This is a genomic window from Pedobacter gandavensis, from assembly GCF_032678745.1.
Lineage (GTDB): Bacteria > Bacteroidota > Bacteroidia > Sphingobacteriales > Sphingobacteriaceae > Pedobacter > Pedobacter gandavensis_C.
This window is the reverse complement of the sequence record NZ_JAVTST010000007.1, coordinates 57,672-115,342: the sequence shown is the minus strand read 5'-3', so window position 1 is coordinate 115,342 and position 57,671 is coordinate 57,672. Positions and strand designations below refer to the sequence as shown.

The 57,671-nt window shown below is 40.0% G+C and carries 52 protein-coding genes and 1 tRNA gene (2 of these 53 cut by a window edge); 16 read left to right on the top strand and 37 right to left on the bottom strand.

The genetic code is table 11. The features are described 5' to 3' along the window. The 3 genes from R2S10_RS19890 to R2S10_RS19880 form a co-directional block, all read left to right on the top strand. A protein-coding gene (locus R2S10_RS19890) for a CocE/NonD family hydrolase (RefSeq protein WP_316842166.1) crosses the window boundary here: on the top strand, positions 1-1,378 show its 3' portion. 368 nt of this gene lie to the left of the window's left edge; 1,378 of the gene's 1,746 nt are visible here — the last part of the coding sequence; its start codon lies off the left edge, out of view; the stop codon is at positions 1,376-1,378. 81 nt (positions 1,379-1,459) lie between these two features. Further along, positions 1,460-2,347 carry a DUF3078 domain-containing protein gene (locus R2S10_RS19885; protein WP_316842165.1) on the top strand — a complete coding sequence of 296 codons (888 nt, stop codon included), beginning with the start codon at positions 1,460-1,462 and terminating at the stop codon, positions 2,345-2,347. A 1-nt stretch (position 2,348) separates the two neighbouring features. Further along, positions 2,349-2,678: a multidrug efflux SMR transporter gene (locus R2S10_RS19880; RefSeq protein WP_316842164.1), complete on the top strand. Its 330-nt coding sequence runs from the start codon at positions 2,349-2,351 to the stop codon at positions 2,676-2,678. Between the two features lie 56 nt (positions 2,679-2,734). Here R2S10_RS19880 and R2S10_RS19875 read toward each other — a convergent pair whose 3' ends face one another. After that, positions 2,735-3,631, bottom strand: coding sequence for a LysR family transcriptional regulator (locus R2S10_RS19875; RefSeq protein WP_316842163.1), 897 nt, complete (start codon positions 3,629-3,631; stop codon positions 2,735-2,737). Between the two features lie 194 nt (positions 3,632-3,825). On the opposite strand from R2S10_RS19875, the gene R2S10_RS19870 reads away from it, so the two are divergent. The 3 genes from R2S10_RS19870 (at position 3,826) to R2S10_RS19860 (ending at position 5,784) form a co-directional block, all read left to right on the top strand. Further along, positions 3,826-4,446, top strand: coding sequence for an NAD(P)H-dependent oxidoreductase (locus R2S10_RS19870; RefSeq protein ID WP_316842162.1), 621 nt, complete (start codon positions 3,826-3,828; stop codon positions 4,444-4,446). Positions 4,447-4,574: 128 nt separating this feature from the next. Next, positions 4,575-5,465, top strand: coding sequence for a pirin family protein (locus tag R2S10_RS19865; protein ID WP_316842161.1), 891 nt, complete (start codon positions 4,575-4,577; stop codon positions 5,463-5,465). A gap of 37 nt (positions 5,466-5,502) precedes the next feature. Next, a complete protein-coding gene (locus tag R2S10_RS19860) occupies positions 5,503-5,784 on the top strand; it encodes a GNAT family N-acetyltransferase (protein ID WP_316842160.1) in 282 nt (93 codons plus the stop codon). 138 nt (positions 5,785-5,922) lie between these two features. Here the strand turns inward: R2S10_RS19860 and R2S10_RS19855 are convergent, their stop codons facing one another. From R2S10_RS19855 to R2S10_RS19825, 7 genes are all read right to left on the bottom strand, one after another. Beyond that, a complete protein-coding gene (locus R2S10_RS19855; protein ID WP_316842159.1) occupies positions 5,923-7,203 on the bottom strand; it encodes an acetyl-CoA hydrolase/transferase family protein in 1,281 nt (426 codons plus the stop codon). Positions 7,204-7,347: 144 nt separating this feature from the next. Next, positions 7,348-8,241: a sterol desaturase family protein gene (locus tag R2S10_RS19850; RefSeq protein WP_316842158.1), complete on the bottom strand. Its 894-nt coding sequence runs from the start codon at positions 8,239-8,241 to the stop codon at positions 7,348-7,350. A 1-nt stretch (position 8,242) separates the two neighbouring features. Then, entirely contained in the window at positions 8,243-9,037 is a 795-nt protein-coding gene (locus R2S10_RS19845) for a DUF4249 domain-containing protein (RefSeq protein ID WP_316842157.1), read from the bottom strand. Between the two features lie 22 nt (positions 9,038-9,059). Further along, positions 9,060-11,705 (bottom strand): TonB-dependent receptor, encoded by a 2,646-nt coding sequence (locus tag R2S10_RS19840; protein ID WP_316842156.1) that lies wholly within the window; start codon positions 11,703-11,705, stop codon positions 9,060-9,062. A 107-nt stretch (positions 11,706-11,812) separates the two neighbouring features. Next, positions 11,813-12,850 carry a FecR family protein gene (locus tag R2S10_RS19835; RefSeq protein ID WP_316842155.1) on the bottom strand — a complete coding sequence of 346 codons (1,038 nt, stop codon included), beginning with the start codon at positions 12,848-12,850 and terminating at the stop codon, positions 11,813-11,815. Positions 12,851-12,885: 35 nt separating this feature from the next. Continuing rightward, complete coding sequence (locus tag R2S10_RS19830) at positions 12,886-13,494, bottom strand: RNA polymerase sigma-70 factor (protein WP_316842154.1); 609 nt, start codon at positions 13,492-13,494, stop codon at positions 12,886-12,888. A gap of 65 nt (positions 13,495-13,559) precedes the next feature. Next, positions 13,560-14,690, bottom strand: a complete 1,131-nt coding sequence (locus tag R2S10_RS19825; protein ID WP_316842153.1) for a metallophosphoesterase family protein — start codon at positions 14,688-14,690, stop codon at positions 13,560-13,562. Positions 14,691-14,957: 267 nt separating this feature from the next. Between R2S10_RS19825 and R2S10_RS19820 the strand changes: the two genes are divergently transcribed. Then, the gene (locus tag R2S10_RS19820) at positions 14,958-15,416 is read left to right on the top strand and encodes a GyrI-like domain-containing protein (RefSeq protein ID WP_316842152.1); all 459 of its coding nucleotides are present in this window, start codon (positions 14,958-14,960) and stop codon (positions 15,414-15,416) included. Positions 15,417-15,483: 67 nt separating this feature from the next. Then, positions 15,484-17,526, top strand: coding sequence for a M13 family metallopeptidase (locus R2S10_RS19815; RefSeq protein ID WP_316842151.1), 2,043 nt, complete (start codon positions 15,484-15,486; stop codon positions 17,524-17,526). An 82-nt stretch (positions 17,527-17,608) separates the two neighbouring features. Here R2S10_RS19815 and R2S10_RS19810 read toward each other — a convergent pair whose 3' ends face one another. From R2S10_RS19810 to recJ, 4 genes are all read right to left on the bottom strand, one after another. Beyond that, the gene (locus R2S10_RS19810; protein WP_316842150.1) at positions 17,609-18,037 is read right to left on the bottom strand and encodes a CBS domain-containing protein; all 429 of its coding nucleotides are present in this window, start codon (positions 18,035-18,037) and stop codon (positions 17,609-17,611) included. A 71-nt stretch (positions 18,038-18,108) separates the two neighbouring features. After that, the gene (locus R2S10_RS19805; RefSeq protein ID WP_316842149.1) at positions 18,109-19,623 is read right to left on the bottom strand and encodes a GH3 auxin-responsive promoter family protein; all 1,515 of its coding nucleotides are present in this window, start codon (positions 19,621-19,623) and stop codon (positions 18,109-18,111) included. An 18-nt stretch (positions 19,624-19,641) separates the two neighbouring features. Beyond that, entirely contained in the window at positions 19,642-20,376 is a 735-nt protein-coding gene (lptB, locus tag R2S10_RS19800; protein WP_316842148.1) for an LPS export ABC transporter ATP-binding protein, read from the bottom strand. 40 nt (positions 20,377-20,416) lie between these two features. Beyond that, complete coding sequence (gene recJ / locus R2S10_RS19795) at positions 20,417-22,117, bottom strand: single-stranded-DNA-specific exonuclease RecJ (RefSeq protein WP_316842147.1); 1,701 nt, start codon at positions 22,115-22,117, stop codon at positions 20,417-20,419. Between the two features lie 178 nt (positions 22,118-22,295). Between recJ and R2S10_RS19790 the strand changes: the two genes are divergently transcribed. Beyond that, positions 22,296-23,060 carry an MBL fold metallo-hydrolase gene (locus R2S10_RS19790; RefSeq protein WP_316842146.1) on the top strand — a complete coding sequence of 255 codons (765 nt, stop codon included), beginning with the start codon at positions 22,296-22,298 and terminating at the stop codon, positions 23,058-23,060. Here the strand turns inward: R2S10_RS19790 and R2S10_RS19785 are convergent. The 5 genes from R2S10_RS19785 to R2S10_RS19765 all read right to left on the bottom strand — a co-directional run bounded on the left by R2S10_RS19785 (position 23,047) and on the right by R2S10_RS19765 (position 28,552). Then, the gene (locus R2S10_RS19785; RefSeq protein ID WP_316842145.1) at positions 23,047-23,463 is read right to left on the bottom strand and encodes a response regulator; all 417 of its coding nucleotides are present in this window, start codon (positions 23,461-23,463) and stop codon (positions 23,047-23,049) included. The two genes, R2S10_RS19790 and R2S10_RS19785, sit on opposite strands and share 14 nt — an antisense overlap. A 145-nt stretch (positions 23,464-23,608) precedes the next feature. Further along, positions 23,609-24,199, bottom strand: coding sequence for a YceI family protein (locus R2S10_RS19780; protein ID WP_316842144.1), 591 nt, complete (start codon positions 24,197-24,199; stop codon positions 23,609-23,611). 93 nt (positions 24,200-24,292) lie between these two features. Beyond that, positions 24,293-27,172 (bottom strand): aminomethyl-transferring glycine dehydrogenase, encoded by a 2,880-nt coding sequence (gene gcvP, locus R2S10_RS19775; protein WP_316842143.1) that lies wholly within the window; start codon positions 27,170-27,172, stop codon positions 24,293-24,295. 75 nt (positions 27,173-27,247) lie between these two features. Next, entirely contained in the window at positions 27,248-27,820 is a 573-nt protein-coding gene (locus R2S10_RS19770) for a hypothetical protein (RefSeq protein ID WP_316842142.1), read from the bottom strand. Between the two features lie 12 nt (positions 27,821-27,832). Continuing rightward, entirely contained in the window at positions 27,833-28,552 is a 720-nt protein-coding gene (locus R2S10_RS19765) for a pyridoxine 5'-phosphate synthase (protein WP_316842141.1), read from the bottom strand. Between the two features lie 69 nt (positions 28,553-28,621). Here R2S10_RS19765 and R2S10_RS19760 point away from each other — a divergent pair, with 69 nt between their 5' ends. Further along, positions 28,622-30,202, top strand: a complete 1,581-nt coding sequence (locus tag R2S10_RS19760; protein WP_316842140.1) for a mechanosensitive ion channel family protein — start codon at positions 28,622-28,624, stop codon at positions 30,200-30,202. Positions 30,203-30,320: 118 nt separating this feature from the next. Here the strand turns inward: R2S10_RS19760 and ahcY are convergent, their stop codons facing one another. The 4 genes from ahcY to R2S10_RS19740 form a co-directional block, all read right to left on the bottom strand. After that, positions 30,321-31,637, bottom strand: coding sequence for an adenosylhomocysteinase (gene ahcY, locus R2S10_RS19755; protein ID WP_316842139.1), 1,317 nt, complete (start codon positions 31,635-31,637; stop codon positions 30,321-30,323). 379 nt (positions 31,638-32,016) lie between these two features. Then, positions 32,017-35,451 (bottom strand): pyruvate carboxylase, encoded by a 3,435-nt coding sequence (locus tag R2S10_RS19750; protein WP_316842138.1) that lies wholly within the window; start codon positions 35,449-35,451, stop codon positions 32,017-32,019. A 184-nt stretch (positions 35,452-35,635) separates the two neighbouring features. After that, complete coding sequence (locus R2S10_RS19745; RefSeq protein ID WP_316842137.1) at positions 35,636-36,061, bottom strand: hypothetical protein; 426 nt, start codon at positions 36,059-36,061, stop codon at positions 35,636-35,638. A 182-nt stretch (positions 36,062-36,243) separates the two neighbouring features. Beyond that, positions 36,244-36,317 (bottom strand) — tRNA-Asn (locus tag R2S10_RS19740). A gap of 321 nt (positions 36,318-36,638) precedes the next feature. On the opposite strand from R2S10_RS19740, the gene R2S10_RS19735 reads away from it, so the two are divergent. Beyond that, on the top strand, positions 36,639-37,049 hold the full coding sequence (locus tag R2S10_RS19735; RefSeq protein WP_316842136.1) for a BrxA/BrxB family bacilliredoxin: 411 nt from the start codon (positions 36,639-36,641) through the stop codon (positions 37,047-37,049). 105 nt (positions 37,050-37,154) lie between these two features. Here the strand turns inward: R2S10_RS19735 and cdaA are convergent, their stop codons facing one another. Then, entirely contained in the window at positions 37,155-37,946 is a 792-nt protein-coding gene (gene cdaA / locus R2S10_RS19730) for a diadenylate cyclase CdaA (RefSeq protein ID WP_265843151.1), read from the bottom strand. A gap of 27 nt (positions 37,947-37,973) precedes the next feature. Continuing rightward, complete coding sequence (gene folP / locus R2S10_RS19725) at positions 37,974-38,831, bottom strand: dihydropteroate synthase (protein ID WP_316842135.1); 858 nt, start codon at positions 38,829-38,831, stop codon at positions 37,974-37,976. A 56-nt stretch (positions 38,832-38,887) separates the two neighbouring features. Here folP and R2S10_RS19720 point away from each other — a divergent pair, with 56 nt between their 5' ends. From R2S10_RS19720 to R2S10_RS19705, 4 genes are read left to right on the top strand one after another with little or no spacing between them, the layout of a single operon-like run. Further along, positions 38,888-39,430 (top strand): DUF1599 domain-containing protein, encoded by a 543-nt coding sequence (locus R2S10_RS19720; protein WP_316842134.1) that lies wholly within the window; start codon positions 38,888-38,890, stop codon positions 39,428-39,430. Beyond that, complete coding sequence (locus tag R2S10_RS19715) at positions 39,430-40,581, top strand: BT_3928 family protein (RefSeq protein ID WP_316842133.1); 1,152 nt, start codon at positions 39,430-39,432, stop codon at positions 40,579-40,581. The genes R2S10_RS19720 and R2S10_RS19715 overlap by 1 nt, the downstream gene beginning before the upstream one ends. Positions 40,582-40,584: 3 nt before the next feature. Further along, a complete protein-coding gene (locus R2S10_RS19710) occupies positions 40,585-41,643 on the top strand; it encodes an ABC transporter permease (RefSeq protein WP_316842132.1) in 1,059 nt (352 codons plus the stop codon). A gap of 2 nt (positions 41,644-41,645) precedes the next feature. Further along, on the top strand, positions 41,646-42,152 hold the full coding sequence (locus R2S10_RS19705) for a shikimate kinase (protein WP_316842131.1): 507 nt from the start codon (positions 41,646-41,648) through the stop codon (positions 42,150-42,152). Here the strand turns inward: R2S10_RS19705 and R2S10_RS19700 are convergent. Together R2S10_RS19700 and R2S10_RS19695 are read right to left on the bottom strand one after the other, a co-directional pair. Then, entirely contained in the window at positions 42,149-42,547 is a 399-nt protein-coding gene (locus R2S10_RS19700; protein ID WP_316842130.1) for an acyl-CoA thioesterase, read from the bottom strand. The two genes, R2S10_RS19705 and R2S10_RS19700, sit on opposite strands and share 4 nt — an antisense overlap. A 71-nt stretch (positions 42,548-42,618) precedes the next feature. After that, on the bottom strand, positions 42,619-43,068 hold the full coding sequence (locus tag R2S10_RS19695; RefSeq protein WP_316842129.1) for a DoxX family protein: 450 nt from the start codon (positions 43,066-43,068) through the stop codon (positions 42,619-42,621). Between the two features lie 805 nt (positions 43,069-43,873). Here R2S10_RS19695 and R2S10_RS19690 point away from each other — a divergent pair. Further along, entirely contained in the window at positions 43,874-44,533 is a 660-nt protein-coding gene (locus R2S10_RS19690) for a TetR/AcrR family transcriptional regulator (RefSeq protein ID WP_316842128.1), read from the top strand. On the opposite strand, the gene R2S10_RS19685 is transcribed toward R2S10_RS19690, so the two are convergent. From R2S10_RS19685 to R2S10_RS19630, 12 genes are all read right to left on the bottom strand, one after another. Beyond that, positions 44,526-45,257: a tRNA pseudouridine synthase A gene (locus R2S10_RS19685; protein WP_316842127.1), complete on the bottom strand. Its 732-nt coding sequence runs from the start codon at positions 45,255-45,257 to the stop codon at positions 44,526-44,528. The two genes, R2S10_RS19690 and R2S10_RS19685, sit on opposite strands and share 8 nt — an antisense overlap. A gap of 73 nt (positions 45,258-45,330) precedes the next feature. After that, a complete protein-coding gene (locus R2S10_RS19680; RefSeq protein ID WP_316842126.1) occupies positions 45,331-47,283 on the bottom strand; it encodes a beta-N-acetylhexosaminidase in 1,953 nt (650 codons plus the stop codon). Positions 47,284-47,370: 87 nt separating this feature from the next. After that, on the bottom strand, positions 47,371-48,858 hold the full coding sequence (dacB, locus tag R2S10_RS19675; RefSeq protein WP_316842125.1) for a D-alanyl-D-alanine carboxypeptidase/D-alanyl-D-alanine-endopeptidase: 1,488 nt from the start codon (positions 48,856-48,858) through the stop codon (positions 47,371-47,373). A gap of 27 nt (positions 48,859-48,885) precedes the next feature. Beyond that, entirely contained in the window at positions 48,886-49,878 is a 993-nt protein-coding gene (locus R2S10_RS19670; RefSeq protein ID WP_316842124.1) for an aspartate-semialdehyde dehydrogenase, read from the bottom strand. A 289-nt stretch (positions 49,879-50,167) separates the two neighbouring features. Next, on the bottom strand, positions 50,168-51,040 hold the full coding sequence (locus tag R2S10_RS19665) for a sugar phosphate isomerase/epimerase (RefSeq protein WP_316842123.1): 873 nt from the start codon (positions 51,038-51,040) through the stop codon (positions 50,168-50,170). A 10-nt stretch (positions 51,041-51,050) separates the two neighbouring features. Then, positions 51,051-51,932 carry a hydroxypyruvate isomerase family protein gene (locus R2S10_RS19660; protein WP_316842122.1) on the bottom strand — a complete coding sequence of 294 codons (882 nt, stop codon included), beginning with the start codon at positions 51,930-51,932 and terminating at the stop codon, positions 51,051-51,053. After that, entirely contained in the window at positions 51,932-53,170 is a 1,239-nt protein-coding gene (locus R2S10_RS19655; protein ID WP_316842121.1) for a nucleoside permease, read from the bottom strand. Before R2S10_RS19655 ends, R2S10_RS19660 begins: the two co-directional genes overlap by 1 nt. Before the next feature lie 71 nt (positions 53,171-53,241). Then, a complete protein-coding gene (locus tag R2S10_RS19650; protein ID WP_316842120.1) occupies positions 53,242-53,937 on the bottom strand; it encodes a DUF1080 domain-containing protein in 696 nt (231 codons plus the stop codon). 34 nt (positions 53,938-53,971) lie between these two features. Further along, positions 53,972-55,417 carry a Gfo/Idh/MocA family oxidoreductase gene (locus tag R2S10_RS19645; RefSeq protein ID WP_316842119.1) on the bottom strand — a complete coding sequence of 482 codons (1,446 nt, stop codon included), beginning with the start codon at positions 55,415-55,417 and terminating at the stop codon, positions 53,972-53,974. A gap of 27 nt (positions 55,418-55,444) precedes the next feature. Then, positions 55,445-55,831, bottom strand: coding sequence for a c-type cytochrome (locus R2S10_RS19640; RefSeq protein WP_316842118.1), 387 nt, complete (start codon positions 55,829-55,831; stop codon positions 55,445-55,447). A 20-nt stretch (positions 55,832-55,851) separates the two neighbouring features. Beyond that, positions 55,852-56,904 carry a sugar phosphate isomerase/epimerase gene (locus R2S10_RS19635; RefSeq protein WP_316842117.1) on the bottom strand — a complete coding sequence of 351 codons (1,053 nt, stop codon included), beginning with the start codon at positions 56,902-56,904 and terminating at the stop codon, positions 55,852-55,854. 5 nt (positions 56,905-56,909) lie between these two features. Next, positions 56,910-57,671, bottom strand: the 3' portion of a protein-coding gene (locus R2S10_RS19630; RefSeq protein ID WP_316842116.1) for a Gfo/Idh/MocA family oxidoreductase. The gene runs 399 nt beyond the window's last position; the window shows 762 of its 1,161 coding nt (coding positions 400-1,161); its start codon lies beyond the right edge, outside the window; its stop codon occupies positions 56,910-56,912.

Below are 57,671 nucleotides of genomic sequence, written 5' to 3'. Positions count from 1 at the left end.
CAATTGGATTGTTCAACAACCCTGGAGTGATGGGCGGGTAGGCATGTATGGGGGGAGTTATTCTGGTTTTGCCCAATGGGCAGCAACAAAGTCCTTGAATCCTGCATTGAAAACGATTGTACCCTATGTGGCAGCCATTCCCGGACTTGGACTTCCGATGGAGAATAACATCTTTTTATTGGCAAATTATCAATGGCCATTTTATGTGACGAATAACAAATACACGGACGATGCGGTAAATAATGATGGCGCACGATGGCGGAGAATGCGGATGAATTGGTGGGAAAGTGGCTTGGCATATCATAAGGTAGATAGCTTAGATGGCGCAGCTAATCCATGGTTTCAGAAATGGCTTTTACATCCGGATTATGATGCTTACTGGCAATCAATGGTTCCTTTTAAAGAAGACTTCTTGAATATCAAGATTCCGGTTTTAACGATTACCGGTTATTATGATGATGGACAGGTTTCTGCACTGGAATACCTAAGGGAGCATTATAAATATCTTCCTGATGCGGAACATTACCTGATTATTGGGCCATATGATCATTTTGGTGCTCAAAAGGGAGGTGTTCCAAATTTAAGGGGTTATGAGGTAGATAAAATTGCGTTGATCAATACGCGTGAAATTACTTTTCAATGGATGGATTATGTTTTAAAAGGAGGAAAGAAGCCGGAGCTTTTAAAGGATAAGATAAATTTTGAAGTGATGGGAGCCAATAGTTGGCGACATGTGTCTTCAATGGATAAGATGGAGGCATCTAAAGTCAGATTTTACCTGGATAAAGTAGGAGATCAGTATAGTTTAACTTCGGTTAAACCCGCTAGTACCTTGTTTATTGGTCAATCTGTGGATCTGGCAGATAGAACAAGCACAAATAATGATTACTATCCCGATCCGATCATTAAGAAAGAAATAGACAGGAGCAATGGATTGTTTTTTTTAACTAAGCCATTTGATGAAGCGGTTAGTGTAAGTGGTAAGTTGGAAGGGATATTGAAAGCGATTATTAATAAAAAGGATATGGATATTGGCCTCACGCTATATGAGCTGAGTCCTGAAGGCGAATATTTCCAGCTTTCCTATTTTTTAGGTAGAGCAAGCTATGCTGATGATATGACTCAGCGGAAATTACTAGATCCGGGAAAAGAAACAGCTATTCCTTTTTATCGTTCCAGAGTATTTAGCAAGCAATTAAAAAAGGGAAGTCGATTGCTATTGATGTTGAATATTGATAAGAATCCTTTTGCGCAGATTAATTATGGAACAGGAAAAGAGATCAGCAATGAAAGTATTAAGGATGCAGGGGAGCTATTACAGATCAGATGGTCAAATCAAAGTTTCATTGATATCGGTATTTCAAGAACGGATAAGTAAATATAAATGGGTGTATTTCAGGCACATTTATTGTGTTTTTGTGGGGAATCCATTAATTTTCAACACCTTAAATCTACATCTATGAAAAGATTGTTACTATTATTCGTCATTTCGGGTTTCTGTTTGTTTGGTTATAGTCAGGAGTCTGCTACTTTGGACACCGCTAAAAGGTGGACTATCCATGGAGAAAATACTTTTTTAATTAGCCAGAGTTCTTTTTCGAATTGGGCTGGCGGAGGTGTGAATGCCTTCGCGGGGAATTTGTTGTTTAACTACGATTTTAATTATAAAAAGGACAAACTGAGCTGGGACAATAAAGTCATTTTAGGTTATGGTTTAAGTAAACAGCAGGATATTGGCGTTCGTAAAAATGATGACAAGGTGATCTTGAATAGTTTAGTAGGTTATAAAGCTGCAAAATATTGGATGTATACCTTTTATGCCAACTTTCAAACACAGTTTGCGAATGGTTATACCTATCCCTCTGGTGGAAGAAAGTTGATTTCTGCTGCTTTTGCACCCGCATATCTGACTTTTGGACCTGGCTTTGCTTATAAGCGTTCCGATAATTTCAGGATTAATATCTCTCCGGCTGCCGCGAGAATTGTCATGGTAACGAATAAAGAGCTGTCTGATGCAGGCGCCTATGGGGTAGATCCTGGAAAGAAAAGTGATTTCCAATTCGGAGCTTCATTAGATGCTTATTATAAAATAAACCTGATGGAGAACATTGGTTTTGAGAATATTTTGAAATTATATGCTAATTATCTTGATAATCCGCAAAATGTATATACAGATTATACGGCCAACCTATTTATGAAAGTCAATAAATTTGTGTCTGTAAATGCGGGAGCGCAATTTATTTATGATGATAAGACTAAAATCGCCCGTAACGACGGATCTGGGACATCGCGTTCAGTGTTGCAAATAAAACAGATCTTTGGGGCAGGTTTAACTTATAAATTTTAAAATGAAGTTCCTTTTTCTATTCATTGCAATAATTGCTGAAGTCATCGCTACAAGTGCCTTGAAGGCCTCTGAGCAGTTTTCTAAACCCATTCCTTCCGTTATTGTAGTGGTAGGCTATGTGGTTGCTTTTTACTTTCTGAGTTTAACCTTAAAGACCATCCCTGTGGGGATTGCTTATGCACTTTGGTCGGGTGTGGGCATTGTTCTGGTTTCCGGAGTTGGCTATTTTGTATATAATCAGACACTGGATTTACCGGCATTATTGGGTATTGGATTGATCATTATAGGTGTGATTGTGATCAATGTTTTTTCAAAAACAGCAGCACATTAATCTTTTGAATATAGCAAAGAGCTGATCTATCCGGAGATCAGCTCTTTTTTTTGCTATCAGGCCATCTCTTTCATAAATATCTCTTCAATAATTTTGATCTCTTCGGCATAAATGGTCTTTTTTCTGGTAGAGAAATAAAGTGTGTTTTCAATTACATCATTTCCTTCCCAAATCACTTTCATTTGACCACTTTCTATCTCTTTTCTACATAAAAAGTCGGGAATAATGGCAACACCGTTTTGTCCGCTGATACAACGCACTATAGAGCTTAGATTCGGCACAATGTAGTTAGGCTTGAAGTCTGGGCGCTTATTGAAGTTGAGGTGCCAGAAACGCCTTAAATGCTCCATATCCGCAGTGGTTCCATACCAGGTTTGTTGTTTCAGCCATTGATGTACCTCAGCCATCTCTCCATTTTTTAGGAGTTCATCAAATTTGCTTGTATCAGTCTGGTTTCCGCCGACCAATACGATCTTCTCTTTTGAAAATGGCAGGTAATTGATATTATTGGAATCTCCTTTTTGTGGAGTGATGATTAAGTCGAGGATGCCATTATCCAGATCGCTTAGCATTTCCGGATAATCACCAAATTTGATGATCACATTAAATGGAAGGCCGGGTAAGTAGGATTCAAGAGTAAACTGAAATGTTTCAAAGCACATCCCGATGCTAATAGTTGGAGTATCCTTTTCTGTACTCTTATGAAAATGATGTTCTGCAGTTTCTAATTTGATGATGGCATCTAGGATATAGTTGTATAGAACTTTTCCCCGTTCGGTAGAAACCATCCTCCTGGAAGTTCTATCGAACAGTTTATAGCCTACGTAGGCCTCCAATGAGTTGAGGTGTAAACTCACCCCTGGCTGGGAAATGTATAAGACCTCAGCAGCACCGGTTAGTGTACCTGTTTCATAAATTGCTTTAAATGTTCTGAACCATTCTAAATTTACCATTTGCTTATGTATTATAATTATGATACAAAGATATGATTTAAGTTATTTTAATTATAGTGAAAAGCTGCTTAATTTTGTGACATTGAAAGGCTGAGCTTAGTCATGATTCAGATTACAAGTTATTTAAGTTGAATTGTGGATTGAGAGGGTAAACAAAACGCTGAGGATGTTAATCAGCTTAAAAAAGATAAGAAATGAAAATATTTGTAATAAATGGTGGACAAACCTTTGGTCATTCTGGTGGTCGTTTTAATGCAACAATTGCTGCTGAAACGATTAGTTTTTTTCAGAATCAACATGGTTTTGAAGTAAAAACAACAAATGTGAATGAGGAATATGACCCTTTGGAAGAAGTAGAAAAATACAACTGGGCGGATGTGGTGATTTACCATACTCCAATATGGTGGTTTCAGGTACCTCATGGATTAAAAAAATATATTGATGTGGTTTTTACCGCCGGACATAACAGGGGCATATACAAAAGTGATGGTCGTTCTGCGGAAAATCCAAAGATTAATTACGGGACAGGTGGACTATTGGGAGGGAAGAAATATATGTTAACCACTTCCTGGAATGCACCAAAAGAAGCTTTTACGCTTCCTGGAGAGTTTTTCAATGAAAGGTCTGTAGATGATGGGCCATTGTTTGGATTTCATCGCATGAACGCGTTTACAGGAATGACACCAATACCTGGTATTCACTTCCATGATGTAGAGAAGAACGCTGATCTGGAAACGGATCTTAAAAGATATGCTGCACATTTATCCGAACGTTTTATTCCAGAGTTGGCAATCATACAATTGCAAGAAAACTAACGATTTGGTTACTAAGAAAGGCGCCATTCCATAAGGGAATGGCGCCTTTCTTAGTTATAGGTTAAAATCTAATTAATTCTTTATTTGGCCCTCTTTTAATGGTAACTTAGAATAAAAGATAATTCCTTATGTCGAATATTAAACTGATTATTGAAGAACGAGCAAGTAATATTGGCAATTTTATGGTCGGCAGACTATTGCCATTTCGAGAAAAAAGAATGGTAGGTCCATTTGCTTTTATCGATCATATGGGGCCTATTTGTTTGAGTGACCATGAAAATCTTGATGTTCCTCCGCACCCACACATCGGTCTTTCTACCCTTACTTACCTTTTTGAAGGGAGCATTATGCACAAAGACAGTCTGGGTAATGAAGTTGAAATCCAACCCGGACAAGTCAACTGGATGACCGCAGGGAAAGGAATTGTGCATTCTGAGCGAACGCCTGCTTATTTGCGTGATTCTGATAAAATGCTTCATGGTTTGCAGATTTGGGTGGCTTTGCCGAAAGAATTGGAAACCATGAAACCGGAGTTTTTCCATTTGGAAGCAAGTGATATTCCTACCTGGGAAAGCGATGATATTTCTTATAAACTTATTGCCGGTACTGCCTTTGGAAAGGAATCTCCTGTGCCTGTTTATTCTCCGCTTTATTTCTTAGAACTGAAGTCAAAGGAGCGTAAAACGGTTAAAATTGGAGCCGATTTATTCGGTGAAAGCGGCTTATATATTTTAGAAGGCGCGATTGAAAGTGAAGGTCATACTTACGAGCCGAAACAATTGTTGGTGGCTAAGGATAGTAAATTATGTGAATTTGTGATGCAGGAAAATACCACAGTCTACATTTTTGGTGGGATGGCTTTTCCTGAAGAACGTTTTATCTATTGGAATTTTGTTGCCACCTCTAAAGATATTCTCGAGCAGGCTAAAAATAAATGGCTGGAGCAGTCTTTTGAACGAGTACCTGGCGAAACTGATTTTGTACCCTTGCCGGAACAGGGTCGGAGCATAAAGAATTAAAAGGTTATTCATACCGTGTACCTACAAATTTATTCTTATGAAAATTGAACATCTCAATGAAAATAAAGGTGGCTATTTTAAAGCTGTAGATGAGGATAAGATAGCTGCAATGATGAATTATGCCTGGGCTGGCCCGGCAAAAATTGTCATAGAGCATACAGAGGTGAAACCGGATTATTCCGGACAGGGTTTAGGAAAGGTTTTGGTTTTAGCCGCTGTTGATTATGCCAGGGCTCGGAAAGTAAAAATCCTTCCATTATGTCCATTCGCTAAAAGTATATTTAATAAGGATGAGACACTAAATGATGTCCTTTTCTGAGAAAAAGAGGCTCAGATTTGTTACTGGTAACCTCTATTAATTTGCGCTTTGGATAAGCCATTAAAACGATAATAGTTCAAATTCTTCTAAAAAAACAGCTAATGTTATGTGTTTTTTAGAAGAATTTGAATTGCTGATTTAGTGATTAAACCGGTCGTGGAAAGCGCGGTCCAATTCCTCTCTATGCATGGGGTGTGCAAGGCTGATCAATGCTTTTGCCCTTTGTTTTAAGCTCATTCCAAATAGGTTTACTTTTCCATATTCGGTAACAATCCAATGAACATGGCCTCTTGTGGTAACTACACCAGCACCTTGCTTTAAGAAAGGAACGATTCTGGAGATTCCTTTTGAAGTAACTGAAGGTAGGGCGATAATTGGCTTTCCGCCTTCAGAAAGTGAAGCACCATGGATGAAATCCATTTGTCCGCCAATCCCTGAATACTGATAAGTTCCCATTGAGTCAGCACAGATCTGTCCGGTTAAATCCAGCTCAATAGCAGAGTTTATGGCGGTTACTTTAGGGTTTTTTCGAATGATGGAAGTATCATTTGCATAGGAAATGTCCATGACACGAATAATGGGGTTATCATTCACAAAATCATATAATTTTCGGGTGCCAATCATAAAAGAAGTGATAGACTTCCCGCGGTTTATTTTCTTAAGGCTATTGTTGATTACTCCACTTTGTATTAATGGAATTACCCCATCGGAAAGCATTTCCGTATGTAATCCCAGGTTTTTATGCCCGGTTAAGTTTTTCAATACCTGATCAGGAATACCGCCAATACCGAGTTGCAAGGTTGCTCCATCTTCCACTAAAGATGCAATGTGGGCACCAATAGTGATGGTCGCTTCACTGGTTTTTGCAGAATAATCTACTTCTGGTAATTCCTGCTCAAAATGAACGAGTGCATCTATCTCGCGGATATGAATAAAACCATCACCATGTGTTCTTGGCATTCTTGGATTTACCTGTGCGATGATGTGTTTTGCCGTATCTACTGCTGCTCTGGCGATATCTACGGAGGTTCCCAAGGAACAATAACCATGAGTATCTGGTTCCGATACCTGGATTAAGGCTACATCAATAGGCAAAAATCTTTCTTTAAATAGTTTAGGGATCTGACTCAGGAAGATCGGAATATAATCACCATTCATACTGTTTGCTACCGCTCGGGTATTTGCGGACACAAATAAGGAATTGAAGAAAAAACTTTCTCTATAAGGAGATTGGTTAAAATCAACGTCCCCAAGCGTTGTAATACTTGTAATCTCGACATTTTTAAGTTCGGAATGTCTTTTCTGTAAGGTTTTAATCAGGTGAACCGGTGTGGCTGCGCTGCCGTGAATAAATACGCGGTCACCTGATTTAATGATCTGTAGGGCTTGTTCTGCGGTACTGTAGTTGGGGGTGTTCATAGGGTTTAATCAGCTTTAAGAGAAATTTAGAATCAATTCTTTACCTAACAAAAAGATAAGGATTTTGTGTGCTAAATCTCCTGACAAATCGCCATAAAGCTGGTGATGAAAATCATTGAAATACCTGATTTTCATCAGAAAGGCTCAGGGTTGATCCATAAGCTCTTTCTGAAGTGTTTTTGAAGTTTTACTCGTTCCATCATGGCTCCATCCTGGTGGATTAAACAAATACTTCAGTTTGTTTTTCCATCCGGGCGCCTTTTTAACATCATTTGATAGGGCAAACAGCTCATGAAAGATGATGTTTACTGCACCATGGTCTTCAGGTTGTGAGGTTAATCCATAATGAATTTCTTCTTCGGGGATTTCTTCCTGAAAAGTACCGAACCATCGATCCCATAAAATCAGTACCATTCCCATGTTTTTATCCAGGTAACGGACATTACTGGCATGGTGAACCCGGTGGTGAGAGGGGGTCACAAAGATATATTCAATCCATGGGTGTAATTTTCCTATGGTTTGTGTGTGTACGAGATTTCCATAAATCTGGGTAATCAGATAGGCAAAAAGAATGTCAAAGGCATTGAAGCCCATAAAAGCCAATGGTAAATAGAAAAATACGCGATATAAAGGCTCAAATACTGTAGACCTAAAACCGGTGGTCAGGTTGAAAAACTCTGAAGAATGGTGGGTCACATGCATGGCCCAGAATAGACGCACATAGTGTCCGGTGGTATGCAGCAACCAATACAAAAGGTCTTGTGCCAGGATCAATACGATCCAATATACCCAGACATTAGAGATTTCAAAAAGACGATAATGTCCGTAACAGTAGTCGAGAATGAAGAAGGTAGCTGTTTTCATGGTCAGGTTTACTACAAAAGCAGCAACCATTAGGTAAACATTCGTTAAAGTATCACGCCCATGATACATTTTTCTATCATGGGCGTAACTAAAGTACATTTCTATTAAGGTAAGGATTACAACAAATCCAAAGAGAGTAACAATGCTCAGGTTTTTGTCTAATAACTCATTCATTTTACGGGATCACTAATGTTCTTTTTTCTGTGGTTTGCGCACTAAAAAAGCCAAGAGCGCCACCTGTTAAATTACTCAGAGGATTGGCCGGCGCAGCTCCGTTATCGGAACCTTCCGCACCAGATAGACTGAATAAGTAAAGGTAAACAGAAGCGTCAATACTGTGCATTTCCAAACCCAATTTATCGCCTTTTTTAAAGTTCCTTGACAAATCATCGGTTTTATTCTCAAAAATTATAGGCGTGTTTACTTCCTGACCTGGAGTGAATTGGTCGTTCATCAGGCTGAAGTTTCTTTGCCTTTTACCATTGACAAACAGCTCAAACCAATAAAAGTTTGTCTGATTTGCAGGGTCTTTATATTTCACATAGGTGATGGTCCTCAGGGTATCAAAATCTTTCGGCTTCATATAAAAATCTTCAAATGGGACAGGCTGTGGCATGGTGCTGGAAGCACTGAAAATTTCTCCTTCAACGGCAACAGTCAGGTGATAAGTTTGACCTGGAACACCAACCAAAGTAGGGAGTTTATATACCCCAGGACTAGTTTCAGGAAGCGCGTAAACACTACCGTTGTTTTCAATTTTGACAACTCCACCACTTAAGCCACTAAATGGATTACTGTCTTTAAAGTTTCTGGTTTTACTAAGTAGGACGGTACAGCTGCCGGGTTCATTAGTTAGGGTCCCCTCAATTACATATTTCACTTCATTATCCTTGTACTTTAAATCGATCACCTTTTCGCAGGAGCCAAATAATAGGGGAATTAATAACAATAAGTAGGTTATATTTTTCATGTGGATTGTTCTTGTAAGGATTTTAAAATTTGAAATCATAAGAGATGGAAGGGACAAACCTAAACAGGCTGGTCATGACCGCTTCTGTTACATTTGGTTCATTTTCATTTTCTCGGAAGCCGATTCTATACGCATTTGATCGACCGTAAGCATTGTACAAGCTAAAGCTCAGTTCTGAAGAGAAGTTCTTTCTCTTTTTCAGGATATGTGTAGCGCCAAGATCCAGACGGTGGTAGGCTGGCATACGATCAGCATTTCTCTGTGAGTAATAAAAATAGCTTTCACCAAGTAAGGTATACTTCCCATTAGGAAAAGTGACCGCATTACCGGTTGCAAACACCCAGTTCGCTGATAAAGACCATTTTTTATTGAGTTCATACAGGGCCACAATTGAAATGTCGTGTGTACGGTCCTGACGGGTATTGTACCATTGATTATTGTTGATGCCATCTACCTGTCTTTCTGATTTGGAAAGTGTGTAGGCCAACCAACCTGTGAACTTACCTGTTTTCTTTTTCAGTAGCCATTCTATTCCGTAGGCTCGTCCTTTGCCATAAAGCAATTGCGTTTCTATCGGCTTATTCGTATAAATATCCGCGCCATTGCGATAGTCGATTTGGTTTTTCAAGTCTTTGTAATAAGTTTCTATGGTGAGTTCATAACGATCTCCTGCTAAGTTCTTGTAATAGCCAAGGGATACCTGATCGCTGAGTTCTGGTTTAATAATATTGGTGCTAGCCGTCCAGCGGTCGATCGGAGAAGCGGAGTTGGAATTAGAGATCAGGTGCAAATTCTGCGCATTACGGACATAAGAAGCCTTAATTGCCGCCGACTCAGAAAGCTGTACGGATGCTGCAATTCTTGGTTCCAGGTTGACATAGGTTTTCACCACCTCTCCTCTCTTATAATTGGTTTCACCAATTACCTGTCCTGCATCATTTAATTGATAATAGGTCCCTTTTCCAAGGATACTAAAGGCCGATAAACGGAGTCCATAGGTTAGGCTTAAACCTTCAGATACTTTCCAGGTATTGCTCGCATAAATGGCATTATCCAGAGAGAATCGGTTTTCCAGATCCTGGGAAACCATGCCTGAATTGCCTTCTGCCCTTACTTCTCCTGGCTTGATGGTATGGAAAATGGAGTTTAGTCCAAAGCTAAGCGTGTTTTTATCGTTGATATACCATTGCAGGTCTTCTTTAAAATTCCAATCTCTGATCTGAGAGAATAAAGAGAGCGAGCTTTCCTCCTCATTAGAGGTAATTTTATAATTGTAATTGCTGAAAATCAGAGAAGTATTGGAGAATAACTTATCGCTAAACAGGTGATTCCAGCGGAGGGTAGCGGTGGCATTCCCCCAGTTGATTCCAGCTAGTTTATCTGCTGATAAGACATCTCTACCAAAATACCCGGAGATAAAAAGTCGGTCTTTCTCGCCTAGAATATAATTGGCTTTGGCATTTACATCGTAAAAATACAGGCTACTGTTCTTAATCGCCGAATCACTAGATAACTTTAGGAAGGCATCAAGATAGGTTCGGCGGGCAGAAATCAGGAAGGATGACTTTTCTTTTTGTATCGGCCCTTCTACATTTAAGCGGGCGGCAATCATGCCTACACCACCACTAACGCCGAATTTCTGAAGATTTCCATCGTTCATCTTTACATCCATCACAGAAGAAAGACCTCCACCATATTGTGCAGGCATTCCGCTTTTATAAAGCGTTACGTTTTTGATGGCATCTGAGTTGAAAGTAGAAAAGAAGCCAAGAAGGTGGGAAGCACCATATACCGGTGCTTCATCTAACAAGATCATATTTTGATCTGCACTTCCTCCACGTACGAAAAAGCCACCAGAACCTTCTCCCGATGATTTTACACCTGGCAGCAGTTGTAAAGTTTTGATCACGTCACGTTCGCCAAGTACCATTGGAATGTTCTTTGTTTCCTTCAGATTAACGCGTTCCATACCCATCTGCGGGTTTTCGATATTCCTTCTCGCCGTAGTGGAGGTAATGTTAACTGTTTCCAGTTCATTTGCATCTTCTTCCAAAGCGAGGTTCAAGCGGGTTGGGCTGTTTAGGTCTACAGACTTGATCAGGCTGCGGAATCCAATCGCGGAAACTTCTATCTGTTGCGGACCTTTTGGAAGGTTAATGGTGTAAAAACCATACTCGTTACTAATGGTCGCTAATTTAGTACCAACCACTCTTAGGGTTGCTGCGATTAGTGTTTCTCCTGTTTTAGAGGAAGAGATCGTACCACTTAAACTGTACCTGTCTGCGCTCTTTGCCGGATTTGCCGCCGGGTCGGCCAGCAGCTTTTTTACTTTAGTGGCATCATATTGCACATGAATTTCCTGATCAAGTGCTTTGAATTTGAAGGGATGACCGGAAAGCGCCATATTCAACACCTCATTTATGGTTTTGTTTTTAGCATCGACAGTAACTTTTACGGCGCTATTCGCTACCTGCTCATTATAAGTGAATTTTACCTGACTCAGTTTACTGATTTTATCCAATGCCCTTTTCAGGGATTCTTCTTTAAGGTTGATGGTTAACCGTTTGTCTAAAGGGGTCTGCGCATGCGTATTTAGCTGCATCAGAAGTATAAATAGCAACATTAAGGCAATTACTGCCAGGAACCTTTTAGGTCCGTATTTTTTCATAACTTTATATTAAATATTGATTTTATCTGCCCTTAAGTTCTCAAGGCTCGGGCATTTTTAAATTGATTAGGTACTTGTCCGGCATTCTTTCAATAGAAACCGGACATTTATTTTGTAATTACATACTGCCCTCCATCTTCTTTCCAGTTGGTTTCCATGACCGTACATAGTTTTTGCAGGTTTTGTGCCAATGGGCTATTCATATTCAAATGACCATAAAAACGGTGTTTTTGCAGTTCGGGAGAGAGCTTGATCTTCACCTGATATTGCATTTCTAAATCTTCAATTACTTCCGATAGCGGAGTTCCCTTATAATCAAAAAGGCCTAAACGTCTATCCAGGAAATCTTTGGCATCGGGGAAATTGATCGTGCTGATGGTTTGTTTGTTTTTGTTGACGGAGACGCGTTGATTGGCCGTGATCATCGCTTCAGTAGTTTTTCCAGCAGCATCAAATGATACCGCAACTTTTCCACTGAGTAGGGTGACATTAACATCCTCCTCACTTGGATATGCGGATAAACTGAAACTTGTGCCTAAAACTCGTGTGCTTACCTTTCCTGTTTTGATGATAAAAGGATGGCTGGCATCATGGGCAACCTCAAAGAAGGCTTCCCCATCCAGGTTCACCAAACGCTGATTTCCTTTAAAGGTAGCGGGATAAGTTAATTTACTATGTGGACTCAGCCATATTTTAGTCCCGTCAGAAAGTTGAAATTGCCTGCGACTGTTGCTAACGCTTGCGATTTCCAGATTTGGCCTGGTTTCAATAGCGCTCCATAATTCGGTCCGATAAAAGTAAATGCCACAGAAAATCAGGAGCATGGCCGCAATTGCTGAAATGTATCTGAACATCGGATATGATTTCTGAAGAGGTACTTCCAGAAGCTCGATATTTGGAACAGCAGTATGTGAGTTTGCGTGAGCAGCGGTTTGCTGTTGCTGTACTTGTGGAAGAAAGTAAGGTAACAGACCCGTCTCAGGCGACATTGGGGTTTGATCCCAAGTGGCCGATAACAGTTGAACGAGGTTTTCCTCCTCTTTTCCTTTATTGATAAGTATAAAGAAACGATTCAACTCTTCCGTCGTACAGCGGTTGTTCAAATACAGTTGATAAAGATGGGCTAATTCTTGTTTTTCTTCCATGACTACTTACTATACAACTGTAAGCGCAGGTAGGACTAGTTGGAATGAAAATAATTTGAAGAAGCCAGGATAAAACAGATGACCCCACCATTTTTGCGGACATATTCCCGGACAAATTTGCTGGCTTCCACCATATGGTTTTTTACCGTATTCTTAGAGATACTTAGTTTTATAGCGATCTCTTCATGGCTAAGTTCTTCGGAACGCACCAGCTGATAAATTAGTTTTTTTTGCGCAGGAAGCTGTGCGATCGCCTCCTCATAAACCTTTCGCAGTTCTTTTTCGAGCAATTGATCTTCGGCCCGGCTGCTGTTAACCGAAATGTGCTGGAATACTTCTTCTTGTAAAGCCTTTTCCCGGGCAACCTTTTTCAGGTGATTCAACACATGATTTAACGTAATTTTCTTAATGTACCCTTGAAAAGAGAAATCCGTATTGATTTGTTCCCGTTTTTGCCAGAGTCTGATGAATACTTCTTGTACAATCTCTTCCGCAGTATCTGAGGATTTGCTGAGCTGATAAGCGTAGTTGTAGACCTTATTGCGGTACAAGTTGTAGATTTTTACAAATGCAAGCTCATCTCCCTCTTTCAAGTTCAGGAGTAGTTCCTTGTCTTCCAGTTGCTCCAATCTTTGTTTCTCCATGAATATCCTGCTCAATGTTATAAAAAATAAACAAGAAAACAGAAGGGGGAACCGACAATTACAAGCTACCTGCCAGTCAGATCAACACTAAATTCATCAAATAATCGGGCTTCCTGATCGTTATTTTCATGGTTTGCCCCAGAAATGGTATAATATGCTCCTTTGATAGTAAAATTAAAAGGTGTTTTTTCAATGGCAATTTTAAGGAAGCCATGCCTGTTGTCGCAATAGTTTTCCAACACCACCTGGTCGAATAATTCGTTTTCCGTATGGTAGCCTGGTTCTTCAGGATCTGCCAAGGTATGGAGTTCATCGAAACCACCTGCTCCTGCAACAATAAAAGGAAGGGTTTTGCCGTCCGGGTAGTGTTTGGTGAAACGTTGGTAATTGTGTACGTGGCCACTGAAAATCAAGTCTGGTTTTACGCCCGCAGCAGCAAATGAAGCTTCCAGGAATTCTGCCATGGGCATGCTGGAACCATGATTTACATCTGCCGAATATGGCGCATGGTGCATACATACAATGATTGCTTTTTCTGAACTGTGCTTTGCGGCATGTTTCAATTCTTTGATAAACCAGTCCTGTTGTTCTTTTTTAATGCAACCAAATTTGGGCACATTGGTATGAAGACCAATAATAGTGGCCAGCGGACTTTCCATGGTCCAATATACATTGGGTTGCACCTGACTTTTTCTTTTGATTCCTGATCCAAAATGCAAAGTTGCAGGGCAGGTATTACAAAATGCGGTATAGAAAGCTTCTAGAGGCTCATAGTGTTCCGTAGAATTGGGATTAACATCCGTATCATGGTTTCCGGCAATTGCATAAATAGGGCCAGGGTAACTTTCATAGGGTTTCAGAAACTGATCTTCATATTGACCGGCTTCGCCATAATGATAAACAAGGTCTCCTAAATGATATAAAAACGAAGGGCGTTCTTCCGGACAGGCGGCTTGTAAATACTGCAGTGCCATCTGACTGGCGATTTGTTTTTGTAAATCAGGTTGTTTAAATCCGCCGGTATCACCCACCATGTGGAAAACCATCGCTTGTGGTCTAGAATTGCCGGATTTTGGCTCCAGATTTAAGCGGTAAGGATAACTTCCTGTTGGGGATGGCAATGGCTGGAAAGTATGACTGTCATCTACCTGATCTTTTTTTAATACTGCTTTATAAAGAATCTTTGTGCTGATCATCGTCCTGTGGTTTTGATTTACTATGAAGTTATGGGCTTCATGTTAAGAGAGCATTAAGGATTAAATATTTAACGTAAATTTAAAGGAGAGATCATATCAGGGCGAAGAAACACGTTAGAAAGCCATATCCAAAACTTGGGAGAGGTAGGATCATTGAAAGGATTTTTCTGATATTTTGCAATTAGTTTAGAAAAAATAATTGGCACTGACATAAGGCTGTCACCAGCCCCTTTAAATTTGCAGTATAAATCATTAGAAAATTATAAAATGGAAAACGTAACTCTAGCTCCCTTTTTTGTAGTGGGCATCTCGGTAAGAACCAGTAATGACCCAGGTAAGGCAATCATTGATATCCCGGAATTATGGGCAAGGTTCAGTACTGAAAATATCGCAGCAAAGCTTGATCATAAACTTGGCGATGAGGTATATTGCATTTATACAGATTACGAAGGAGACTATACGCAACCTTACACCACTGTGATTGGATTTACTGTTCAAAATCTTGACCAGATTCCTGAAGGAATGCGCGGAGTAGCTATTGAGGCTGGGCCTTATGAAAAGTATGCGCTAAAGGGAAATATGAACGAAGGGTTAGTTTATAATGCCTGGTTAGATATCTGGAAATCAGGAGCATCCCGTACTTATACAACTGATTTCGAAGTTTATGGCGAGAAAGCTCAAAATCCGGAAGCAGCGGAAGTCGATATCTTTATCGCAGTGCGCTAATTTTATCGGGCTAACCACCGATTCCATATCTTTTGTTAAATTTGATATATACCTATATTATTTTTTTATGATAAATATCAAAAAATCGATTGGAATCCAGGTGGTTGCAGGATCTATGCTGCTATTGTCTGCTTGTAGTAACTCCGATAAAAACCCGGAGTTGCACTCAGGAATATTCCTTAAAAACATGGATACTACCGTTGCTCCAGGAAATGATTTCATGGAGTACGTGAATGGAACCTGGATTAAAAACACCAAGATTCCTGCGGATAAATCTTCTTATGGTGCCGGTGCAATCGTGAACGATAAAGCGCAGGAAGATGTGAAGGCAATCATTGAAAATGCAGCTAAAGAAAAATCTTCGGAAGGATCTGATCAGCAAAAGATAGGTGATTTTTATGATGCCTATATGAACATGAAAGTTCGTGACTCCATTGGTTTAGCGCCAATACAGTCAGAATTTCAAAAAATCGATGGTATTGCTTCCAACAAAGACCTCGCTGCTTACTTTGCTTATGCGAACAAAATTGGAAATTATATTCCTTTCAGCGTAGGTATCATTGAAGATTTTAAAGATCCTAAAAAATACATGTTATACACCTGGCAAGGTGGTCTAGGTTTACCAGAGAGAGAATATTACCTGCTTCAGGATGCCAAATCAAAAGAAATTCGTACCAAATACGTTGCGCACATTGAAAAGATGTTAACGCTTGCAGGTGTTGCGGATGGAAAAGCAAAAGCGGCTCAAATTATGGGTTTGGAGAGCTTATTGGCCTCTAAGCACATGAAAAAGGAGGAAACCAGAAACATGGCTGGCCTTTACAATAAATACGCAATTAAAGATTTGGGGAAATTGACTCCTGATTTCGATTGGACAACTTTATTAATAGAAGCGGGTGTTAAAAACCAGGATAGCTTGGTGATTACGCAAGTTGCTTATACCAAAGACTTAAATGCGATTTTCAAAAGTACTCCTATGGATACCTGGAAAACGTATTTGAAATGGAGTGCTTTAACAGGAGCAGGTTCAGCATTGACCACTGCAATTGACGAAGAAAATTTTAATTTCTATGCTAAAACACTATATGGTGTAAAAGAGCAGAAACCAAGATGGCGCAGAGCGGTAGATGTTGTGAACAATAGTCTGGGCGAAATGGTGGGCAAATTATATGTTGAAAAACATTTCCCACCTGCGGCAAAAGAACGTATGCTGAAACTAGTGGATAACTTGCTAAAATCGTATGAAGCCAGTATTAAAGAACTGGATTGGATGAGTCCAGAGACTAAAAAGCAAGCTTTGGTGAAAATCAGTAAATTCACTCCAAAAATCGGATATCCTGATAAATGGAGAGATTATTCTTCTTTAAAAGTGGTTAAACATGACCTTTATGGTAATGAGAAACGTGCTGCTGAATTTGAATACAACCGCAACCTGAATAAATTAGGCAAGCCGGTGGATCGTTCAGAATGGGGTATGACTCCTCAAACGGTAAACGCTTATTACAACCCAACGCTGAATGAAATTGTGTTTCCTGCAGCAATCCTACAACCTCCATTCTTTGATATGAACGCAGAAGATGCCGTAAATTATGGCGGTATTGGTGCCGTGATTGGTCATGAGGTAGGGCATGGTTTCGACGATCAGGGTAGTACATTTGACGGTGATGGTGTGATGCGCAACTGGTGGACTCCAAAAGACAATGAGGAATTCAAAAAAAGAACTCAGGCACTGATTGCACAATACAGTGCATTTAAAGTATTCCCGGATTTAAATGTAAATGGTGCATTTACTTTAGGAGAGAATATCGGCGACCTTGGTGGTTTAAGCATTGCATTGCGAGCTTATAAAGCCAGTTTAAATGGTAAACCAGCGCCAGTAATGGATGGTTTCAGTGGAGAGCAAAGGGTGTTTATCGGATGGGGCCAAGTATGGTTGAACAAATCAAATGATGAATCGCTGAGAAATCAGATAGGTACAGATCCACATTCTCCTGCTCAGTTCAGAGTAAATGGAGTGGTGAGAAATATCGCAGACTGGTACACAGCATTTAAGGTTACGCCAAAAGATTCTTTATATCTGGCGCCAGAGAAACGTGTTAAAATCTGGTAATTTAAAAGAGTAAAAATATAAGCAAAGAAGCCGGTTCTGTGTAAACAGAACCGGCTTTTATATTAAAATCAGGCTTTAAAATTTAGCTACTGATGTAACTCTCAAGTTGAGAAATGGTTTGTTTTTGATCTTCAATAATAAATTTCACGACGTCACCGATAGAGACCATTCCAACAAGCTCTCCATCCTGAATGACCGGTAAATGGCGGATGTGCTTATCTGTCATGGTTTGCATGCAGTGGTCAAGGCTATCTCCCAGTGCTACGGTTATTGGCGTGGCCGTCATTACTTCATTCATTGGGGTATCTACAGAGGTTTTTCCCTGGAGAATGATCTTTCTGGCATAATCCCTTTCCGTAAAAATCCCTAATAATTTACGGTCCTCCATAATGAGCAGCGCGCTGATGTTCTTCTCCATCATGACTTGCAGTCCGTTCAGTACCGAAACATCGGCAGAAACAGAAAAAATTTCAGATGATTTAGTGCTGAGTAATTGTTTTACGGTTTTCATAACACATTAATAATTAGCTAATTAAATTTAATGAAATAAAAGCTAATTTCCAATAAGACGAACCGAAATATTTATTTAATCATCATGGGCAAAATTTCTTCCACATAGGTACGCTCATTTGCCAATCGGGGAACTTTATGCTGCCCGCCTAATTTCCCTTTAGATTTTAACCAGTTGTAAAAAGTGTTGTAAGGTGCATTGTGGACCTTCGGACGGCGTAAAGCCATGTCTTTAAAACGCTTCGCATCGTAGTCAGAATTTACTTCTCTTAAGGTTGCATCCAAAATATCTACAAACTTTTCAAAATTATTGGGTTGTTGATCAAATTCTATGATCCATTCATGGCCTCCAACCTCTTCTCCTTTGAAATAAATAGGGCAGGCGGTATAATCCTTGAACACGGCACCAGTTTCCGTACAGGCCTTACAAATCGCTTGTTCTGCGTTGTCGATGATCACCTCTTCTCCAAAAGCATTGATGAAATGCTTGGTACGTCCGGTAATTTTAATGCGGTAAGGCGATAGGCTGGTAAATTGTACGGTATCGCCAATCATGTATCGCCAAAGGCCTCCATTTGTGGAGATGATGATGGCGTAATTTTTATGGAGTTGAACCTGATCTAATGATAAGGTGTCGGGATTTTCAGTGTCCAGCAATTCGATCGGTAAAAACTCATAGTAAATACCATAATCCAGCATTAAGAGCAGTTCATCAGAATTGACTTCATCCTGAATCCCAAAAAAGCCTTCCGAAGCATTATAAGTTTCCAGATAATACATCTGATTACTAGGAATCAATTCTTTGAATTGTTCTCTATAAGGTTTAAAATTTACGGCACCATGGATATACAGTTCAAGATTAGGCCATACTTCCAGCAGGTTTTTTTTGCCGGTAATTTCCAGTACCTTTTTAGCCAGAACAATAGTCCAGGTAGGCACACCTGCGATATTCGTTACATTTTCTTTGATGGTTGCTTCTGCCATCTTTTCCATTTTCTCCTCATAGTTGTCCATCAGGGCAATGGAAATATTCGGGGTCCGGTAATATTCGGCCCACATCGGCAGGTTTTTAATCAGTACAGCGGATAAATCTCCATAAAAGGAATCTTCATTGAGCTGATTGATCTGGTGACTACCACCTAACACCAATCCTTTTCCAGTTAAGATCTGGTTGTCGGGCCGGTTGTTGCAAAAGATAGAAAGCAAGTCTTTTCCGCCTTTAAAATGGCATTCCTGTAAAGATTCTTCCGATACGGGAATGAATTTACTCCGGTCGCTGGTAGTACCGGAAGACTTGGCAAACCACTTAATTTCTGTAGGCCAGAGGATATTTTGCTCGCCTTTGAGCATCCTTTCTATATATGGTTTTAGGGTTTCATAACTTTGTATGGGTACCCTTTGCTTAAACTGCCTTGGAGAGAGAATAGAACGGTATTCATATTTTGTCCCCCATTCTGTATCAGCGGCACTGGAAATCAGTTTCTGAAACCATTCCTCCTGAACATCATGTGGGTATTTAATGAAAAGCTCAATCTGATGGACGCGCTTTTTCATATACCAGGTAAAGATCGAATTTACTATAGCCATCTGTTTCGGAATAAAAGGTTATAATTTTTTAGTACGAAGCACGAAGTTTGAGCCTAGATATACGCGCCTTACCATTTCATTGGCAGCGAGTACTTCTGGTGTTCCGGATTCTAATATTTTACCTTCAAATAGTAAGTAAGCCCTATCGGTGATGGAAAGCGTTTCCTGCACGTTATGGTCGGTAATTAAGATACCTATGTTTTTCTGTTTTAGTTTATGAACGATTCCTTGAATCTCTTCCACGGCGATGGGATCGACCCCTGCAAATGGCTCATCGAGTAGGATAAAGTTAGGATTTGCGGCCAATGCCCTGGCGATTTCCGTTCTACGACGCTCTCCACCGGAAAGTAAATCGCCACGGTTTTTACGCACTTTATGTAAGCTGAATTCATTGATCAGTTCTTCCAGTTTTTCATGGCGCTCTTCTTTATTCATTTTGGTCATCTCCAGGATGGCCATGATGTTGTCTTCTACAGACAATTTTCTGAATACTGAGGCTTCCTGAGCCAGATAACCAATTCCTTTCTGCGCTCTTTTGTACATAGCATCAGAAGTAATGTCTTCATCATCTAAAAAAATAGTGCCTTCATTTGGTTTGATCAAACCTACAATCATATAGAATGAGGTGGTTTTTCCCGCTCCGTTAGGCCCAAGTAAACCCACAATTTCTCCCTGGCTTACAGAGAATGAAACGTCATTTACAACGGTTCTCTGTTTGTACTTTTTGATTAGATTCTCAGCTCTTAATATCATTTATATCTTAATCTCCCTGTTTAATTGGTACGAATGATCGCTAATTAATTTTTATTCCTTTGATGTTCAACTGCAAACGCCTTTGATCTCTCCAAATGTTTTCTTCAATAGTATAACAAATGGAAAAAGATTTGTTGGGCTGTAAAAGGGCTTCAAACTCTGCTAACCCAAATCCAATGCTTTCAAAAATAACTGAATTTTGTTGTTTTATATTTAATTTTAAATGTTTTGTGGCAACAACTTGTGCTTTCCCCACCAAACTTAGTCCGTGACTCACAAAAACTGGCGCATGGTTATGTGGTCCGAAAGGGGCCATTTGCGAAATAATCCGTTGAAATTTACCGTCAATCTGTGAAAATTGAAGTTCAGTATCAATCTTGATTTTCGGACATAACATATCCTCAGTAATGGTAGAAGAGACAATCTCTTCAAATCTATCGGTAAAAGCGTCGATATTTTCCGGCTTCATGGTTAGACCTGCTGCAAATTTATGACCGCCAAATTGTACCATTAAATCCTGACAGCCCAAGAGTGCCTCATAAAGGTCGAAACCTGGTACAGACCTTGCTGATCCGGTCAATAAACCATTTGACAAAGTAAGAACGATGGTAGGGCGGAAATATTTCTCCGTTAATCGGGAAGCGACAATCCCAATTACCCCTTTGTTCCAGCTTTCATGGTAAACAACGGTTGTTTTTTTGTTGATTAAAATGTCACAGTCGGCAATCAATGCGAGCGCCTCAGCAGTAATGGTATGGTCGGTGGTTTTGCGATCTGTATTTTGTAAGTTGATAAACTCGCTCTGTTCCAGCGCCAGGTCATCCTCCCTACAAAGCAACATTTTTACCGCCTGATTGGCATGGTCCATTCTGCCGGCGGCATTAATTCTTGGCGCCAGAGAGAATACCACATCAGTTAGCGTATAATCTTTGTTTTTTCCGGAGATTTTCATCAGGGCTTTTAAGCCCATAGAAGGGTTGGTATTCAGTTTAATCAGCCCATGATAGGCCATTATCCTGTTTTCATCTTCAATAGGAACGATATCTGCTCCAATGCTCACCATCACCAAATCCAGGTATTGTTCGTATCCTGCTGCGGGTAATTGATGTTGGATACTATAGGCCTGAGCCAGTTTAAAGCCAATGCCACAGCCGGCAAGTTCTTTAAAAGGGTAGCTGCAATCTGAGCGTTTCGGATCGAGAACGGCTACAGCTGCCGGTAATTCATCACCTGGAAGGTGGTGATCGCAAATGATAAAATCTATAGCCAGACTATTGGCATAAGCAATTTTATCTAGGGATTTAATTCCGCAATCCAGGGCGATAATCAGGGTGATTCCTTGAGTTTTCGCATAATCAATACCTTGTGTAGAGATGCCGTAGCCTTCCTTATGACGATCGGGAATGTAATATTCAATATTTTCAGTAAACTGGCTAAAGAAACTGTAGGTCAATGCTACAGAAGTAGTACCATCTACATCATAATCGCCATAGACCATGATTTTTTCCTGTTTACTTAGGGCGAGGTCAATTCTGCCAATGGCTTTATCCATGTCTTTCATTAGGAAAGGATCATGCAATTTGGCCATATCCGGACGGAAATAATCTTTTGCTTCATCAAAAGAAGCAATCCCTCTTTGTACGAGGACTTCCGCTAAACTTTGATCTATATTTAATTGTTGTGCAAGCGAGTCTATGGTTTCAAAATCCTCATTTACTGCCTGCACCCATATTTTTTCCATTACTGTCTCTTGTGTTTTTTTTCGAATTATCGATGATTTGCAGCGAACATTTCTGAAATGTCCTGGTCCCCTGAGCGGTTTTGACGCTGGTATGAACCGGATTTCAGCCAGGTTCCCTATCTTTGCAATGAATCGTAAATATATCATTTAATTATTTCTTCTTAAAATAACTACGCCATTGCAAGTTTTCACTTTGTTCGAAGGAACCTATTCTGTAGATGCCACTAAAAAGTTTCTGCCATTTAATCCTGCTGTAGATCAGCCAAAAGACCGTCCGGCTTCTCTGTTTATCAATGTACAGCCATTTTTAGTACAAATGGAAGATCAGTTGATTTTGTTGGATACAGGATTGGGTTATAGTAATGAAGATGGGAAATTGATCTTGCATGAAAACATAAAAAAAGCTGGTTTTAATCCGGAAGATGTGACCATGGTATTGATGTCTCATTTACATTTCGACCATTCCGGGGGAATGATTCACCAGGTAGGGGAGAAAGTTGAATTGAGTTTTCCAAATGCAGTTTATGTAATCCAACGTGGGGAATGGGAGGCTGCATTTACGAATGCTTCTTCATCTTATCACACTGATATTTTTGAATTCTTACAACGAAATGCACAACTGGTGTTTATTGAAGGATCGGGGCAGCTGACTTCAGAGATCAGTTACGAATTAACCGGTGCGCATACCCCATTTCATCAAACCTTTTTATTGGATGACGGAACTGATAAAGTGTTTTTTGGGGGAGATGTTTTGCCTGAACCGGAAGAATTGCTAAGAAAGTTCATTGCCAAATATGACTTTGATGGCAGAAAAGCAATGGAACTTAGGGAAGTTTTCGGTCAGAAAGCAGCGGCAGAAAACTGGAACTGTTTATTTTACCATGGCAAATCCAGGGCTACAGGCTTTGTATCTTTAACGGATGGGCAGTTTAGGATTCAGTAAACTGCTGTTCTACGATTTTAAATAGCTCCGACAGGCGTTCAATAGAAAGTGGTTTAGAAATAAACCCTTTCACACTTTGATAGGTTTTTGCCTTTTCTATGTCATTCTCATAAACAGAAGAGGAGAGCATATACATGTCTATCTTTTTATCAATGTTCAACTGTCCGTAGGCATCCAGGAATTCCCATCCATTCAGAACAGGCATATTGATGTCAATCAGGACCAATTGAGGCAAAGACTCCTGCAAAGAAAGCGTCATGGTGATATAATCAATCGCCATTTGCCCGTTTGTTTTGGCTACCATTTCCACATTGTACCCCGTCTTTTCTACTATTTTTTTTATAATGAAGATGTTAATGTCGTCATCATCAATAACAAGTAGTTTAATTTTTGAGGTCATCATAAATTTCAAAGGGTAACTGTGAAAATTGTTGTGTGTAATATATAAAGTTATGAAATATGTAGCTATGGTAGAAGTGGTATCTGTTATGTTACAAAAAAAAGGCCACTATACGATAATGGCCTTTTTTTTTATGAAATAAATAGAATTATTTTTTCGCAACCAGTTTAACGGAAAGCTCAAATTCGTCATTGATCATCTTGTTTCCGATTTCTGGGAAGATGCTGCTCGACTTGTATTTGATGTCGTACTTAGTTCTGTCAACAATAATTTTTGCAGCAGTAGCAGTTACAGTACCGTCTGCATTCCATGCTAAAGTAGCAGGGAAACTGATAGGTTTTGTAATGCCTTTGATGGTTAAATCACCTGTTACAGTTGCCGTAGCACCATTTCCTGATACACTCTTAATTACAAAAGTTGAAGTAGGAAATTTGTCGGCACCAAAGAAATCATCAGCTTTCAGGTGTTTTTCTAAGTTGGCACTATTGTCGGCATCTTTGATGCTGTTCATGTCCATCACGAAGTTACCACCAGCTAATTTCTTTCCATTGAAAGTTAATGCGCCAGACTGTAAATTAATTGTGCCATTATGGCCGCCTGTGAATTTTTTTCCGATCCAGGTAATCGTCGATTTTGCAGCGTCCACTTTATAGGTGTCTGCTTTAAAAACCGGAGCAATAAATGCCGAAGTAGTCATCACTACCAGCAATAATGCTAATGAGGTCAATTTTAGTTTCATATCCTTGTTTAATGATTTAAGTATAGGCCCGTTAAGCCTTTTATTACATTTAAGACCTAAATATATTAAAAGGTTTAACGGGACTAGTAAATTTTAAACAGTTTCTTCTTCCATATAGCTTTCAATCGGAGGGCAAGCGCATACCAATGACCTATCGCCAAAAGAATCGTTTACTCTACCTACAGAAGGCCAGAATTTGAAAGCAGCAACATAAGGAAGTGGGAAAGCAGCCGTTTGTCTGCTGTAACCATGATTCCATTCGTCAGCTGTTACAATTGTAGCAGTGTGTGGTGCATTTTTCAATGGGTTATCAGTTTTATCCAAATCACCATTTTCAACTGCAGTTACTTCTTTTCTGATGGCAATTAAAGCATCACAGAATCTGTCTAACTCATGTTTCGGCTCACTTTCAGTTGGCTCAACCATTAGCGTTCCTGCTACTGGGAAAGATACTGTTGGTGCGTGGAAACCATAATCCATTAAACGTTTCGCGATGTCAACTACTTCAATACCGAAGTTCTTGAAACCTCTGCAATCCAGGATCATTTCATGTGCACAACGACCATTTGCACCAGAGTACAATACTGGGTAATGTTTCTCTAAACGCGCTTTCATGTAGTTGGCGTTAAGAATTGCATTTTTCGTTGCATTCATCAATCCATCGCCACCCATCATTGCGATATACGCATGAGAGATTACTAAGATCGAGGCAGAACCCCAAGGAGCAGAAGATACTGCAGGGATAGATTTTTCTTTGTTGATATCTACCACAGCATGAGCAGGAAGGTAAGGAACCAAGTGTTTAGCAACACCGATTGGACCCATACCAGGACCACCACCACCGTGAGGGATACAGAAAGTTTTATGTAAGTTAAGGTGACAAACGTCAGCACCAATGTTACCTGGGCTGGTTAATCCTACCTGAGCATTCATGTTTGCGCCATCCATGTAAACTTGTCCGCCATTTTCATGGATGATGTTACAGATGTCGATGATGCTTTCCTCAAATACACCATGTGTAGATGGGTAAGTTACCATTAAGCAAGAAAGGTTTTCTTTGTTCTCTTCTGCTTTTAATTTTAAATCGGCAACGTCAATATTTCCGTTTTCCAGAGATTTAACGATGATGATTTTCATTCCAGCCATTGCTGCAGAAGCCGGGTTGGTTCCATGCGCCGAAGAAGGAATTAAAGCAACGTTACGGTGATGATCACCACGATCCTGGTGGTAAGCTCTGATCACCATTAGACCTGCATATTCACCTTGAGCACCAGAGTTTGGTTGTAAGCTCATTGCTGCAAATCCAGTGATTTCACTTAACCATCTATCAAGCTCATTGAATACCGAATAGTAACCCGCTACTTGATCTGCCGGAGCAAATGGGTGGATTCTACCGAATTCTGGCCAGGTTACAGGAATCATCTCTGTAGTTGCATTTAGTTTCATTGTACAAGAACCTAAAGCAATCATAGAGTGACAAAGAGAAAGATCTTTTGCCTCTAATGATTTAATGTAACGCAACATTTCATGCTCAGAATGGTGTGAATTAAATAGCGGGTGTGCTAAATAATCAGAAGTACGTTGTAATGCAGTTGGAATTACCGTTGCTGGATTTTCTTCAGACATTTCAACGCTATCAGCAGCAATACCTTTTACTTTAGCAAAGATTTTAACCAATAACTTCACATCTTCAAGGTCTGTAGTCTCATCTAAAGAGATGGTCACTACGCTACCATTGTAGTTTAAGTTGATCTCATTGTCGATACACTCTCTGTGGATAGAATCAACAAGGTTACCTAAATCTAACTGGATCGTATCGAAGTATGATTTATTCAATTGAGTATAACCCGCTTTTTCTAATGATTCAGCTAGAGTTACAGTCAATCCATGCGTACGTTCTGCAATCAGTTTCAATCCTTTTGGACCGTGGTAAACTGCGTAGAAACTCGCCATAATTGCCAATAAAGCTTGTGCAGTACAGATGTTGGAAGTCGCTTTATCTCTACGGATATGTTGTTCCCTGGTTTGCAAAGCCATACGTAATGCATAGTTGTTGTTGCTATCGATCGTTACCCCGATGATGCGTCCTGGAATGGAGCGTTTGTACTCATCTTTAGTTGCGAAATAAGCAGCATGTGGACCACCAAAGCCCATTGGTACACCAAAACGTTGGGTAGTACCTACCACTACATCAGCACCCCATTCACCTGGAGGCGTTAATAGCGTTAAGCTTAGAAGATCTGCAATTACAGTAACTTTTACATTTACACCATGTGCAGTTTTAGCGAATCCTGTATAATCGAAAACCTCACCATTACCAGCTGGGTATTGAATGATTGCACCGAAGAACTCTTCGTTAAGCGCAACAGTTTGGTGATCACCGATCACTAACTCAATTCCAAAAGGATTGGCACGGGTTTTTAAAATGTCAATAGTTTGTGGGAAGATCAACTCTGAAACGAAGAATTTCGTCGCTTTTGAGTTTTTACGCAAGCTGAATTGCATGAACATCGCTTCAGCAGCAGCAGTACCTTCATCCAATAGAGAAGCATTTGCGATTTCCATTCCAGTAAGGTCAATTACTAAAGTCTGGAAATTCAACAAGGCTTGTAAACGACCTTGTGCAATCTCTGCCTGGTAAGGCGTATATTGTGTATACCATCCTGGATTTTCCATCACGTTACGCAAGATCACTCCTGGCGTAGTCGTGTCGTAATATCCCTGACCGATATAAGACTTAAATACTTTGTTTAAGGAAGCAGTTTTCTTTAAGCTGCTCAGGTAATCCTTTTCAGATTTCGCCTTTGGCAGGTTTAATGGCTGTTTTAATCGGATCGATTGAGGAACCGTTTGTTCTATTAATTCGTCAACAGAACCCAAACCAAGGGTATCTAACATGGCATTGGTATCCTCTGTGTTAGGAGCAATGTGACGATCTTTAAAGTCTTCTTTGTAATGAATATTTAAGCTCATGAAATCTATATATAAAAAGTTCCGCAAAGGTAATAAAAAATACACTTAGCTCTAAGCGGAATTGATCATATATCGCTATTCTCCAACTAGTATCCAGCCGCTATCTTTTTTATACTTTAATTTATAAGATTTAGTGAGGTAGTTACTGGCTGTTCCCTTGTTTTTCAATAAGATAGCAAAGTCGCTAGGCTCCTTTTTTAAAGACACGGTAACACGGGCAACTTTTGAATCCCCTTTGATCATCGTGATTGGTTTTTCGGAATCCATAACATAGTCTAATGCACGAAGCGTAGCCTGAGCGGCATTCTGTTTCAAAATGTAAGGTTTGCTTTTGTCTGTTAAGGTAATTCTATAGGTGAAAACACTGTCTTTCGACAAGAATTTCTTTTTCTGATCCTGGAGGTCGAGTGTTACCCAGCCCTTTTCCTCCAGGCTCTTGTATTTTGTTAATTCTAACTTATCATTCTTACTCTTAAACCTGATTTCTCCAACTTCCATTTTTGCCTCTTCATAAACCGGATTTGTTTTCAGGTAGGTAGCAATTACATCTGTTGCTGTGCTTTCGTCTAAATTTTCAGCGGCACCTTTACAGCCTGCGATGAACAAAAGAAATAATGCGGAAATGCTGAGAAGATTAAGGTTTTTCATAAGATGGATAGGTTAATTTTGTAGTTGACGAAGGTACATTTGAATGGTATTCTCTAATCCAAGGTAAAGGGCATCGCTGATCAAGGCATGGCCGATACTTACTTCCAGTAATCCCGGGATATTTGCCGCGAAATATTGAAGATTTTGTAAGTCGAGGTCATGACCGGCATTGATGCCTAAGCCTAATGCATTTGCAGTTTCCGCAGCAGCGATATAGGGTTTAATGGCCTGTTCGCGGTTTTGCTGGTAATGACGGGCATAATCTTCCGTATACAGTTCAATGCGATCTGTGCCACTTTCTGCGGCTGCTTTCACCATTTCTTCTATTGGATCTACAAAGATAGAAACACGGATGCCTTGCGCTTGAAACAACTGCACCATTTCTTTCAGGTAGTCCTGGTGTTTGATGGTGTCCCAACCATGATTGGAAGTAATCTGTCCTTCTGTATCAGGGACCAGAGTTACCTGAGCAGGTTTATTGGCCAGTACCAAATCCACAAATTTCTGCTCTTTGCAATTGCCTTCAATGTTAAATTCTGTAGCAATTACGGATTTTAAATCGAACACATCCTGGTAACGAATATGTCTTTCGTCCGGACGCGGGTGTACCGTGATGCCCTCTGCTCCAAAGCGCTCACAATCCAGCGCCACCTTTACTAAATCCGGATTATTTCCCCCGCGACTGTTTCTTAACGTCGCAATTTTATTGATGTTTACAGATAAATTTGCCATGAGGTAAAAATAGCAGATTATTTCCTTATTTTGTTCTAAGCAATGCCCTAATTTCTTAAGCCATTTTCCATGAAGTTTCTTTTTACATTTCTATGCCTGTTGAGTTTACAAAGTCTGCTCTATGCACAGGAAACTAAGGTAGACCCCAAAGGCTATCCAGTTATCGCACATCTGGACACCCTGTTTTTTATCCAGAATCGTTTGGGCTCACTCTCTGCAAAGGAACGTGCCGAAAGGACTTCCGAAAAAGTAACCAAACTGGCCGACGACCTGTTATTTGTGCCAGATTCAGTGAAAATAGTCAAGGATTCGCTGGTGATGGATATTGCCTATAAAGGAGATATTTTGATGAGTTTATCTAAGCTGGATGCAGATTCGGTGAAGATGGATAAAGAAGTATTGGCAAAAACGTATCAGCAGATTATTGTCGATAATGTGATGGAGTATAAAAAGGAAACGGATGTGGTGGAGCTATTGAAACGTGCCGCATTGGGAATTCTGATTTTATTGGTACTTGGAGCTTGTCTGTTTTACCTGAACAAGTTTTTCAATCGGTTTCGCGGTTGGATCAGCAAAAAACTTCACCAAAAATTAAGTAAGCTGAGGATCAAAGATTATGAGCTGATCAATCGGAAAAATGAACTGGCACTGATCAATAAGGCCCTGCACCTGGTGAAATTTGTGCTGATGTTTTTATTGGTATACCTGACCTTACCGTTGGTATTCCGCCTGTTTCCATGGACAAAGCCTTTGGGTGATAATTTGATGAACTTTGTCCTCAATCCACTCAAAAATATCTTTTCATCCTTAATCAATTTCATTCCTAACCTGATCACCATCCTGGTCATTTTCTTCGTTTTTCATTATGTGAAAAAAGTGATTAGATTCCTGGCAGGCGAAATCGAATCAGAGAAATTAAAGATCAATGGCTTTTATCCGGATTGGGCAAAACCAACTTATAATATCATCAAGATTGTTTTAAATGCCTTTATGTTGGTGGTGATCTGGCCTTTTATTCCCGGCTCAAACTCCGAAATCTTTAAAGGAGTATCCGTGTTCTTAGGCTTATTGATTTCTTTTGGTTCTTCATCAGCTATCAGTAATGGGGTAGCAGGGATGGTGATTACCTATATGCGACCTTTCAAAGTAGGGGATGTGGTGAAAATTGGAGACATTACAGGTGCTGTGCAGGAAAAATCCTTATTGGTTACCAGATTAAAGACCATTAAAAATGAGATTATCACGATTCCTAACAGTGCAATCCTGAATGGGAATACAGTCAATTATACGAGTTTATGTGTGGCTGACGGATTGATTATTCATACCACACTTACTCTAGGCTATGATATTCCATGGACAAAAATCCATGAACTGTTGATCAATGCAGCATTGGCAACGGAAGGAGTGATCAAAGAAAAACAACCTTTTGTATTGCAAACCAGTTTGGATGATTGGTATGTTTCTTATCAGCTCAATGCCTATGTATCCAGACCGGATATCATGGCGGTGATCTATTCTGAGCTGCATAAAAATATCCACGAGGCTTTTGATGCGGCAGGAGTAGAAATCATGTCGCCACATTATCAAGCCATCAGAGATGGGAATGCCAGTACTTTGCCGCAAAAAGTAACACAAGAAACCTCCATTTAAGAAGAAACATGGAGGAAAGCTTTCTTTCCATAAAAAAAAGGGATGTTGTTCAAAAACAACATCCCTTTTATATTTTCAGTACTTAAGGGCTTTTAAGTCCCTTAAATAAAGTATTTACTTAGTATCTGTAAGCCTCAGGTTTGAATGGACCTTCTACAGGAACACCAATGTAATCTGCTTGGTGTTGATCTAAAACGTCTAGTTCTACACCGATTTTAGCTAAGTGTAAACGTGCTACTTTCTCATCAAGGTATTTAGGGAGCACATAAACTTTGTTCTCATAATTAGCTGTGTTAGTCCACAATTCTAATTGAGCTAAAGTTTGGTTAGTGAATGAGTTAGACATTACGAAACTTGGGTGGCCAGTAGCACAACCTAAGTTTACTAAACGTCCTTCAGCCAATAAGATGATATCTTTACCATCAATGGTATATTTATCAACCTGTGGTTTGATCTCAATTTTAGTATCACCATAGTTAGTGTTTAACCAGGCAACGTCGATCTCATTGTCAAAGTGACCAATGTTACAAACAATTGCTTTGTCTTTCATTGATTTGAAGTGTTCTGCACGAACGATATCACAGTTACCAGTAGTAGTAACGATAATGTCAGCTTCTTTAACTGCAGTAGCGAATTTCTTCACTTCATAACCTTCCATTGCCGCTTGTAATGCACAGATTGGATCAATTTCAGAAACAATCACACGTACACCTTGTGAGCTTAATGATTCCGCAGAACCTTTACCCACATCACCATAACCTGCAACAACAGCTACTTTACCAGCCATCATTACATCAGTTGCACGACGAATCGCATCAACTAATGACTCACGACAACCGTATTTATTATCGAATTTAGATTTAGTTACTGAATCGTTAACATTGATCGCAGGTAAATGTAATGTACCATTTTTCATGCGCTCATATAAACGGTGAACACCAGTAGTCGTTTCTTCAGAAAGACCTTTGATAGCCGCAATTAGCTCAGGGTATTTATCGAAAACCATGTTGGTTAAATCACCACCATCATCTAAGATCATGTTTAATGGCTGACGCTCTGGGCCAAAATGTAAAGTTTGCTCAATACACCAGTCGAAATCAACTTCATTTAGACCTTTCCAAGCGTAAACCTGAATTCCTGCAGCAGCAATCGCAGCAGCAGCGTGATCTTGTGTGGAGAAGATGTTACATGATGACCAGGTTACTTCTGCACCTAGTTCTACTAAAGTTTCGATCAAAACTGCAGTTTGGATCGTCATGTGTAAACATCCTGCGATGCGTGCACCTTTTAATGGTTTTGAAGGACCGAATTCTTCGCGTAATGACATTAGACCAGGCATTTCTGCTTCTGCTAATCCAATTTCTTTACGACCCCATTCCGCCAGTGAAATGTCCTTTACTTTATACGGGACATAAGTTGTCTCTACTGATGACATATTTCTATATTTAAGTGATTAAATGCGAACTTTTACCCTTTTTAACAGCTGGACTGTAGCTTTACGTGGTCCTTTTTGTAAACAGGCTAATTATGCGACAAAATTACACAATAGTTTGGCCAAAATCAAAGGCTTCAACTCTAAAGAATTAGAATGAGTATAATATAACGCTGGAATGGCAATGGGAGCAGGGATATTCCTGATACTGAGCAGGAGAAGAGACTAGTTTCTAGTTAGAGTTGCCAAGGGGTTCAGTAGGGGTTGGTATAGGGTTTGGGTACTTAGACCCTATACCAACCCCTACTGAACCCTAACTGAACCCGTACCGAACCCTATCGGAACCTAGGATTCAGGCCAACTAGATCCAGGGATCATTTGATTAAATCTCAAGTACCAAGTCGTCTGTGTTGACAATACTGCCTTCAGTTAATACTACAGCCTTCACTACGCCGTCTTCTAATGCCGTAATGTTAGATTCCATTTTCATGGCCTCAATCATAAATAAGGCTTGGTTTTTCTTCACCACATCGCCGGCTTTAACAAAAACTTTTGACAGTAAGCCTTGTAATGGAGAACCAATATGTGTAGGATTCAGCTTGTCTACTTTGCGGTTTTCCGTTTTTGTAACCTCGATAGATTTATCCAGAATTTCAATATTCCGGGTTTGGCCATTTAGTTTAAAGAATACGGTACGCATGCCTATATCATCCGCCGGACCAATAGAGAGCAAACGGATCAGCAAAGTTTTTCCTTTGGCAATTTCTAGTGTGGTTTCCTCTCCGGGCTTCATGCCATAAAAGAAATAAGGACTTGGAATTACAGAAACATCGCCATAAAGTCTGAAAAACTTGATGGCCTCTGCAGTTACTTTAGGATAAAATTTGTAAGCCAGGTACATGGTGTAACTTAAATCACTGCCGAAATCATGCTTAAATGTTTCGAACTCGGCCTCTAAATTCAGGGCTTCCAGATGCTTGTTTGGCCTGTCGGTAAATGGCGTTTTTCCTTTCAGCAGAATGCGTTGTAAGGCTTCGGGGAAGCCTCCTGTTGGTTGGCCAATTTCACCCATAAAAAAGGAAACTACGGATTCCGGAAAAGCAAGTTGCGTCCCTCTGGCAAAAACATCTTCAGGGCTGATGTCGTTGGCCACCATAAATTGGGCCATGTCGCCTACTACTTTGGAGCTAGGCGTTACCTTTACAATATCTCCAAATAAGGTGTTTACCTCTGCATACCGCTGCTTGATGAGCTCAAATTTATCACCTAAACCCAGTGCTATGACTTGCGGTTTGAGGTTCGAATATTGTCCTCCAGGGATTTCATGTTCATATACTTCAGCAGAGCTTGCTTTTAATCCAGATTCAAATGGGTAGTAATATTCCCTCACAGTTTCCCAATAATTTGAATAGGCATTTAAGGATTTGATATCATAAGGGTTTTCCCGTTCGTGAAAGCGCATCATTTCTACGATAGAATTGAAATTCGGTTGTGAGGTGCTGCCGGATAAAGCAGCCAGAGCGCAGTCGATTACGTCAACTCCTGCCTCAATAGCCATCAGATAGGTGGCGGGTTGCAGAGAGGAGGTATCGTGAGTATGTAAATGAATCGGTATTTTTACCGTATCCTTAAGGGCTTCAATTAAAATTTTGGCAGCGTATGGTTTTAATAAACCGGACATGTCTTTGACACCCAGAATATGACTTCCCGCGTTTTCCAGATCTTTGGCCAGCTTTAAATAGTATTCCAGGTTATATTTACTGCGTTTTGGATCAAGAATATCGCCTGTATAACAAAGTGAGCCTTCTGCCAGACCATTGGTTTTTTTTCGGACCATTTCAATACAAGGGGCAATATTTTCCATCCAGTTTAGAGAATCGAAGATTCTGAAAAGATCGACTCCCTTTTCCCAGCTTTTCTCTACAAAAGACTCAATCAGGTTGTCTGGGTAAGCCGCGTAGCCAACACCATTACAGCCACGGATGAGCATTTGAATTAGGATATTGGGCATTGCAGCACGTAGTTTTTCCAGTCGACGCCATGGGTCTTCATGTAAAAAACGCAGACAAACATCAAAGGTTGCCCCGCCCCAGGCTTCCATACTAAAGGTTTGAGGATGATGCTTAGCAAAGCCCTCCGCTACTTTGAGCATGTCGTAGGTCCGCATTCTGGTGGCCAGTAAGGATTGGTGTGCATCCCTGAAAGTGGTATCGGTATAGTGTATTTTCTTTTCTGATTTAAGCCATTTTGAGAATTCTTCCGGCCCAAGTTCCCTTAACAGGTCTTTAGTCCCCTTAGGATATTCTTGTATGGCCAGGCTTGGAATTATTGGTTTTTCCAGTCGTTTATTTTCGTCTATTTCCAGCACATCAGGGTTGCCATTTACAGAGACCTCACCCAGATAGGTCAATATACGGGTTCCCCGATCTAGCCCTTTTTTAGATTCAAATAGTTCCGGGTGTTCTTGTATGAAGTTTACTGTTGCTCTTCCCTGGATAAAGATAGGCTGACTGATCAGGCTTTCCAGAAATTCAACATTGTTTTTTACCCCACGAATCCTGAATTCTCTTAATGCTCGGTGCATTTTCCTTGCGGCATCTTCTAAAGTGCGGCCACTTGTGCTCACTTTTACCAACATAGAATCAAAAAATGGACTGATTTTCATACCTGGATAAGTGCTGCCTTCATCTAACCTAATGCCAAAGCCGGTTGCATTTCTATACGTAATCAGCGTTCCATAATCGGGTTTGAAATTATCTGCAGGATCTTCTGTAGTGATACGGCATTGCATGGCAAATCCATTACAAGTGATGCTTTCCTGATTTTTAATGCCCAATTCTTCGTCGGATAGGTGGTAGCCATCTGCGATAAACAACTGGGTTTTGATCAGGTCGATGCCCGTAATCATTTCTGTAACGGTATGCTCTACCTGAATTCTAGGGTTTACCTCAATAAAATAAATAGCTTCCTGTTCATCAATTAAGAATTCTACCGTCCCTACATTGTTGTATTTTACGGCCTTTGCGATGGAGATTGCATAGTGGTAAAGCTGGTCTTTGGTTTGCTGAGTTAAGTTTAAGGCAGGCGCAACTTCTACAACTTTTTGAAAACGGCGCTGGACAGAGCAGTCGCGTTCAAAGAGGTGCAGCACTTCAGCATAGTTATCAGCTACGATTTGCACCTCTATATGCCTTGGCCGGTTGATAAATTTCTCAAGAAATACGGTGTCATCACCAAAAGCGTTTTTCGCTTCACTGCGCGCTTCAGAGAAGTTTCTTTTAAGCTGCTCTTCGTTATGTGCGATGCGCATTCCCCGGCCACCACCCCCAAAAGCAGCTTTTATCATTAATGGATATCCAATCCGATTGGCTTCAGATAAGGCTTTTTCGATCGTGTCTAGCGATATTTCACTGCTTTCTATGATGGGTAAGCCAGCTGTTTTAGCTACCTTTTTTGCAGTCACTTTATCTCCCAATGCAGCCATCACATCGGGTCGGGGGCCGATAAATACTATGCCGTTAGCCAAACATTGGCTGGCAAATTCTTCGTTTTCCGATAAAAAACCATATCCCGGATGAATGGCATCTGCCCCGCAATGTTTTGCCATGGCAATGATGCCATTGATGTCTAGGTATGGTTTTAAAGGTTCATGGTCTGAGCCGATCTGATAAGCTTCATCAGCTTTGTACCTGTGAAGAGAGTACCTGTCTTCATAAGTGTAAATAGCCACAGTCTGGATATTTAGCTCACTGCATGCCCGCTCAATACGAATTGCGATTTCACCGCGATTGGCAATCAACACTTTCTTGATGTTCATAGTTTGGTTGTAGATTAATATAAAAATATTACATTCTTATTGAATTAATCCTATCCAAATCATTTTATTATCAGTCAATTATATTGTAAAAATTACACTATCTGCTGCGGTTTTGACCTTCTTTTCTTGGCTAAGCTTTGGGCTGTGCTGGTTTTATGGGAGGCAAGGAGGGGTATGGAATAAATTATTTCATTGCTTCTCGCCTGATGGTTGTCGCAACCTGAAGTTCAAGGTAGATAAGTCCAAAAATAATGGCTATTTCGATCAAAAAGTAACTAACTCCGATAGGGCTAAGTAGGGGGTAATAGATGAATAAAAGTGCCATTGTCAAAATACAATAAAGTGAGTTGGCAATACTTGTTGCGATGATGAATGGTGTCCAATACGCTTTTAAGAACAAAAAACAGATGGCTGAAAAGCTGCATAAAAAAGCAACGATAATGGAAAGGTAAGTCAATACAGTTTGAGGCATTCCAAAATATTCATAGAAATTTCTCAATACCACAAACAGAAAAAATACAGTAAGTATTGCCCCTAGGCTGTCTATCAAGAATATCTTTCTTGGATTTCCTGCTAACTGATTTATATAGTTTCTAACTATACCGGCCATAAAATTGTTTTATAAACTAATGTAAGCAATATTATTGCTTTACATTTTTTTTGCTTGGTGATAAGTTTTGGGCTTGATCCGTCATTTTAGCATTTGGAGATGCCAGATTTTTTGGATTTTCTTGATTTTTTTGGGCTAAAAAAGAAGGGCAAGCGACCGTTTAAACGTGCTTGCCCTTTATGCTCCCGAGACTGGGCTCGAACCAGTGACCCTCTGATTAACAGTCAGATGCTCTAACCAGCTGAGCTACTCGGGAATCCTTCGATTAAGAGGTTATTCTTGTTTTTGAAAACTTAAATAATTCCCTTTTTTTCGGTGTGCAATATTAGGAGTTTTTCCCCGATTATAAAAGCACTAGGGCAAGTTTTTTTAAGATTTTAAATTAAGCCCCTAATTTAGTGCGAATTAAAATTCAATTTTTATTTTCTGAAAACCGTCGAAACAGGGTTGGAGACGATTAAATGGATAAAATCAAAGTAATTTAAAGGTAAAATCAGGGCCAGAAGCTAGGTATTTCTTTGATGCTACTACCCGTTGCTGTACATTTGTATGGATTAACGAATAAAAAATAGAAAATATGTATCCTGAATATTTAGTAGAACCAATGCGTGCTGAACTTACTAAAGTAGGTTTTGAAGAGATGAAAACTGCAGCAGATGTAGACAGTGCCATCACCGCTGAAGGTACCGTGTTTGTAGTAGTAAACTCTGTTTGTGGTTGTGCAGCAGCAAATGCTCGTCCAGCAGCAAGATTAGCAGCAGCAAATGAAAAACATCCTGATAAATTGATTACCGTTTTTGCAGGTATGGAAAAAGAAGCAGTGGATAGAGCTAGAGGTTATATGATGCCTTTCCCTCCATCTTCTCCATCTATGGCTTTATTCAAAGATGGTAAATTGGTTCATATGATTGAACGTCACCAAATCGAAGGCAAACCAGCACAAATGATCGCTGATAGCTTAATCGGTGCTTTTGAGCAATACTGCTAATCGCTATTATATAGTAGGCGATAAAAAATATAATAAAAAGGGGCTGGCTTCATTGAAACCAGCCCCTTTTCTTTTACAGTGTTTTTATTCCTGCTCTGTCAGGTCCTAAAAATCCTTATTCAGTAATTTCTCCAGCTCTCCAAAAGATACATTCATTCGGACCCTTCCTTGTTTTGCATAGGCAATTTCTCCGGTTTCCTCAGAAATGATAACCGCTACCGCATCAGTTGTCTCTGATACTCCAATCCCTGCTCTATGGCGTAAGCCAAATTGCGGTGGAAGCTTGTCGTTGTCCGTTAAAGGCAAGATACAACTGGCACTTTTGATCTTATTCTCTGCAATAACTACCGCTCCATCGTGCAGCGGACTATATTTTTGAAAAATACTCTCTAGAAGTCTTTTCGATATTTTAGAATCTATAATTTCACAACTGTTGGCGAAAAGCTGATCGTCATAAAATTTCACAAACACAATTAAGGCACCTGTCCGTGATTTTTTCATGCTTTTACAAGCGTCAATGATGGGTTTGATGCGGACTAAATTGTCTCTTTCGATATTTTTACTGCCGAAAAGATATCCCCACCATGCTTTATTCTGTTGTAGGAAGGTATTTTTCCCAATCAATAAGAGGAAACGCCGGATCTCCGGCTGAAAGATCACAATCAAGGCAATAATCCCCACACTCATGAACTTATTGATAATGGTTGATAGCAACCTCATGTTGAGCTGCTCTACCGCAAACCAGATGATCAGAATGATCAACATCCCCAGTAGCAAGTTTACCGCCAGCGTATTCTTAATCAGGTTATAGATATAATAGATCAGGAGCGCGACAAATATAATGTCTACCACATCCGTTAATGATACCCTTAAAAAATCGAAATCAAATCCTTTCATTATGCCCAAGTTAGGTATTTTTTGATATTAATGCGATCTGGTCTTTTCAACCAGGGCAATACACTCTGCCGCAGCTTTTACATCATGTACCCTAAGGATTCCTGCACCTTTCATTAAGGCAATCGTATTCAGAATAGAAGTTCCGTTTAAGGCTTGCTGTGGATCATTCCCTAAAAAATTATAGATCATCGATTTTCTGGAAAACCCTACCAGTAATGGCAGCTCGAAAATATCAAGGTCTTGTAGCTGGTTCAGTAATTGGTAATTTTCATCAGTTGTTTTCGCAAAACCAAACCCCGGATCCAGGATAATGTCTTTTACGCCTAACTTTTTTAGTCTGGCGATTTTATCAGAAAAATAATCAATCAGGTCTAATGCGATATTCGAATAACCAGTTTGTTGTTGCATGTTTTGTGGCGTTCCTCTCATGTGCATCAGGATATAAGGAACCTGTAAATCTGCTACGGTCTGGAACATGGCCTCATCTAATTCTCCTCCAGAAATATCATTGATCAGATGCGCTCCGGCTTCCACACTTTCTTTCGCCACTTTGGCGCGGAAAGTATCAATAGAAAGCCAGGCCTCCGGGAATTCTTTACTGATGATTTCTACTATAGGCACCATCCGTTTCAGCTCTTCCTCCGTACTCACTTCCGCAGCACCGGGGCGTGAAGAATAAGCACCAATGTCTATGAACTTAGCCCCTTCATTTAGAAAGGCTTCCGTACGCCTTAAGGCATCATCTGCAGTGTCAATTCTGCTATTATTGTAAAATGAATCCGGAGTAAGGTTGAGGATTCCCATCACTGTAGGCTTGCTGATGTCAACAAGCTTGCCTCGTAGGTTTAGTGTGGTTTTTGGGTTTAAAAATGTATCTTTAGCCATCGTATAAAACAAAAATACGGTATTTAAATAGCTTTAAACTAAATATTTTAATTGTTTTGGCAACAAACACATCTCAAGAATTCGATTCAGTAATTGCGGTTTGTAAATCGCTTTTTATAAAGAAAACAAAGGACTATGGAACAGCATGGCGCATACTTAGGCCATCCTCCATTACCGACCAGATTTTTATCAAGGCACAGCGCATCCGTACCCTGGAAGAAAAAAAAGTATCCATGGTAGATGAAGGCATTATTCCGGAATATATTGGCATCATCAATTATTGTGTAATGGGCATGCTTCAGCTGGAATTAAGCGCGGAAGATACTTACGATTTGCCACTAGAGCAGGTCGAGCAACTTTATGATGAAAAAGTAACACTTACCAAAGAATTGATGTTCGCTAAAAATCATGATTATGGCGAAGCATGGAGAGATTTACGCATCAGCTCCTTAACCGACCTGATCCTGATGAAAATTTTAAGAGTAAAACAGATTGAAGATAATTCCGGTAAAACATTGGCCTCAGAAGGGGTGGATGCCAATTATCAGGATATGCTCAATTATTCGGTTTTTGCATTGATTAAACTTGGAGTAAAATAATGAAGAAAATTGCCCTGAATTTTGCCAGAATATTTGTTGGTGTCCTTTTTATCTTTTCCGGACTGATTAAAGCGAATGACCCATTGGGCTTCGGTTATAAGCTGCAGGAATATTTTGAAGTATTTCACCTGCCTTTTTTAACTGGCATCGCCACCGGAATTGCCATCTTACTTTGTGTAATGGAAATTGTGCTTGGTGCATTGCTACTCTTTGGCTTTTGGGCTAAAAAGGTCACTTCTGGCTTATTAGTAGTGATTGTTTTTTTTACTTTCCTGACTTTCGTATCCGCAGCCTTTAAAGTAGTGACCTCTTGTGGTTGCTTTGGAGATGCAATCCCTTTAACACCATGGCAGTCTTTCTCTAAGGATCTAGTGCTATTGGTATTGATCGTTTACCTTTTCATCCATAAGGATTTAATCTGCCCTATCACCACTAACCGTAGCTGGCAAAGTGCTTCCCTGGCCATTGTCCTATGTGCTTCGCTGCTGTTTAGCCAGTATACTTACAGCAGATTGCCAATCCTGGATTTTCTGCCTTATAAAGTAGGTGCAAACATTCCGGCACTCATGGCAACACCTCCGGGAGCAGAACCTGATGAATTCCTGATCATGTACAACATGAGCAATAAGAAAACAAAGGAGAAAAAGGTGATGAGCGATAAGGATTACCTGAAAACGGAGATCTGGAAAGATGAAAACTGGGAGATTGTAGGTACACCCGAAAAGAAACTGATCAAAAAAGGTTACGAACCTAAAATTAAAGATTTGCTGATCAGCGATGCTTCCGGTACAGATTATACCAAAGAACTGATCGAAAATCCTTATTATAACCTGGTTTATGTAGCCTATAACCTAAAAGATACCGATGAAGAGGGGATGGGCAGATTAAACGCCCTGGCCTTAAATGCCGCAGAACAATTTAACATTAGAACGGTTTTGCTAACCTCAAATTCCGCACAGGATGCACAGGCTTTTAGTAAGAAAATGAAGCTGTTTACAGAAGTTTTTTATGCAGACGCAGTTCCTTTAAAGAGTATGGTTAGGGCTAATCCAGGGGTGTTATTATTGAAAAACGGTGTCGTTATTGACAAGTGGCACTACAATGCGATACCTTCTTTTGAAGTGCTTTCCGAAAAATATTTTAGTAAATAAAAGATGCTGTACTACGCCCTCAAGAAGTTTTTCTACGGACTGGCGGTCATGCTGGGCGTATTGAGTGTGGTATTTTTGTTGTTTAATGTATTACCGGGCGATCCAGCCAGAATGACAATGGGGCAACGCTCCGATGTGCAGTCACTGGAAGCCGTCCGTAAAGAATTTGGCCTGGATAAATCCAGGCCAGTTCAGTTTTTTCTATACCTGAACGACCTCTCTCCAATTAGCATTCATGAACAGACTGCCGAAAATAAAGCAAAGTATCACTATGTGAAATTGCTGGCCATTGGAAATGAAGTAGTCGTATTAAAATGGCCTTATCTACGCAGGTCTTATCAAACCAAAAGAGAAGTAACCACCATATTAAAAGAAACGGTTCCGAATACTTTCGTACTCGCTTTATCAGCTATGATTTTTGCCACCATTACCGGTGTTTTTCTAGGGGTAGTTTCTGCAGTACATAAGGATACCTGGATCGATAAAGCGGCAAATACATTTGCCATTCTGGGAATTTCTGCCCCTTCATTTTTTGCTGGAATCATTATCGCATGGCTTTTTGGCTTTGTATGGAGCGATTATACCGGCCTAAATATGTCCGGTAGCCTATATAGCTACGATCCTTTTAAGGGTGAAGTCATGACCCTGAAAAATCTTTGGCTGCCAATGCTGACCCTCGGTTTAAGACCCCTGGCGATTATCGTGCAGTTAACGCGTAGCGCAATGCTCGATGTACTGGCTCAGGATTATATCAGAACAGCCAAAGCAAAAGGTTTGAGCAGAAATGCGATCATTTATAAACATGCGCTTAAAAATGCTTTAAACCCAGTCATAACAGCTATTTCCGGTTGGTTTGCAGGTTTATTGGCGGGTTCGTTTTTTGTAGAATATATTTTTGGATACAATGGATTAGGAAGAACTACAGTCACCGCACTCGAAATGTCAGATTTTCCAGTGGTAATGGGCGCAATTCTTTTTATTGCCTTTATATTTGTAGTGATCAATATTCTGGTAGACTTATTATATGCCGCAATTGATCCTAGAGTTAAACTTGCTGAATAAAAATGAAAATATTTCTGATTGGATTTATGGGTTGTGGTAAAAGTACGTTAGGTAGAAAACTGGCGACTAAACTGGGTTATGATTTTATTGACTTGGATCACCAGATTGAAATGCTCGCAGGGATGCCTATAGGGGAGTATTTCGCCGCTAACGGAGAACCTGCCTTCAGAATTTTTGAAAGTAAAACGTTAAAAGAATTCAACTATCCGGACAATTGCGTTGTGGCAACCGGTGGTGGTGCACCTTGTTATTTTGACAATATGCAATGGATTAATGAAAATGGACTTTCCATCTATATAGAAATGCCCCCAACTGCTTTGGCGAAACGCCTGGAGAGTGGAAAGGATAAACGCCCATTGTTAAAAGATATGAATGAAGTAGAGCTCATCGCCTTTATCAGCCATAAATTGGAAGAACGTAATCCTTTCTATTTGCAAGCTAGTCAGGTGGTAAGTGGCATCAGCCTTACGCCAGATGCCTTAAGGGTATTGGTATTATCTGATGTTTAAAGGTCTTCTTTTTCAAATTGTTCCTCGATATATTTAATATGGGTTCTGCCGTGTGGAGCCGGATTACCATCTTCATCTACATTTACAAACACCATTTTATCAATGGTAAGGATGCTTTTTCTGGTGATCTTATTCCGCACTTCACAACGCATGGTTAATGAGGTATGTCCGAAATCCGTAGCCGTAATCCCCATCTCTATGATATCCCCCTGTTTTGCAGAACTGACAAAGTTGATCTCCGAAATGTATTTAGTCACCACTCTAGGATTGCCCAATTGTACAATCGCATAAATTGCCGCCTCTTCGTCGATCCAACGGAGCAAGCTCCCGCCAAACAAAGTCCCGTTAGGATTTAGATCTTCTGGTTTTACCCATTTTCTAGTATGAAAATTCATAAGCCTTATTTTGTTCAAAATTAATCATTTAAGACTCGATGAATCTCAGAACGGTGTCAAAGATTGTTATTTTACCATTGTGGTTTTTTCTTCATTTGATAGTCTACAGAAAATGGTCCTGAGCCAATTACCCAGAATAAGATCAATAACATCAATACGATGATGGAAAGCCATAATTCTGAGTTTAGAAATGAGAAGCCCCTGGATAGGTTAACGAAAAATACTGCGCCCAGTAGAATTGGAATCTGAATGACTACTGCAAATCTGGTGAGTAGGCCCAGCACAATCAATAGGCCGCCTACCAAATGGACAAACCCAATAATATGTACCAGCAAACTCGCCATCATCCCCGAAAAACTGTACACACTATTTTGTAAGAGTAAATCCTGTAAGGCTGCTGTATTGCTCACAATCGCAATACCCTTACCAAATATCAATAGCCCTAAGACAATTCGAACCGCGTCCAGCCATTTGGCATGATGCAAGTCCCCCCAGTGTTCAATCCGTTGAATAACAGTCATGATATACCTCCTTGTTTTAAACAATTTGCTACTTGAAGTTAAGCAGAATAAACAAGATTATCAAGGAGTTTTTTGGTTAATTTACTGTTGTTCAGTTGTTTATTTCTGATCTAAAAAGATCCGACAGATAAATGAAAATCAAATGACACTTTCTGTTCTAAAACTGTGTTTTTACCTGAATTTTGTTTTTTTATTACTTTATTTTATTTTAATCAATTGATATACAGCGACTAAATTCGGTTAAAATAATTTTCCATGTCACCACTTCGATAGGTTTTGTAGTTTATATTTGCCATGTATGAATTAAAATATAATCCCCTATTATCTTGAGATTCTAATACAATAATCAACGTTCTCAATTATTTGTTGATTTACCGCTTTGCATTTATGCGTTATCGCAAAACGGGTTATTAGAACGCATGTTAATAACATTCAATATGTCCCCCCTATATTGAATTATCCCCCTTCATGGCATTCGGTAGGAATGCCATGAAGTTTGTTTTTTCTTTTTATATCTATCTATGATCTATTTATTCCAAATTAATTATTAATATACACTAATGAAAATCAGTCATTTGATGCTGCAGAGCGTGTTTTTGCGGAATTTAACTTGCAGCTTTAACTAAATAAATAATTTATTATTATTATTTTTCCAAAGAATTCAAAGTGATTTTAAATAAAATTCCTTTTTATTGCATGGTTTTTGTGTTTGAGCCTAATATTTATTTATTGCATTAAAATTTTCTTCTACACCATTCGTTTTAGCTATTTTCCATTTTGTCCTTTATAAGAATTCCTCATTATTATGGTAAACAAAGAACCCACAGAAGCAATTAAAAGCCGTTTATTGACGGAACGTAAGCTGATTGATGCAGTTGGTGCGATAATAAAGGCCAAAGGTTATCGTGCATTGGGCGTCAATGAAATCGCCAGAGAAGCAAAAGTCAGTAAGAAACTAATCTATAGGTATTTTGAAAATGTAGACCGACTAATCGAAACCTATGTGATCGAAAAAGACTACTGGCTGTCCTATAAAAAAACTATCTCCAATGATATTGAAGGGATCAATAAAAAAAGTGCCTTGATTGACACGATTTCCTCTCTCCTTGAAAAACAATTTGAATATTTCTGGAATGAAGAAGAAATGCAAAAGATCATTCTATGGGAGATTTCTGAAAGAACGGTCTTACTGGATAGCGTATGTAAGGTACGGGCAGAACAGGGAGATGTATTGCTGGAAATGTCAGATCCTTATTTCAAAAATTCGCCTGTTAGCCTAAGAGGAGTGTCAGCCCTGTTGGTTTCCGGAATTTATTATATGGTGCTCCATGCCAAGAAAAATGACAGTACCATCTGCGGACTGGATATCAATTCGGCAGCAGGAAGAGCCGAAGTTCAAAGGTCCATCCGACACATCATCGAATGGGCATTTCAGGCAGGGAAAACGAAAAATAAGACTACCTAAAAGTCTCAAATTGCGGTTGTAGAATGGCCGAAAAGGTCGTTCTCGGTGGAAGGTTCAGGTATGGGTAGGTGACCTTCGACAAATATAACCCTTGAGGATGCGCAGGGGTAATCAGTTTTGGTGTTTCTTTACTGATCAAGTAATGCTCAAATTCGTCAATACTCAACTCTCCCTTTCCGATTTTCAATAATTGTCCCATAATTATCCGGATCATCTTCCCTAAAAAGCGATTAGAAGAGATTTGAAAGCGTAAACGGTCTCCACTGCTGTCTACGGTTAACCCAGCCGACATCACATTGCAGATCGTATGCTCGTACTTATCCGGACTAGTGCAAAATGCCCGGTAATCTTTGTAAAGCGGCAATAAAGCTGCAGCTTGTTTCATTTGATCAAAACGGAGATCTGGTAATAGGTAATACGAACTTAGCCCATTTAAAAAAGGACTTTTATAGGTATGGATAAAATAATCATAGCAACGTTGTACGGCATCAAAACGGGCATGGGGTAAACCTTCCATAGGAATGATGTCAAAAATAGCAATGCTGCCAGGTAACAATTTGTTTAACCGGAACATCAGGTCGAAATCCCAGGCTTGCTCAATGTCCATATGAAAAAAGAACTGACTGGCATGAACATGCGCGTCGGTACGGCCACAGCCATTAATAAATACCGGTGTTTTCAGAATTTGTGTCAGCGCATTTTCTATAACGCCCTGTATGTTCATTACCCCTGGTTGCTTTTGCCATCCATTAAAATGAAGGCCATGGTAGCCTATGTGTACGAAATACCTCAATGTCTTATCTTCTTGCTCTCTTGTTTAACTCTTCTATTGGCATATTCATCATTCTTCCAATTGGCTGTTTGCCCCTGTAAGTAATCACTCTTAACATCTTTGCGTCTTTTGGTGGCGTAAGTTTTTCTGTATACTTCGGATAAAAACGATCCGGAAATGAGTTGTCAAAACTGTAATAGATATCCAGTCCTGAGACCTCTGTGCTCAACTCAATAACCAGCTGCTTATCAGGAGATCTGCTCACTTTAAATATCGGATCATATACACTAGGTGCATATTTGGTCTCCGCAATATCCAGCCTTTGAAAATGCTGCTCCACTCTTCCAAAAAAGTTTTCCCAGTTTTTCTTTTCTTTAGGAGACCATACCGATTCGGCAATGGCCATTCCTCTTGGCCAGGTCATGTATTCCGCCTGACGGATATTAGTCACCTGTTCTGTCCAAAGGTTGGCTTGTCCGCCTTTAATGTATTTTGGATCTACACCGGCAGGAATTGGGTCAAATTCATAAGCTTTGCTCAAACGTAGGGAGGCATACACCCTTGGTTCCGTAATCTGATCAGCCTGCATGTAATCCAGATAGGCATAAGTACTTGGACTCATCACGACATCATGCTGCTTCATGGCCGCATCAATACCATATTTCATACCCCTCCAGCTCATTACTGCTGCAGATGGAGATAAATCTCCATCCATGATCTCATCCCAGCCCATGAATTTTTTGCCTTTAGATTCTATAATTCCTTGTACACGTTTCTCAAAATATCCCTGTACCTGATGCATATTTTTTAATCCCTCTTTTTGCATCAATGCTTTAATCGCATCGCTTTTCTGCCAGAAGTTAAATGGAGCTTCATCTCCACCCATGTGGATATATTCGAACGGGAAGAGTGCCGCGACCTGTGTAATCACTGTATCTAGGAAACTATATACTTTTTCATTTGCCGGACAAAGGGTGTTGTCTACCAATGCCGTCGGTGGCGCTCCTCTGGACCAATCCATGATTCTTTCGCCAGAGCGCACACGGTAGTTTTCCGCTCCTGGAGTACAGGAAAGCTCCGGATAAGACGCAATGGTGGCCAAACTATGTCCAGGGACATCAATCTCAGGCATGATGTTGACAAATCGATCCTGGGCATATTGAATGAGTTCTTTTAAATCTTCCTGGGTATAAAAACCGCCATATGTACGAGGTTCATCTGGTGTAGGAGGGATGAAATTCCCAAATTCTCCGGTTTTCTTCACACTCCATGCTCCAACTTCGGTTAGTTTTGGATAACCTTTGATCTCTATTCTCCAGCCTTCATCATCGGTAAGGTGTAAATGAAGGAGGTTATATTTGTAGCGAACCATGGCATTGATGTATTGTTTTACCTCTTCTTTAGTAAAGAAATGGCGCGCTACATCTAGCATTAAGCCTCTCCAGCCCACACGTGGGTAATCTGTGATTTCTACACATGGAGCTGACCAACGAATATTTGATACTGCTTCTTTACTTTCTATTTCTTTTGGGAAAAGTTGTACCAGACTTTGTGCCCCATAATATAATCCTGCCGATTTATTTGCCCTGATCAGAATCTGATTGGGTTTAATTGTCAATTGATATCCTTCGTTTCCTAAAAGAGGATTTTGCTTGTCGTTTAGAATTAACCTGATTTGGGCATGGTCACCGGTATGTCCGCTTACGATGGATACGTAACTTCCCGTAGGAATGGATAGTCGTTCCTGTAAAAAACTGGAAACCTGTTTGATTTCTGGATTTGCCGGCGACTGGATCGTTACATTTTGAGGTAAAATGAAATGTCCATTTTGTTTAATCACAGAAACGGGTTCTGGAATGATAGCAATTTCGCTAGGAAGGAGGTTTGAGGTAACAGGCCCGGTAATATTTAGAGGAGCCTGACTAAAACCAGCAGCGCTGATCAGACTGCAAAATGCAAACAGGAGTAATCTTTTCATAGCAAGGGTAACCAGATTTTGAGGTATTTTAAAGTCTAAAAACTGCCGCAATTTATCAATAAAAAGGCATATAATATGGCGATGGTGCTATTTTAGCGCATCAAGTACCTTGAATAACTTCTTGTTAATACCCGATCCATTGTAGTTGTTGATGTTGATGACGATGATATATTTGTTGCCCGATTTATCGGTATGGTAGCCGGCATAAGCAGATACATCAGCAATGCTGCCGCTTTTAAGCTTCATGCCATTGTTGTCAGGCAAGGATTTATAGAACTCAGGGAACCAACTTTCTTTTTGTGATTGGAAAAGGATTTCAGCCATTGCCATTGGCGTTACTCTGGTTGCAGGTGATAGTCCGCTGCCGTCTGTAATGTTCAGTGCATGTCTGTCCAATCCTTTTGCCGCCCAGAAATTGATTTCTGTTTGTGCCCCATTGGCAGTAGTTGGTAGTTTCCCGGATTTCCATGCCAGCGTTTTTAAGAGGTGTTCCCCATATAGATTGACGCTTTTTTTATTGAACCAATAAACGATCTCTGACAAAGTAGGAGAGCTGATGGTAATGAGTTTTTGCTGAATTGCGGGTAAGGCTTGTTGATCTGCAGCCATTAATCTTGCTGTGCTGGGCAGAAATTGTGTAGAGATGCCAATACGTTTCAAAGTGTCTTGTAGACGATATGCGGCATCAAAAGCAGGGTTAGGTACAGCAGTAGAAACACCAGGTTTGGAAATTCCTAATGCCCAGGTTCCGCGAAGATAAGCCAGATTGCCGTCGGGAGGTAGGTAAGAATAAGCATGATCTCCGCTACCTTCAGCTCCCGCTTTTAATTCGTTCACAATCTTTAGGTAAGGCATTTCCGGAACTACTTTTAAGATTGATACCGGTTGATCAGCAGTGGTATTGGCTTTCAAGTGGATGTCGAACTGGTTTTCGCGCCAGCTGAGCGCTGAAGCACCAGCCCCATAATAATTGCCTATGTCTTGCCAGATCCAGCCATCTGGTGTACTCTGACTACCCCAGATGCTATCATCTCCAATAATTTTACCTTCAATTTTTTTAATTCCTGCACGCTGAATAGCATTGACCCATTGTTGCAGAATGTAATTTTCTTTCGTGTTTTGGTAACGCCAGGAACCCAATGTCGGATCTCCGCCGCCAACAATGATGAGGTCGCCTTGTAAAGTGCCATCCGTGCTAATGTTGCCACTGTAAGCAAGGGTAGTCTGGTATTGAAAATCTTTGCCCAGCATACTGAATGCCGTTGCAGAGGTAATGGTTTTTAGAGTAGAAGCGGTAGCCAGCCCCAGCTCTTCATTCTTGCCTAGCAACAACTTTCCTGTGTTCGCATCCAATACGCATAATCCAATGATCGCATGTTTTGCCTGGCTATCGTCCTTTAGCACCTGATAAGCCTGGTCCAGCTTCTCTATTGGGCTTTGCGCATTAGCAAGCTGTTGTAAAAAGATCAGGGATAACAGGGCAATTTTTCTGACAATATTCATGAAAAGGTAATTAGAAGATAAAAAGGTATTAACGAAAAAATGAGGTACAGATTGCCTTTTATAGCGTTCCATACCTCAATGATTTTTATAGATTGGAGATTAAACCAGGTCGTTTTTGATCAGGTATTCTGCAATCTGAACAGCATTGGTTGCTGCTCCTTTACGAAGGTTATCTGCAACGATCCAAAGGTTTACTGAATTTGGCATAGATTCATCACGTCTGATTCTTCCAACAAATACTTCATCTTTTTCATGAGCATCTTTAGGCATTGGATATTTCAGGTTGGCGATGTCATCAACTACAACGATTCCTGCTGTACTAGCCAATAATTCTCTCAATTCAATTACATCAAAGTCGTTTTCAAACTCTATGTTTACCGACTCCGAGTGTCCACCCATTACTGGAATACGAACGGTAGTAGCCGTTAAACGGATGCTATCGTCGCCCATGATTTTATTGGTTTCTTTGATCATTTTCATCTCCTCTTTTGTGTATCCGTTTTCTTCGAAAACATCAATCTGAGGAATTACGTTTAAATCAATCGGGTAAGCATAAGCCATAGGGCCATCAGTGATGCCTTTACGCTCATTCATCATTTGTTCTACTGCTTTTACACCAGTACCTGTTACTGACTGGTAAGTAGAAACAACAACACGTTTGATCTTATATTTATCATGTAATGGTTTTAAGGCCACTACCATTTGAATAGTTGAACAATTTGGATTTGCAATGATCTTATCATCAAGAGATAGTTCATGAGCATTCACTTCCGGAACCACTAATTTCTTAGATGGATCCATGCGCCATGCAGATGAATTGTCAATTACTGTGGTTCCTGCCTCAGCGAAACGTGGGGCATGTTCTAATGAGGTGCTGCCACCCGCAGAGAATAAAGCAATATCAGGTCTCATTGAAATTGCAGTATCCATGTTTACAATAGCATACTTCTTACCCTTAAAAGTGATTTCTTTACCTACACTTTTTTCAGATGCAACCGGAATTAACTCGGTTAACGGGAAGTTACGCTCTTCTAACACTTTTAACATTACGGTACCTACCAGACCGGTGGCGCCTACAACTGCAATTTTCATTTTTTTAATTGTTTTTTATAGTTCTTATTAATTTATAGTATTCAGTTTTTGGTAATAAGTTCTTTAGTTTACTGGCCTTATTTCGGGCATATTTTTCAAATATGGTGAAATTTTTGTGCTTTTTGATGCTAAAGTACTCAAAACTTGCATTTTAATGAGCTTTACAGATCATTAGGAAGGTATTCCATAGTATACTGATCTATTAGTCATTTCGGTTAAAGATTAAAGGGCATAAAAAAAGGGAAGTAGTTTCGTAAACCACTTCCCTTGATATTTTAAGATCTTATTCTTAAACCAATTCGCGATTTACGTAATCAATGCTTTGCTTAATGCTTACAAAAGGATCCTTTGAGAAGTTTTCCTGTTCCACAATAGCATACTTCAATCCTGCCTGCTTAGCATGTTTAAAGAAAGATTTGAAATCAATTGTACCAGTTCCTACTTCTGTATTGATGCTATGGTTTGCTTTGTCCATATCCTTTACGTGCCACATTGGGAAACGTCCAGGGTATTTATTAAAGAAAGCAATAGGATCATTACCTGATCTTACTACCCAGTATAAGTCCATTTCAAACTTCACCAGGTTTTTATCAGTTTCTTGTAGCATCACCTCATATCCGGTTTTGCCATCATATTTTTTGAATTCAAAATCATGGTTATGGTAAGCGAGTTTCAATCCTGATTTTTTACAGATTTCTGCAGCCTGATTCAGACGCTCAGAAACTTTTTTGTAATCATCTAGACTTGATCTTAAGCTTTCTCCCATCCATGGAATGGTAAGGAAGTCCATCTTAAGGCCGTTTGCGCCTTCGATAGCGATTTTCAACTCGTCTTGGTTTCCGTCTTTTAAGAATGAATCCAGTCCAAAGTGTCCACTAGGTGCTTTCAGTCCATTGTTGTCTAATAGGCTTTTGAAAGCTTTAGCATCCATCCCAAAATAGCCGCCTTTTGCAGAGTAACCGTAAGTTTCTACTTCTTTATAGCCTGCTTTAGCTACTTTCTCAATCACACCCTTAGGGTCTTTACCAATCACTTCTCTCAAAGTGTACAGTTGAAGTCCAACAGGTTTTACCTTAGCAAAGGCATGCGCAAATGAAGGAAACAACAGGGCTCCTGCTGCAGCCATTCCCGCGTTTTTTATAAATGTTCTTCTAGAGTTCATAACTTTTGATTTATACGTCACAAATATTTACGGCGTCTCTCAGGGATTTGATTTTATCTTTATACTTGGGAATAAATTCCTGGGCAAGATAACCTTTAAATCCCGTTGCTAATATAGCTTTTATAATCGCGGGATAAAATAACTCCTGAGTATCGTCTATTTCATTTCTTCCGGGAACGCCGGCAGTATGGTAGTGAGAGATGTACGGATGGTACTTTTTGATGTTGCTGATCACATTGCCTTCATCAATCTGCATATGGTAAATGTCATATAGCAATTTGAAGTTTTCTGAACCTAATCTTTTAGCCAGTTCGGCACCCCATTTGGTGGTGTCACACTGGTAATCAGTATGGTCAACTTTGCTGTTTAACAATTCCATTACTAATACCACATTGTGTTTTTCGGCAATACCGATCACTTGTTTCAAGCCTTCCACACAATTGTTGATGCCTGTTTCGTCATCTTTTCCACGACGGTTGCCGCTAAAACAGATCAATTGTTTATAACCCGCTGCTGCAACCTTAGGAATCATTTCCGTATAGTTTTTAATCAACGTAGCATGAAATTTAAGGTCATTCCATCCATCAACCAGGTTGATTTCTGCACCATTACACATGGAAGAGTCCAGTCCATGCTTTTTTAAAGTAGACCATCCAGCAGGACCAACAAGGTCAATCGCCTTAATTCCGATCTTTTTGGCCTCGATGCATAGGGCATCTAATTCCATATCTCCAAAGCACCAGGCACACACAGAATGGTTTACATTTCCTTTTAATGCAGTAGATTTATAAGGCTCCATAGCAAAGCTTGGCAATGTTGCCGAAACGCCTAATGTAGCGGTTCCGGCAACGATGTTTTTTAAGGCAGTTCTCCTGCTTAGTTCCTCAGCCATTAGGCATTCAATTGAATTTCTTCTTTTTTCTTATCTGTAAAGAAAAGAGCAAATAATAAGAATACAACCAAGGCAATACCTGAAGGAATAATCCACACCATTTTCCAATCAAATGAGCCATCAGCAAGTTTGTAAGTATCGGTAATATACCCTGCTACTTCAAATCCGATCAACATACCTACACCGTAAGTAGCCAAAGTGATTAAACCCTGAGCAGAACTTTTATACTTATCACCAGCAATAGAGTTGGTATAAATTTGTCCAGATACGAAGAAGAAGTCATAGCAAATACCGTGAAGGGCAATGCCGATGATCAGCATAAAACCTAAATCACTTGCATTTCCGTAAGCAAAAAGGGCATAGCGTAAACCCCAGGCAAGCATACCTACCAGAATGGTTTTCTTGAATCCAAATTTGGTGAAAAACACAGGAAGTAACAAAAGAAACAGTACTTCTGAAACCTGTCCAATCGTCATCTTACCAGTTGGATCTGCTACACCTACATTAGTTAGAAATGGGTGTGCATTCTGGTAATAGAAGGCCAGAGGGATACAAATCAGAATAGATGAGATAAAGAAAATCGCAAAGTTTTTATCTTTTAATAATTTTAACGCATCTAATCCTAAGATTTCTGATACTTTAACTTTTTCGCCTGCAACAGCTTTAGGAGGTGTTTTTGGTAATGCAAAACTAAACAAACCTAATACTACAGAAGCAATACCTGCCATTAGGAAGGTGTTTTTAAGTAATCCTTCTTTTGCAGCTTCTGCAGAATCCCAATGGAAATAGAAGCTGATCAATAAACCAGCAGCAATCCATCCGATAGTACCGAATACTCTGATCGTTGAGAATTCTTTTTCCGGATCTTTCATTTGATTGAAGGAAACAGAGTTGACTAATGCCAGGGTAGGCATAAATAAAATCATATAAGCCAATACGTAAGGATAGAATACGCTGATGTCTGTGGCATTATACATTTGGTACATAAGTACAGCACCAATCAGGTGTAGCACGCCAAGGATCTTTTCGGCGTTAAAATAACGGTCAGCAATTAATCCAATAATGAAAGGGGCAATGATAGCTCCCCAGGATTGGGTAGAAAATACTGAAGCCGACTGGCCTCCTGTAGCGCTGAGGTTGTTCCCCAGGAAGGTGCCCAGTGTCACAAACCATGCGCCCCAGATGAAAAACTCCAGGAACATCATGAATGACAATTTGATGCGGTTGTTAAGGTTCATTGTTGGTTATTTATATCTCGTTTTATTTTTAGTCAATCATTTTGGCGTTTCCCACGCCATGGGTAGTTCGGTTAAAGTTCCTTAATTAGGATGTTGCGAAACCATACTTCATCACCATGATCCTGTAGCGCAATCTTTCCAGTCTTGAATGTAGCAAAACCTTCCCAATTTGCAAACTTACTACCGGTAATTAAGGCTTTAAACTGGTCGTCCCAAAGGGTAGTTTGTACCACTTTTACTCCATTTAATTTCAGTTCTAGTTTGCCGTTTTTGCTGATGATTTCAGCGGTGTTCCATTCTCCGACAGGTTTAACAGGCTCTGAACTGCTTTTAATCAAGTCATAAAGATCTCCTGAACGATGTTTGTTGATTTTTCCATCTGGATGACCGTCATTGTCTAAAACCTGCATTTCTAATCCTGTAGCATAGGTAGCATGGTATTTAGCTTTATCTTCTTTTACATAAAAGATAATTCCACTATTAGCTTTAGGTGTTACTTTCCAATCAATTTTAAGGTGGAAATTGCCATATTCCTTATCTGTGACTAAATCCCCACCTCCCGTTTTTCCAGATTTTGGGTTAAAATGTAAGGTGCCATCTACGACATCCCATTTTTCGCCAGCGGTAGCCTGACCATAAGTATGCCATCCATTAGTTGTTTTGCCATCAAATAGTTTGGTAAATCCTTTACTGCTAGATTGCGCATTACTATTGCCTGCAGCGATTACTGCAGTAAGCAGCATCGCTGAAAAAATATAGGTTTTCATAGTCTTTCTTTTTAAGTTAAAAAAAGGATGGTGATTACCATCCTTTTCTGTAGTCGCGTTTCACGAACTGGTTTACAGCATCAAAATTGGTGACTTTCATATTGTTGTTGTCCCAAAGTAATTTGATGTCTCTTCCAGGGAAACTTGCTCTTCCTTTATCATTTTTAACCTGAACATCTGTTCCTCTAATGGCTAGATTCGCCATCAATAAAGCCTCTGTTAGTGGGCCTGCAATGTCAAAAGGAGAACTTAATTCTTTCTTGCCATAACCGGCGATACAACCTTCTACCCATTGGGCATAATGGCCTTCGGCACCGCCAGGAACGCGTGCAAACTTCGCAGGAACTTTGATGTCTTTGTTTTTACTCAATGGTAATAAACGTGGATCTGCGCTATAAGTACTGGCCATCATTTTTCCTTTGGTACCGATAAATAAAGTACCATTTCCACCATCACCGAAAACCTCATTTGCTTCCAGTTCTTCTGGCCTTTCCGGCTGAATACCGCCGTCCATCCAGTGAACTACGACATCACCTTTAGTTTTATTGGTTTTAGGGAATTTTAAGGTCACATGACTTGAAGGTGGACAACTATCGGGGAAATATCCGCGTTTGAATTCATCTACATAAACAGAGCCAACACTTGCCTGAACTTCCGTAGCATATTTCAGATTCAATACGCTAAATGGAGCTTCCAATAGGTGACAACCCATATCGCCTAGTGCGCCTGTTCCATAATCCCACCAGCCTCTCCAGTTAAAAGGAACTAGTTTATTTACGTAGTCTTTGTAAGGAGCAGTACCTAACCATAAATCCCAATCCAGGTCTTTAGGCACTTCTGCTTTATTAGCAGACCATGGAATCCCTTGTGGCCATACCGGGCGATCTGTCCAGGCATAAACCGTGTGAACATCACCAATTAAACCTGCATCATACCATTCTTTCATTTGTCGAGGGCCATCATTTGAAGCACCTTGGTTTCCCATTTGGGTAACTACTTTGTACTTCTGCGCAGCTGCGGTTAAAGCACGTGCTTCATAAATGTCGTGAGCCAATGGCTTTTGAACATACACGTGTTTACCCAGTTGCATTGCGCCTAATGCGATTATGGCATGACTATGATCGGGGGTCGAAACCGACACCGCATCGAAATTCTTGTGTTCTTTGTCGAACAATTCACGGTAATCCCTATAGTATTTAGCTTTTGGGAATGCCTTTACACTGGCCGCAGCCCTTGAATCATGTACATCACAAAGAAAGCCGATGTCAGCTTTCCCGCTTTTGTGAAAATTGGCAATATCTGATTGTCCTTTACCTCCTGCGCCAATACCTGCGATAATCAGGCGGTCACTGGGTGCTAGAAATCCTGGTCCGCCTAAAACATGACGGGGAACAATCATAAATGCCGAAGCTGCAATTGCGGTGGTTTTGAGGAAATTCCTTCTAGATGAAGTTTCCTGGTTTTTGTTGGTTTCTTCCATGGTTTATATTTGGTTCTGTGGTTCAGGTTATTTTTTCAGGGATAGAATGTAACGTACCATTTCTTTGGCATCGTCTTTTGATAGGCTGGCATGAGGAGTCATTGGAATTTCACCCCAAACACCTTTACCACCATCAATGATTTTTGTTGCCAGTTGCTCAACTGTTGCATCATCAAGGCTGTATTTAGCAGCGATCTCTTCATAAGTTGGACCAATTACTTTGGTTACTTTATTATGGCAACCAATACAATCAGAGGTAGCAATTAATTTCTCTCCAGGGTGTTTTTCAGTGGATGAACTCGCTGCTGGTGTACTTTCAGTGGTTGCTGTGGTACTGGTAGAATTTGATTCCGGACTTCCGCATGAAGCTAAAGCCAAAATAAAGCAGGCAAGGATAAATAGTGTGTTTTTCATCTTATTATTGTATTAATTTATTATAGTCCTAAAATTTTCTTGTTGAAGTCGTCATTTCCACCGGAAGCAGCGAAATCATCAAATGCTCTGTCAGTTACAGGAATAATCAGCTTGCTGATCAATTCTGCACCTTCTTTCGCTCCAACTTGTGCATCTTTAATTACGCATTCCCATTCCATTACCGCCCAGCCACTGTAATCATATTGTGCAAGTTTACTGAAAATGGTTTTGAAATCTACCTGCCCATCGCCTGGCGAACGGTATCTGCCGGCACGGTTCGCCCAGCTTTGGTAACCACCAAAAGTCCCTTGTTTTCCTGTAGGATTAAACTCAGAATCCTTCACATGGAAAGCTTTGATACGTTCATGATAGAAATCTATGTATTGGATGTAGTCCAGCTGTTGTAATACGAAATGTGAAGGATCGTACAGCAAACAGGCACGTGGATGATTGTTTACTTTTTCCAGAAATATTTCGTAGGTAATGCCGTCAAACAGATCTTCACCGGGGTGAATTTCATAACATACATCTACACCACAGTTGTCAAATTCGTTCAGAATTGGCATCCATCTTTTAGCAAGTTCTGTAAAAGCTGCGTCTACCAAACCTTCCGGGCGTTGTGGCCAAGGATGGAACATGTGCCATAATAATGAACCACTAAATGTGGCATGTGCATTTAAGCCAAGGTTCTGCGAAGCTTTTGCAGCATATTTCAATTGCTGAACGGCCCATTTGGTTCTTTCGGCAGGATTGTTTTTATATTGATCCGGAGCAAATGCATCAAAAGCAAGGTCATAAGCTGGATTTACAGCTACCAGTTGCCCTTGCAAGTGGGTAGACAATTCTGTAATCTCCAAACCATAAGAAGCTACTTTTCCTTTTAATTCATCTGCATAAGTTTTACTTTCTGCTGCTTTTTGCAAATCAATGAATCGGGAATCAAGAGTTGGCATTTGAATACCTTTAAATCCTAATCCTGCTGCCCATTCACAAATGGCATCTAAGGAGTTGAATGGAGCTTCATCACCGATAAACTGAGCCAGAAAAACTCCGGGGCCTTTAATTGTTGTCATGATGTTTATATTTTAAAATCAAACCACTTTTGGTCAGACGCAGAAGAAGCGACTACATTTTCAATGAAGGCCATGCCTCTTACGCCGTCTTCCACTTTAGGGAAATCAAGCATTGCTTCTGTAGGTTCTTGTCCTTGACTGATTGCGCCAATGGTTAAGGCAAAGTTTCTGTAAATATTAGCGAAAGCTTCCAGGTATCCTTCCGGATGACCACCAGGAACACGAGTATTGTGTTTCGCAGCCTCTGAAAGATATGCTTGTCCGGCGCGGTAGATTTGTGCTGGTTCGTTCAACCATTTTACGATTAAGGTATTTGGTTCCATCTGGTGCCATTCTAAGCCTCCTTTTTCACCATATACTTTAATTTTTAAGGCGTTTTCTTCACCTGCAGCAATTTGAGAAGCAATTAAAACACCGTTAGCACCATTGTCGAATTTTAACAAAACGTTTCCGTCATCATCTAATCCACGTCCTGGTACTACAATATTTAAATCTGCACAAAGTTTACTGATCTTTAAACCAGAGATATATTCTGCCAATTGAGCAGCGTGAGTTCCGATATCGCCCATGCAACCGCTTTTACCGCTTTTAGCAGGGTCGGTACGCCATGCCGCGCCGGCATTTCCTTCGCGTTCTGTTAAAGTACTCAACCATCCTTGAGGATATTCTACCATTATTTTTCTAATGGTACCTAGTTTTCCTTCTTTTACCATTGTCCTGGCTTGTTTCACCATCGGGTAACCGGAATAAGTATGAGTCAGACACAA

What these genes read in the sequence shown, in the direction of transcription:
- R2S10_RS19885 (WP_316842165.1), top strand. Translation starts at nt 1,460, where the DNA reads ATGAAAAGATTGTTACTATTATTCGTCATTTCGGGTTTCTGTTTGTTT.
- R2S10_RS19880 (WP_316842164.1), top strand. Translation starts at nt 2,349, where the DNA reads ATGAAGTTCCTTTTTCTATTCATTGCAATAATTGCTGAAGTCATCGCT.
- R2S10_RS19875 (WP_316842163.1), bottom strand. Translation starts at nt 3,631, where the DNA reads ATGGTAAATTTAGAATGGTTCAGAACATTTAAAGCAATTTATGAAACA.
- R2S10_RS19870 (WP_316842162.1), top strand. Translation starts at nt 3,826, where the DNA reads ATGAAAATATTTGTAATAAATGGTGGACAAACCTTTGGTCATTCTGGT.
- R2S10_RS19865 (WP_316842161.1), top strand. Translation starts at nt 4,575, where the DNA reads ATGTCGAATATTAAACTGATTATTGAAGAACGAGCAAGTAATATTGGC.
- R2S10_RS19860 (WP_316842160.1), top strand. Translation starts at nt 5,503, where the DNA reads ATGAAAATTGAACATCTCAATGAAAATAAAGGTGGCTATTTTAAAGCT.
- R2S10_RS19855 (WP_316842159.1), bottom strand. Translation starts at nt 7,203, where the DNA reads ATGAACACCCCCAACTACAGTACCGCAGAACAAGCCCTACAGATCATT.
- R2S10_RS19850 (WP_316842158.1), bottom strand. Translation starts at nt 8,241, where the DNA reads ATGAATGAGTTATTAGACAAAAACCTGAGCATTGTTACTCTCTTTGGA.
- R2S10_RS19845 (WP_316842157.1), bottom strand. Translation starts at nt 9,037, where the DNA reads ATGAAAAATATAACCTACTTATTGTTATTAATTCCCCTATTATTTGGC.
- R2S10_RS19840 (WP_316842156.1), bottom strand. Translation starts at nt 11,705, where the DNA reads ATGAAAAAATACGGACCTAAAAGGTTCCTGGCAGTAATTGCCTTAATG.
- R2S10_RS19835 (WP_316842155.1), bottom strand. Translation starts at nt 12,850, where the DNA reads ATGGAAGAAAAACAAGAATTAGCCCATCTTTATCAACTGTATTTGAAC.
- R2S10_RS19830 (WP_316842154.1), bottom strand. Translation starts at nt 13,494, where the DNA reads ATGGAGAAACAAAGATTGGAGCAACTGGAAGACAAGGAACTACTCCTG.
- R2S10_RS19825 (WP_316842153.1), bottom strand. Translation starts at nt 14,690, where the DNA reads ATGATCAGCACAAAGATTCTTTATAAAGCAGTATTAAAAAAAGATCAG.
- R2S10_RS19820 (WP_316842152.1), top strand. Translation starts at nt 14,958, where the DNA reads ATGGAAAACGTAACTCTAGCTCCCTTTTTTGTAGTGGGCATCTCGGTA.
- R2S10_RS19815 (WP_316842151.1), top strand. Translation starts at nt 15,484, where the DNA reads ATGATAAATATCAAAAAATCGATTGGAATCCAGGTGGTTGCAGGATCT.
- R2S10_RS19810 (WP_316842150.1), bottom strand. Translation starts at nt 18,037, where the DNA reads ATGAAAACCGTAAAACAATTACTCAGCACTAAATCATCTGAAATTTTT.
- R2S10_RS19805 (WP_316842149.1), bottom strand. Translation starts at nt 19,623, where the DNA reads ATGGCTATAGTAAATTCGATCTTTACCTGGTATATGAAAAAGCGCGTC.
- lptB (WP_316842148.1), bottom strand. Translation starts at nt 20,376, where the DNA reads ATGATATTAAGAGCTGAGAATCTAATCAAAAAGTACAAACAGAGAACC.
- recJ (WP_316842147.1), bottom strand. Translation starts at nt 22,117, where the DNA reads ATGGAAAAAATATGGGTGCAGGCAGTAAATGAGGATTTTGAAACCATA.
- R2S10_RS19785 (WP_316842145.1), bottom strand. Translation starts at nt 23,463, where the DNA reads ATGATGACCTCAAAAATTAAACTACTTGTTATTGATGATGACGACATT.
- R2S10_RS19780 (WP_316842144.1), bottom strand. Translation starts at nt 24,199, where the DNA reads ATGAAACTAAAATTGACCTCATTAGCATTATTGCTGGTAGTGATGACT.
- gcvP (WP_316842143.1), bottom strand. Translation starts at nt 27,172, where the DNA reads ATGAGCTTAAATATTCATTACAAAGAAGACTTTAAAGATCGTCACATT.
- R2S10_RS19770 (WP_316842142.1), bottom strand. Translation starts at nt 27,820, where the DNA reads ATGAAAAACCTTAATCTTCTCAGCATTTCCGCATTATTTCTTTTGTTC.
- R2S10_RS19765 (WP_316842141.1), bottom strand. Translation starts at nt 28,552, where the DNA reads ATGGCAAATTTATCTGTAAACATCAATAAAATTGCGACGTTAAGAAAC.
- R2S10_RS19760 (WP_316842140.1), top strand. Translation starts at nt 28,622, where the DNA reads ATGAAGTTTCTTTTTACATTTCTATGCCTGTTGAGTTTACAAAGTCTG.
- ahcY (WP_316842139.1), bottom strand. Translation starts at nt 31,637, where the DNA reads ATGTCATCAGTAGAGACAACTTATGTCCCGTATAAAGTAAAGGACATT.
- R2S10_RS19750 (WP_316842138.1), bottom strand. Translation starts at nt 35,451, where the DNA reads ATGAACATCAAGAAAGTGTTGATTGCCAATCGCGGTGAAATCGCAATT.
- R2S10_RS19745 (WP_316842137.1), bottom strand. Translation starts at nt 36,061, where the DNA reads ATGGCCGGTATAGTTAGAAACTATATAAATCAGTTAGCAGGAAATCCA.
- R2S10_RS19735 (WP_316842136.1), top strand. Translation starts at nt 36,639, where the DNA reads ATGTATCCTGAATATTTAGTAGAACCAATGCGTGCTGAACTTACTAAA.
- cdaA (WP_265843151.1), bottom strand. Translation starts at nt 37,946, where the DNA reads ATGAAAGGATTTGATTTCGATTTTTTAAGGGTATCATTAACGGATGTG.
- folP (WP_316842135.1), bottom strand. Translation starts at nt 38,831, where the DNA reads ATGGCTAAAGATACATTTTTAAACCCAAAAACCACACTAAACCTACGA.
- R2S10_RS19715 (WP_316842133.1), top strand. Translation starts at nt 39,430, where the DNA reads ATGAAGAAAATTGCCCTGAATTTTGCCAGAATATTTGTTGGTGTCCTT.
- R2S10_RS19710 (WP_316842132.1), top strand. Translation starts at nt 40,585, where the DNA reads ATGCTGTACTACGCCCTCAAGAAGTTTTTCTACGGACTGGCGGTCATG.
- R2S10_RS19705 (WP_316842131.1), top strand. Translation starts at nt 41,646, where the DNA reads ATGAAAATATTTCTGATTGGATTTATGGGTTGTGGTAAAAGTACGTTA.
- R2S10_RS19700 (WP_316842130.1), bottom strand. Translation starts at nt 42,547, where the DNA reads ATGAATTTTCATACTAGAAAATGGGTAAAACCAGAAGATCTAAATCCT.
- R2S10_RS19695 (WP_316842129.1), bottom strand. Translation starts at nt 43,068, where the DNA reads ATGACTGTTATTCAACGGATTGAACACTGGGGGGACTTGCATCATGCC.
- R2S10_RS19690 (WP_316842128.1), top strand. Translation starts at nt 43,874, where the DNA reads ATGGTAAACAAAGAACCCACAGAAGCAATTAAAAGCCGTTTATTGACG.
- R2S10_RS19685 (WP_316842127.1), bottom strand. Translation starts at nt 45,257, where the DNA reads ATGAACATACAGGGCGTTATAGAAAATGCGCTGACACAAATTCTGAAA.
- R2S10_RS19680 (WP_316842126.1), bottom strand. Translation starts at nt 47,283, where the DNA reads ATGAAAAGATTACTCCTGTTTGCATTTTGCAGTCTGATCAGCGCTGCT.
- dacB (WP_316842125.1), bottom strand. Translation starts at nt 48,858, where the DNA reads ATGGAACGCTATAAAAGGCAATCTGTACCTCATTTTTTCGTTAATACC.
- R2S10_RS19670 (WP_316842124.1), bottom strand. Translation starts at nt 49,878, where the DNA reads ATGAAAATTGCAGTTGTAGGCGCCACCGGTCTGGTAGGTACCGTAATG.
- R2S10_RS19665 (WP_316842123.1), bottom strand. Translation starts at nt 51,040, where the DNA reads ATGAACTCTAGAAGAACATTTATAAAAAACGCGGGAATGGCTGCAGCA.
- R2S10_RS19660 (WP_316842122.1), bottom strand. Translation starts at nt 51,932, where the DNA reads ATGGCTGAGGAACTAAGCAGGAGAACTGCCTTAAAAAACATCGTTGCC.
- R2S10_RS19655 (WP_316842121.1), bottom strand. Translation starts at nt 53,170, where the DNA reads ATGAACCTTAACAACCGCATCAAATTGTCATTCATGATGTTCCTGGAG.
- R2S10_RS19650 (WP_316842120.1), bottom strand. Translation starts at nt 53,937, where the DNA reads ATGAAAACCTATATTTTTTCAGCGATGCTGCTTACTGCAGTAATCGCT.
- R2S10_RS19645 (WP_316842119.1), bottom strand. Translation starts at nt 55,417, where the DNA reads ATGGAAGAAACCAACAAAAACCAGGAAACTTCATCTAGAAGGAATTTC.
- R2S10_RS19640 (WP_316842118.1), bottom strand. Translation starts at nt 55,831, where the DNA reads ATGAAAAACACACTATTTATCCTTGCCTGCTTTATTTTGGCTTTAGCT.
- R2S10_RS19635 (WP_316842117.1), bottom strand. Translation starts at nt 56,904, where the DNA reads ATGACAACAATTAAAGGCCCCGGAGTTTTTCTGGCTCAGTTTATCGGT.